This is a genomic window from Paenibacillus sp. JT22N12, assembly GCF_056269365.1.
In genome coordinates, this window is the sequence record NZ_JBWDNU010000003.1 from 57,672 (window position 1) to 115,342 (window position 57,671).

A 57,671-nucleotide genomic window follows, 5' to 3' on the forward strand; every position below is an offset into this window, starting at 1 on the left:
TCGGTTTGGCAGCCTTTATGCTTGACCATGACGCGCATAGTCTGGAGCTGATCTCTCAGGCCTTTGCCGGACACCCCGGAGGTCTTACGCGAGACGATGTCCTCGACAACATCACGCTCTACTGGCTGACGAATACGGCGATTTCTTCGGCTCGTCTCTATTGGGAAAACAAGTTCTCCTTCTTCGCCGTCAAGGGCGTCTGCATCCCGGTTGCCGTGAGCGTCTTTCCTTACGAGCTCTATCAGGCCCCGCTGACTTGGACGGAGCGGGCGTATCCCAAGCTCATGTATTTCAACAGGCTCGACAAGGGCGGACACTTCGCTGCGTGGGAGCAGCCACAGCTTTTCGCTGCAGAACTCCGTGCAGGGTTCAAATCGCTGCGCTAATCGTAGTCAGGTGGTACACGCTCACACGGGTGCTCGTCGTCCCACGCCACACGCGACATCGATTTGAATTTCGATTGGAGAGTTGGCAAAATGCGGTCTCTTTTGCCGCTATGAAGAAACATAGGGGCGGGTTCAGCAAAAAAACAGCGGCAGCTTCGGACATAATCGAGTCCAAAACTGGCGCTGTTCTTTAACTTAAGCATGCAAGCGGATTTCCCGTGCCTCATCTGCCATTAGCGTCATCTCATCGCCGGCAAACTCACCCAGATTCTGGCGCTGCCAGGCTTCCGGTCCGGCCACATTCTGAACCCATGAGGCATACCAGCGGCCCAACATCCTCAGTATCATGGGCTGCAGCAGCACGAATATCAGGCCAACGCCCCCGGCAATCCATGAGCGCTGAGCCGACGACAACTCAATGTTCAAGCGGTCCATCATCCATGCATCGGGGAATAAATTGAAATCGAACAATCGGATGCTCACCTCATAAGCGAGCGGGGACAGCATAACTGCGAATGCCGTTACAGGCAGCACGATTGCGGTCGTGAACGCCGCTATGCCGATAGGGAGCTGAAGGATGCTGTAGACGATGCCCCGATAAGATTGTCCCTCTCTGAATGGAGACAGCAGCGCCAGCCAGCCCTTCTGCCCGGAAACAGGCTCCGTCACAGCGGGAGCGGAATGATGATCGGCCTTGTTGAGCCAGGCTTTCGTGTAGCTGGCTTCCTCTTTCATGAAGCGGCGGCACAGGACCAGCGTCGCCGACAATAGCGGCAGGCCAATCAAAATGACCAATAGCGGCAGGCCCACTGACAGACCGACAATTGCGACTACAAATGCCGCAATTCCTTTCGGGAGTGCCATGACGAGCATTTTCCAAGCCTTGACGGCGCTTTGCTTTTTCATTGTCATAACCACGCTTTCTCGTTTCGTTGCTTCCATTGTAGCCCCGAGAGCCAGCTGTGAGCATCCGCTTGCGGATGGAAAGTAGACCAGACCTAAGTCCAGTTCCGCAGCAGCAAACTGTATCTTCCATTATTTGTAATATTGTTCATTTTCCCCCGGTACTGCATTGGCGCAACCCCCTTGATCGATTTAAAGATTTCCTGGAATATTGAATATCTTCATAGCCCACGGGGATACGGTGCAAAACAAAAAGGAGCCCAAGAATTCCTGGACTCCTCGCCTTAACTCACCGCCTGGGTGAATTCTATTTGGTTGCCTCCGAAATATGCCAGCAAACACCGGATAGATCAATTAAGTTGATTTCACGCTTTCCCCAGGGATAGACTGTCGGCTCTTTTATTTTAACAGGATAATTGTTCTCGCGGACAACTGCTTGTATATGCGTCCACCAGCCATCAAGATCCTCGACAATCAGCTCTACCATGAAATTCTCCTGGAACTCCTGATTATGGAAATTCTGCAGAAAAAATTCCTGTTCCCCCATCCGGAAGATGCTCAATCCGTCATCGGAGTACACTTTCTCAAATCCAAGATCCTCAAAAAATCGCTGCGCAAGCGTATAATCCTGGCCTGATGGAATGAATGGACGAAGTTTAACGGCTTTCATGGTCATCCCTCCTGTATTTGAATGAATCTCAGCAGCGGCTCGATAACCTACATACGTTTGGCTGGCATCGGCAGGAACAGCATGGCGATCGGCGTATTGCTTCCTGCTGCAATCGTAAACACGATTTCAACCGATTCCTCGGAATCGCCCGTCCGGTACAGCGCAACGGCTTGACCGCTGTCCTTCAGCGCGCCGTCGTTAGCCGCCTGGACGACCTGGCCGTTGACGATAAAGGCTCCGGTATATATGCCGCCACGTGGATTAAGCGCAATCAGGGTATGGGGAGCCACATGCTGCAGCCGCATCTTGTACAGAACGCCAAAATTGCCGGTATTCAGCTCAAGCTGGCCCGTAATTTCGTCAATTCCATCCGTATAGGTGTCCATCTTACGGTCGCCGAGCATAATGACCTCCGGCTCTTCGCCCAATGTATCGGACATCTCGATAGCCCGGTTCGCTTTGTTGAACGTACCGCGAACATGAACATCGTTGCGCTCCAGAATACTCAAGTTTGGTATCTCTTGAATCGGGTCCTTGGAGGATGCCACGACCACCACGCGGTAGGTCAGCTCTTTGTCCGCATACAAATCTGCGTAAGCGGTGAAGACATCGCTTTGCTTCAAGGGAATCTTGGATATTTCCGGAAGCAGGGTGACGGATTGCCCCGGCTTGATCGTTGTTGTTATCGGCGCCGGCCGGGCAACCAGTGAATTCATATAGCGCAGGACCGCCATCTTGCCGGATTTATCCACATAGGGATCCGGTCCGCCAATACCGACCGATCCTGTGCTTACGGTAACCGACGAGCTGTTATTATTGGTCGCGACAAGATAAATCTTTGCCGGGTAACCGATTTTGTTAATGTTATGAAACATGAAGCGAACCTGCCCCGTCAACTGCGAAACATAGGCTATTCCTTCTCCCTCAAGAACCTCGGGGCTGTTGCTGCGGACAAACTGGGATCCTTCATCCTGAATTTTGTAGGGCAATGAAGGGTAATCCAGAACGTTTTTGCTCTCCATGGGGAACTTGACGCCTGGCTCCGCAAACAGCTTATAGTATTCATCCTGCGTATAGAGCACTTCATCCGTGACATTGATCGTCTGTGTCACAGAATGGGTCAGTCCCTTGGCATCCTGCACTTCCAATGTGACGGTCTTAAGCCCGGGCTCGAAAAACACGTCATCATCGCCGGTCCAGGTTCTGCGGACGATTTCATTGCTGTCATCTGTGCTTAGATCCGTATAGTTGATTTCCTCGCCAAGCCGATACTCCTGCTTATCCGTCGTGAAGCTTGCGACCGGAGGCATATTCTGCGGCTGAACCTCAACCGTGACCGAGTACGGCTCGCTCCACAAGCCATTCACATCCTGAACCTGCCTTGTAATCGTATAGGAACCGGCAGCAGGGAAAACATCCATTCTTCCGGTGTAAAAGTCCTGCACGTAGGGCTGGCCACTTGGGTTCGTGGACTTGTCGATATAGTTCACTGTCGTCTCCCCAGCGATGATTTCACCCGGCTCGACGGCAAAATCCGCCGTTGGCTGCTTGAGCACATTCCAGGAAAGCGTAATTTGCTTGCCGCTTAAGACCAATGTGCTCTCAGCCAGATTCGACCATGTCCGAACCGGAACCATCAGGGAACCGTTCAGGATATAGGGAGCAATCGCAATCTTGACAGGCAGGCCGTCTCCGTAGACAATCGTGCTGCCGATTTTGAAGATAAGATCGTGATAATCGTTAGCAGCCGTAATTTCTTTGGTGGCCGCGTTATAGGAGACCTTGTAACCGTAAAGCGCAGAGATCGAGCTCAGTGTGATGAATGTTGTGCCATTTTGCACTGTGACCGGCTGGGCCGAGTTCATGGTGACGCCATTATGAACCATAACCTTGCTGTTCATTTGAAGGATAACCGTATCCGACATTTCTCCTGCAGCCGATACGGTTGAATGGGAGACGTTCGCAAACGGCATGATCAGGAAAGATAAAATAAGCAGCCACCTTATTGATTTAAACGTTTTCATTTTTTATCTCCTTCAATTCTCTGAATTACGGATCCACCCGGGCAAAAGACACCAGCAAGCTTCCATGACATGTTTAACGCTTGCTGCCACGTAAAAGTTGCGTAAGAAATGGAACAGCTTCCATTTTTATGATCATCATGAAGCGAATACTTGTATGATAAACGCCATAAGAACTTAATCTCATTGAATAAGCTGCTGCCGCGGCGAATCATGATAGTAACTTGTTTGGTTAGTCCGCCCGTCGAATAAATGACTATTTATGATTACTGGTTGAGCAGCTTCTTCTAACTATTACAACACAAGAGCTAATCAATAAGGTTAGCAGCACTCCAATAGTAAACGTGAAGAAGTTAAAAAACAGGACATTTGTATATTGATTTAACCAGCCCCACCTGTAAATCACAGAATCAGGGCTTTCGGGTCCTCCCCCTAAATTCTGAATGAGTGCTTGGGCCAAATGATATTCCCCATAGATGCATATGCAGATCAACAGGAGGAAAGTAGCGGCCCAAACAACCATGTTTTTTCGATCACGACAACAGGATTGACTGACTTTATAAATGAAAACCAACATGAATAAATAAACGGGGACAGCAGGATAAACAAAGATCAATCCCAAATTACCATTGCCTGAAACGCCGTCTCCTTTATATGTAAAGGTAAAAAGATCGACCAAAAAAAATAACAAAATAGCCAGGAACAGCGAAGCAAACAATATCTTCAACTCGACTTTGAATTGTCTTTGCATATATAAACCACCGCCTTCAGGGATAGTCGATTCTTGAGACGATTTTGATGTAGAAAAGTTGCGGTAATTCCCATAAATTAGGACCACGTCTGTCCCTTTCATGTATATACTTGGATTTTTGAGTATATCCGACTTCACTTGGATCCGTTATTATTCAATCTTGTGAGGAAGAGGTCCACACCAAATAAACGAAATCATGGAGGAAAACAAATCGTGAAAAATGTACGTAAAACAATCAAAAAGTCCGGAATTGCTTTGGCCGCTGTCGCAATGTTGAGCATTCCGGCAGCCGCAAGTGCCGCAGCTGATTCGTCGTCTGCCTTAAGAGGAGGAGGAGTTGGCCCGATCCTGACAATTCCGCATGTGCCCATTAACATTCAGTTTCATCTCGGTGATGTCAGGCTGCTTGTTTCCCCGGAAACAAGAAATCTTCCTGTTAACTTCCAGCAAAATATTACTTCGATAACGGTGATCCCAACAATCGGCTCTGCGGGGGATTTTAAAGCGGAGATCATCAATAACGGGACACAAATTCGTTTTACAAAAAATACCTTTGCAAGATACGCAAGCGCAAAAATCGTTCTGACCACTTCCAATAACCTTACCGGCTATTACAACATCACGGAAGAAACGCTTTATTAAGCCATTCTTACTCATTTATTTCAACCCAGGCCGGCAGCGATTAATTTCGTTGCCCGGCCTTTTTTATTTATACCAATAATTGGATAGAAACAAACGTCCTGCGGCTGCGTTTATACATTGCAAAAGAAAACTCTGGAAGAGGAGTCTGAACATGAAGATTAGAAATTGCTTCCTTACAGGCGCTGCATCAGCGCTTATGAGTATGATGCTGGTCCATGCAGGGCCGGTCCATGCCGAGACGAATCCCCCGCCTTCTGTATTTCTGGATGGGCATCCGCTGTCCTTTCAGACTGCGCCGGTTATTGAAGGGGGCTACAGTTTCGTTCCCATGCGCTCAATTTTCGAGGCTGAGGGCGCAAAAATTTCCTGGGATACGAGTACGCAAACGGTTACTGCGAATAAAGACGGAGCCATCCTTACATACAAAATTGGAGAAAAAACCGCTTATAAAAATCAAGTAAGGCTGGAGCTGCCCGTATCCGGCAAAATTATCGACGGATCTACCATGGTTCCCCTTCGATTTATTAGCGAAACGCTGGGGAATCTCGTTAAATGGCATGAATATTCACGTTCAATTACGATTTCATCCGTACATGATTATGAAACCACGATCGAATACGGCGTCAACCTGCGCGTTTCTCCCGGGAAAGATACGGATTCCCCCCTCATCCGAATGCTTTCAAAAAACGAGAGAATCCACGTCATCCGGGAAATAGACGCCGATTGGCTGGAAGTGCAGGCCCAGGATAATACAGTCGGTTTCATTTCGGCCAAACCGCTGTATACCGATTATACGAGCCCGGCGCTAGCCGATAAGCAAGCGGATGAGCTGCTCGCCTTCGGATCCAAATTTCTGGGGACCCCTTACGAGTTCGGTGCCGTCTCCGGCCAGACCGACACGTTCGATTGCTCCTCTTTCGTCCGGTATGTTTTCAGCGAAGCATTATCCATCGATCTGCCGCGAGTCTCCTACGACCAGGCCCTGGAGGGAAACAAGGTCGGGATTGACGAGCTGCGCAAAGGCGATCTTCTGTTCTTCAGTGCCCGCGGGCTCGATATCGGGCATGTAGGCATCTATGCGGGAGACGGCCGTGTTCTTCATACTTATTCGAAAGACCAAGGCGTTCACTTCGAGGATTTCGATGAAAAGTGGAAGAAACGTTTTGTAACGGCCAGGAGATTATTCTAAACGCTTTCCTGGCAAGAAGAAACGCTTGATTACGCCATCAGAACCTGTAAATTAACTATGGCCGGGAAACGGGTAAAATCGTTTACCGGCCTTTTTTGTTTCCGTTGCATGCAGTATTTCTGCCCCACAGGTAAAGCCAAGGGAAGGGCCTGCCGTGCGGCAAGCCCTTGGAGGTTCAACGATCATGTCCGTTCATATATCATGGAATATCGTACCTCAGGGGTTTTACTGGTGCCGGAAGCCGCTTGTTGTTTTATTCAAATGCTTTTCCCGGTATTTGCCCGGGGTTATGCCCTCCAGTTTGCGGAAATAGCGAATAAAGTTGGCTGGCGTGTTGTATTTCAACTTTTCGGCGATTTCCGCTATCTTCATATCCGTTTCGGTCAGCCACTGCTGCGCCATCCTCATGCGGTATTCCGCCAAATAATCGCTGAAATTAACGCCCGTTTCCTTGCGGAATACCTTGCTCAAATAATTCGGGCTGTAGTTCATCCGCTTGGCGCAAACCTCCAGCGTAAGATCGGTGTCGAAGCCGGTTTCGATAATGTGGACGATTCCGCTGGAAATGCTCTGATACTGCTCTTCGCGCCGCTGCTCGAGGTGCTGAAGCAGCGGACCCATCACCTCATGCCGGAACCACAGCTCCACCTCCTTGACCGTCCTCAATTGAAACAGATGAATGAACAGGGACTGCTCCGTCATGTTCAACCGGCCCGGGTGCACCCCGGCTTCCTTGACAGCCTGCAGCATCTGCAGCAGCAGACGAACAAATGACATGAAATATTCCTCATGCGTCCGGTCATCGACGGCGATTGCCTCGATCAATCGGGGCAGCAGCCCGAAAGCCTGTTCCCGGTCCGCAAGCTTCAGCGCGTCAAGCAGCTCGCGTTCGAGGGCATCGGGATAATGCTGCGGCAAGCCCTGCTCCGGCTGCACGTCGCCGATGAACAGAATGGATTCCGCGCCCAGCTTCATCCGGTATTTGAGCGCAGTAAGTGCTTCCCCGTAAGCATGACGGATTTGCTTGATATCGGCAAAGACCCGGCTGAAACCGATGCTGATCTTCAGCCCCAGGAAGCTGTCGATCGTCTTCATGATTTGCTGCGCCAGCGAGTCGAGCTGATCCTTGAACCGCTGAGGGTCGGACTCCGTGCCGCCCAGCAGCGTGATCTGGGATTCTCCCATCACCACGGGCGGCAGTCTCCGCTCCGCCGCAACCAGCTCTGCTACGATGTTGTTGACGGCAAACAACAGCAGGTCCCGGTCCTGCTCGCGGAAACGCGTATCCGACAGCGTATCGATCTGGACCGCCATCACGCACATGCCGCTCCAGTTCAAGGGATCGCCGAACAGCAGCAGCCTGTCGCGGATTTCCGTCTTGGTCATATCGCTCTGAAACAGCTTGAATACAAAATATTCCTTCACATTGCGGGATTGTCCCTGTACCTCCTGCAGCAGACGGGATTCCTGCTGCAGCAGTCCGCGAAACCGTTCATTGATCAGGACGAATTCATCACTTGTCGCAGTTGTCCTGTCTGTATCCGGCGAATTCCGCACAATTTCGTACAGATTCCGGATCGGCCGGTACATTTTTCTGGAGCCGAGATACGAAATGAGCAGAGCAGCGGCCAATATGCCCAGACACAGGTACAAGGTGAACCAGCCGATATCCCGTGCCTCCTTGTTGAGCTCGTCGATCGAAACGATAGACGTATATACCCAGCCGTTGTAGGACGATTTGCGGTAGCTTACCCCTACCCGCTCCTGTCCGATGCGGGACTTATAGAACCCGTACTCCGCTCCCGGCACATCCGGTTCCCCGCCGAGGGGCGGCTCCTCCAGCTGATTGTCCGGCAGGCCGCCGTCATTGCCGGAAATAACATGACGCTCTTCGTCCATCACCAGCACCTTGCCAAGCTTCGTATCGCTGCTGATCAGCTTGTTGACCTCGTAAGCCGGAACGGAGAATATAAGCAGTCCCGTAGGGTTCGCGGAATAAGCGGGAATCTTTTTGATCAGCTTGACGGTCGCCGGACCGGCTATCCAGAAGGAGGTTCTCGGGTCGCGGACCCAGCTCGCGTAACCCTTCAGCTCCTCCGCGGACAGCCCGGACAGCCCCGTGCCGTCGACCGACCAGCCGCTCTCCAGACTGATCAGCTGCATGCTCATCATGCCGAGCTCATTGCTTTGCTGCTTGCTCATCGACTCAAGCAGTTCCTTCACCGTGCGGACCCCGCTGCTATTACTGTGCAGCTCTCCCCGCAGGGCGGACGTCACGACCGTTTGATTCATAAATTGGATGGCCGAATAATCGACGAGACGGAGCATCTGCTCGATCTGCGATTCTGTCTGCTGCAGCTGCTGCTGATTGCTCTCGTATACTTTCGTCTGCACGGTTTCAGACGCTTTGAAATAGGAAAAAGCCCCCAGTACAATGACCGGGAACGTCCCTAGCAGCAAGCTGAACCATAAAAGCCTGGACAAAAAAGAAGATGCATACAATTTCATAAATGAAGCCTCCGCCGCTCATGTCTGACGGTCTTTCCCGAGCATTCTTGCCTGCAAGGCCGCAATACCGCGGGAATGTCGGCACATGCGGCGCCTCCCGACCGGACGGGTCCGGCGTAGGAGGCGCCTTGGCGGAAAGCCGCGACGTTATTATTTTTGCACGCTATTGTAGGCCTGGGTAAATTCGTCGATGATCTTGTCGCCGCCTTGTTTACGCCATTCTTCCGTCGCTTTGGCGAAGCCGGCTTCATCGATATCGCCCATGATGAATTTGACGCGGGCATCGTTGATCACCTTGACCAGCTCTGCGCCGATCTCCGAATTAGTCGGGGAGATGAACGGCTCGATCACGCTTGGCACTGCATTCGGCACATTGTCCTTATACAGCTGCTTCACTTTCTTCATCACGTCCGATTCGGTCGGAAACGTCAGGTCCGAAGGCGCGATGCGGAGCTGGCTCAGCGTATCGACCTGATCCTTCCACAGCTGTTCGTTCGTGAACACCGGATTTCCGTTCTCCGTTTTATAATGTACGCCTTCCACCCCGAATGCAAACAGCTTCAAGACTTCCGGATCCATGTTTTTGTCGAAATACGTCAAGATCTGCTTCAGATCCTCTTCCGTCTTGACGCTGGATTTCGGGAACATGAATACGCCGGAATAGCCGGAGTTCGCAGGCAGCTTGTCGCCGCTTGGCCCCTCAAGCCCGAGCACGAAATCGATCTTGGCCTCCGGATTCAGCTTGAACAGATCCGAATGCTTGGCGTTCGCGTCGTCGATGCTGGAGATATACAACCCCGCTTTGCCCTGATTGATGTTGTCCTGAAGCTTCGTCCCCTTGACCGCGCCGAAATCCTGGTTGAGCAGCTTCTCCTCGTACATTTTCCTGAGCAGCTTAAGCGCTTCCATATATTCGTCCGTCATAAAGTCCGGCATAACTTTGCCGTCCTTGACACCCCACTGGTTGAAGCCGCCCATCGCAGTCTCGATCACGACGGTCGTATCCGTCATCAGGTTGTCGTCGGACAGCGACAGGCCGAACGTGTCATTCTTGCCGTTCTTGTCCGGATCGTCCAGAGTAAAGGCCTTGGCAATCGTATACAAGTCGTCGACCTTCTCCGGCTGCTGGAGCCCCAGATTGTCGAGCCAGTCCTGACGGAAAATAACTCCTTTGCGCGCCAGCGGACGGTCGCGGTAGATACCGTAAATTTTGCCGTCGACGGAAATATTGTTGGCGATCTGGTCGTTCCAGTACTTCTGCAAATTCGGATAATCCTTGATATACGGGCCGATCTCCCAGAAGGCCCCGGAGCGGACCGCATTGATGATGGCCGCATTCTTATTGTCCAGCACAACCATCACCTGCGGGAGATTGCCGGAAGCGAGCATTACATTCAGCTTGTCGTTATACGTCGTGCCGGGAATGAATGTCACATCCAGCTTAACGCCCAGTTTCTCCTGCAGCGCCTTGAAGGCGGCGTTGGAATCGTCCGTCGTCGGCGGCTGAGCGGAATAGAACGGCGACATCATGCTGATTCCGACCGGCTGCGGAGCGGCTTCTCCGGATGGTGCGGCAGCGTTGTTGCCGCTGTTTCCCGCTTCTCCACCGCAAGCGCTAAGCAGGGACAGAGCCGCAATCGCGGCTACGCCGGCGCTTGCCATTTTCATTTTCAACCTTCTCGTCTTTCTCATTGAACACCCTCCGTTATTGTAATTATATAAGAAGAAAAGGACGCCGCCGACCTTTAACGGTGCAGTTCGTTTCTTCCCTGAAACCTTATAGAAATTTATAGACGTGAAACTTGCAGATTCGATAAGGGAAGAAGAAACGGCTGCCGCCGACCACCGCGGCGCAGTTTGTTTCTTCCCGCTGCATATAAGACAGCCCGCATATGCCCAGAGGCCGGTTATCCTTTTACCGAACCGAGCAGTACGCCCTTGGCAAAATGCTTCTGCAGCAGCGGATAAAGCAGAAGGACCGGCAGCGCCGCCACCACGATAACCGAATATTTGATGCTCTCCGGCGGAACGACGACCTCCGACAACGCCCCGGCGTCGCCGAAGCCGCCCGCCGACAGCATGACAATCTGGCGCAGCCACACCTGAATCGGCCACATATTCGAATCGTTGATATAAATGACCGCGCTGAAGAACGAATTCCAGTGCCCTACGGCATAAAACAGCGCGAAGGTGGCCATCGCCGGCAGCGACAGCGGCAGCACGATAGAGAATAGAATGCGCAGCTCGTTGCAGCCGTCGATTTTGGCCGATTCCTCCAGCCCTTCGGGAAGCTGCTGGAAGAAGTTGCGCAGCAGGATCAGATTGAACGCGCTGATCGCGGACGGAATCCAGAGCGACCAATACGTATCCAGCATGCTGAAGCTTTTGACGACGAGGTATGTCGGAATGATGCCCCCGTTGAAGAGCATCGTAAATACGACAAGCAGCATGATCTTGCTTCGCCCGCGCAGCGTTTTTTTGGAGAGCGGATAGGCCATCAGCGTCGTCATCAGAAGGTTGATGAAGGTTCCGACGACGGTGATGAGCACGGTGTTCAGCAAGCTTTGGTAAATGACTTTTGTGGCAAAAATAAACCGGTACGCATCCCATGAAATATTCGTCGGAATAAACACGATTTTTTTGACGAGCAGCTCCTCAGAGCTGACCAGCGAACCGGATATGACAAACAGAAACGGCAGAACGGTAATAAGGCCGATAACCGCCAGCAGTGTATAATTGGCCGCGTCGAACGCTCTGCCGCCCCATGTGCGATTCCCCAAGCTAATACACCCCTTCCTCGCCGAATTTCTTCACCAGCGTATTGGCTGACAGAACGAGAATGAGGCTGACGACCGATTTGAACAATCCGACTGTGGTGCTGTAGCTGAACTGCGCATTGAGCAGGCCGGACGTATAGGCATACGTATCGAACACTTCCGCCACGTCGCGATTTCCGGAATTCAGCATCAGGAAAATTTGCTCGAAGCCCGAATCGAGAAAGCTGCCCAGCCGCAGAATAAGGAGAATCACGATCGTCGTCTTGAGCGCAGGCAGCGTGATATGCCATAATTGCTGCCAGCGGTTGGCACCGTCGATGCGTGCAGCTTCGTACTGCTGCAGGTCGACGCCAGCCAGCGCTGCCAGGAAAATAACCGTCCCCCAGCCCATTTCCTTCCAGATGACCTGCGAGGTGATCATTGTGCGGAACCAGTCGGGGCTCAGCAGGAAGTTGATTTTGTCCCCGCCGATGGAAGCGAGCGCTTCGTTGACAATCCCTCCTTCCGTAGTCAGCATCGTGTAGGTCAGCCCGGCCACGACGACCCATGAAATAAAATGCGGAACGTAAATGACTGTCTGCACAATCCGCTTGTACGCCTGCTTCCGCACCTCGTTCAGCATAAGCGCCAATATAATAGGCAGCGGGAAGAAGAAGAGCAGATTGTACACCGCCAGCACCAGTGTATTGCGGAACAGCATCCAGAAGGCCGGATCGGCGAAGAAGCGCTGGAAATGCTTCAAGCCGACCCATTGGCTGTGCAGAATGCCCGCGAACGGCTGATAGTCCTGAAATGCAATAACGACGCCAAGCATCGGCAGATACTTGAGCAACACAAAAAATAAGAGGCCGGGAAGCAGCATGGCATACAGCAGTTTCTCCTTGCCAATATCCAGCAACAGCTGCCTGAAATATCCCCGTTCGGACGGTTGCGGCCAGATTGCGCTGCCGTCCGCCCGGTTCCCCGGCTTTGAAGCCGCTGCCCTTCTCATCTTGAACCCACCTTTCCCTGAAAACGTTGACACCCCCATCGTAATGCCGGGCTTCCGTTTCCGTCGATAATCATTATGTTCCCAGTTGCCCGCATGAAAGGCAAAAGCGGTATATAACGGGCAAAAATATTCATTTTCTGCCACTTGCTTATCATCTTCTATTCAGTCCCACAAGGGATGACGATTAAAGCGGGCATGCCTTCATAGACTGTTATCCCGTCGCAGACGATCTCGCAATGAACCGGCTTCATATGGATGTCGATGCGGCGTCCCCTGTGCACATATCCCGTGATGGAAACCCGTCCCTCGGAGGGCGGCTGCGGAAATACCTTAAGCGATCCGTCCGGTGCGGGCTGAAGACCCGCCATCCCGAACAAAATGGCTTCGGCGCCGGACAGGCCGGCGATGACGTTCGCCCGTTTATGAGCCGGCACCGCCGGACGGTCGCAATAATGCTCCTGGGGGAAATACGGCAAATGTTGACCCATCCATAGCAATCTCCTTAAGACATCCCAAGCCTTCGCGGATTCGCCGGCTTCCCATAAGATAAGGGCAAGCATGGATGCTTCTCCCGTGTAGCAGCCTCCGCCCGACCAATCCGGATCGTTCAACTCATAATGCAGCGGATCTTCCGCCGATATGCTGCTTACTCCATAAGGAGCGAGAAACGCGCCTTCCCGCAGATGCGACAGCAGCGCCTCCTTCATCGATTCGGTGCACACGCCCATCCGCAGGGTATCGTATGCCTGGATCGTGTACACCCGTTCCTGATGCCCGTCCGGGTAGACGCAATTGAACCACCCCGCCTCTTCATCCCACAGATGATCCCGGATCGACTGCCGGATCCGCTCCGCCTTGCCCCGCCATAACGCCGCTTGTTCGACCGCGGCTTGTCCGGTCGGCGCGTTCCCTTGAGCCTCTTCCTCCCCGGCTTCCATCTGCCCGGCATTCCGGCCTGGACGGGCATTTTCGCCGCTATCCCGAACATCCGAATGTTCGGCCAGGTCCGCCAGCAGATCATAGCACCAGGCCCGCTCGGCATTGGGACTTGCGACGATATGCTCATGCGCGGCGCTTCTCATTTCCAGCAAATTATGCTGGCTGCCGTAATCGAGCAACTCCCAGCGGGCAGGAAACCTCTCCTCCTCGCTCAGCAGCAGCCTGTGCATCGTCCCGTACAGCTGTCGTCCTTCGCCGTTCTGCTGCATATTGCTCCACACCAGATTAAAGAACGACCACATATTGTAGGAATAGGGCACGTCCTTGCCGGCTCCGCTTGGCGAAAATCTCGAATGGCTCTCGATGCCGCTATTGGCCATAAGCGTCGCCAGCTCAATCATTTTGCCGCTGCCGATCATCATGGCCAGCATTCTTCCCGCGTAGCCGCCCGTATCCCACGGATAGCAGCAAACTCCCGCACCCTCCATGCCGGATACAACCGGGAAAGGCGACATGGCGAAATCCGGATGCTCCCACAGGCAGACCAGTCCGCTGGCAAGGGAACGGTTATAATAGTCGTCCAGCCCGGAAATATCGCTTTCCAGACGGGGCACGGAGCCGCACATCCGTTCAATACGCTCCCGCCAGACATCTTCCGTCCGTTTCTCCCAATCCGCCAAGCTTCCGGGCGGACATTCCTCGCCGCAACGCGTCAGTACAACGGAAAAGCGGTATACCGCTTCCTCACCCGGAGCCAGCAGGGATGACCGCTCGTCATCCTGAAGCAGCGTCAGCCGCGCTTCCTCATTCTCCCAAATACCGGGGGCAATCATCTGCGCCGGTTCTCCCGGCTCAGGGTGCCCATAATCCCAATCGTCCAGCGGCTGGAAGCGGAGGCGCCCCGGCGTCAGACGAGGCTTAACGCCAACTTGCATGCTCCGGTCCGTGCGGTTGAGGATTGCCGCGCTCAGCACAAACCCGGCGCTGTCCGCCAGCGGTACGAGACTGCTCCGGACGGATAAGGAGATGAGCCGGCCTTCGTGCATATAGTGATACGTGCCTCGGCGCGTAATCCGGTCCGGCCGCCACTCGCCCCCTGCATACAGCAGCCCGCAGTCCCCCTTCCCCAAATTCCCGGTATCGCTAACCGCATGCCCGTCGGCCTCGATATCCAGCAGCAGCTGAACGTCGCGCGCCGCGAACGGCGGGGAGAACAAGCCTTTCACGCCTGCCGCAGTATTGGCAAGGGGAGCGGCCGTGCCTCGGCCGCTTCCCACCCAGATATGATGGGCTGGTGCGAGGCTCGCCCGCAAATCGAAAGCAAAGTCATCCAATTGAAAATTCATCGTTTCACCGGTCCTTACACTGCAGTTTGTATTATCCGCGAGAACATGTTCATGGCGCGGACATTGCCCTTCTTAATCGTAAGGACGGTTCCGGTTCAGGTCGATATTCATTTCCGGGGCAGTTTGGGCGTTCCTTGGAGGGATGAGGCTTTTGAAGGCGCATCGTATTCAATTTCTTTTGCGGAGCATTCATTTCCGGCCTGTGAAGCGGGGGTTGAAATCAGGCGTGAAGCGTTATGCGGGTCTGCAGCGAGCTGATCGTGCCATGCCGCAGCCCTTTCGGCATCAAACCTCCTTCTCAAAAAAATTGTTCTAGACAAATTATGATCCAGATTCCCCCATACGCTCACCAAAACCCCCATTTCCCTTGAAAACAGGCACTTCGCCCGGAGAAAAGGAAAAATTTATATAGACAAATTAACCGAAGCTTTACATGCAGTTAGCATTCGTCGCACTTTTCTTTATTCCCTACTAACATTCTGCACTTATGCTGAATACAGGTGATCATCCTAAGTTGTGGCCATGGCAAGGAGTGAATGGAGTCCATTATGACAAATCGTTATTCAGATATCTGCGCTACTCTCATCCGGGAAATTGATCAGGGACTCTTCAATGAAGGCGAGAGACTGCCGACGGAGAAGGAGCTGTGCAGCCGGTTCGAGGTAAGCCGGGAAACGATCCGCAGATCACTCAAGCAGTTGATCGAGCTTGGGCGGATTCACGGCATCCAGGGTTCGGGTTATTATGTGCGGCGTCAAGGCCAGCATATGAAAAGCACCATCAACCGCTTTTCCAGCATCACCGAGCTGATTCGGAACGCGAATTTGACCGAAGGCGATCTGGAGGTTCAAATTTTCAAACGCAAGCCCGATGCGCAGGAGATTCAACTGCTGGATCTGAACAGCCAGGACGTTGTATTTGTCATCGACCGGATTCGAACGGCCAACCGCGAGCCGGTGGTCTACTCCAAAAACATCCTTCCCCAAAGTATTGTGGGAGCCGATTTTCCGGAGAAGTTCGAGCCCGGCTCATTGACCAAATGCCTCAGTCAGAAGTATGGCATTACGATCGCAGAGGCGTTGATGGAAATATGCGCCGTGACGGACGAGGACATGCTCCCGTATCGTCTGAAGATGAGCAATTCCCCCCTGCTGAAATTCATTCAGGTGCATTACGATGCCAAGGGGGCGCCGGTCTTTCTCTCGTACGATTTTATGCGCAACGATATGATCCGTTTTTTTGTCAGGCGCACCTGAGATTCGGCTTCGCGATTTCATCGCCTGAGCATCCGATTGTCCAAAATTCATTTGTCGAGGAGAATGCTACGTGAAAATCCAGCCCATGCTTCACTGGAAGTACACTGCCGCAATTATTGCCGTACTGACCCTGCTGCTTTCCGGATGCGGACAGGCCGTTCAGGAAACAGCCAACAATACGAAGCAGGTGGAAAGCGGCCAGAACCCCAATACGGCCTCGGATATCGATACAGGCGGCACGAAGGAGAACATCGTTCAGACGACCGGAGATGTGGAAATCGTGCCGATCGAAGTCATGACACCCGACTCCTCCGCTCCGGCCCGGGCGAACAATTTCATTAAAGCTGCCGATATGCTCAATGCCCAGCTGGAAAAGGAAAACGCCAAGCAGCGGGTCAAGGTCAACGCCGTCGTTAAGCCGCTGGCCGACGAGGATTTCAAGCAAAATTTCATCTTTGCCTCCAAATCGGGCAATGCCTCCGATATCTATGCAACCACCTTTTCCAATATCGGCTGGATGGCGGACGGGGATTATCTGCTGAATCTCGACGGAATTGAGAAAGAAGACGTCTTCAAAAACCAGATTGCCGGCTACTGGGATGCGGTGACCTGGGATAAGAGCGTCTGGGGCGTCATTCAGGATACGGAAGCCCGCCCGGTCTATTTCTGGAAGCCTGCGCTGAAGAAGCTTGGCTGGACGGACGAGCAGATCGCGGAGCTGCCGGGCAAGGTCGAGAAGGGCGAATTCACGATGGACGACATGGACAAGATCGCCAAGGACGCCGTCGACCAGAAGATTGTCCAGAACGGGTTTGTGCCGACTACCGGCCAGAGCGACCTGGCTCTCCTCTTCTACAGTCACAATGTGGAGATGTATGACCAGGAGAAGGCTGAATATGTGCTGGATAAAGCCCATATGACCGATACGCTGCAGTGGATCAAACAGCTGCTCGATTCCAAGGTGCTGCCTGCAGCTGCGCTCGCAGCTCCCAAGGACGACAACCTAAAGGCAATGATCAACGGAGAAACGATGTTCATGGTCGCCGGCGTCTGGGATGAAGCGAAATGGAGAACGCGCGGCATGGAGAAAACGCAGGGGAACGTTTCGACGGACTTCATTATGGAAAATATCGGCGTCATGCTGATGCCTCCTACGGAGAAAGGCGGCAAGCCCGTCACCGTATCCGGACCGTGGACATACGTCGTCAGCAAGCAAACGAAGTACCCGGAGCTGGCCAAACGCCTGCTGACCTATGTCAGTGCGCCGGAGCTGCAGAAGGAGCATGACGAGCAAAGCTCGCATCTTCCGTTCACAAAGGAGGGTCAGGAGCAGATCAAAGACAATGTATGGCTGAATGCCAACAGCTATTTGATCAACTATTCGAAATTTATTCCGAATGATCCCGACCAGCCCAAATTCGCAAAAATTTATACGGATGCCATCAAAAACATCGCTTCAGGCAAAAGCCCCGAAGAAACGGTGAAGTGGATGGAAGAGCAAATGAAGCTGAATCTTGACAAATTTACGGTAAAGTGATGTGGTCGGCATGAACGCTATGCATAACGATACCAAACCGCAATTCCCCCAGCAGGAAGCTGGGGGATTGCGCGGCAAGCTGCGGGAATACGGCATCTCGGGAATGATGCTGAGTCCGTTTTTGTTTAATCAATTCGTCCTGTTTGCCGCGACAGCTGTCATCGTCATCCTGATCGCCTTCACCTCGATGGACTCGGCGCTGCGCTTTGATTTCAGCGGGCTGACGAATTTCCGCAAAGCGCTGATCGACCCCAAGGTCGGGCTCATTATCGCCAATACGGTCCTGTTCGTCATATCGACGCTGGTCATACAGATCGCCTGGGGATTTGTCATTGCGGTAACGACCACCCATTATGTGCGCAATCAGACGGTCGGTTCCCTGTTCAGAACGATCTGGCTGCTTCCCCGCGTTTCGCCGGGCGTGGTCGAGGCGCTGCTCTGGACATGGATTCTAAGCCCCAGCAAGTACGGTGTGCTGAATACGATTATGCATGCCTGGTACGGCTGGGAGCCTGTAGCCTGGCTGGATAAATACCCGATGCTGATCAATATTCTGCTGTCGGGAGTCATGGGTTCTACGCTGTCCATGATCGTATTCTCTTCTGCGCTGCAGGCCGTGGACAAATCCTACTTCTATGTTGCCCGCGTGGATGGAGCCACCGAATGGAGCATTCTATGGAAGCTGATCGTTCCTTTCCTCCGGTGGCCGCTTACCTTTCTTGCGGTATGGCAGGGGCTCGGCCTGCTCACCAGCTACGAATCCATCCTGCTGCTGACCGACGGCGGGCCGGCCAACCGCTCGGAGACCTGGGCGCTCTACGCGTTCCATACGGCGTTCTTCACATTGGATTTTGGCTATGGCTCGGCAATCTCGCTGTTCATACTGCCCATCATTGTCATTGCCATGGTGGTGTCGTACCGGTTGTTCGGCTTCCGCAAATTAATGGGAGGCGCCCGCTGACGGGCGACGAAAGGAGGCTTTATACATCATGCCAGGCAAAACGGTTGAAGCCGGTACACTGCCGGTTCGTCCGGTTCGATCGGAGAGCTTTACGCCGCCGGTCCGGATCGGACGCATCAGGGGACTGCCCAATCTATTATCGATCGTCCTGTTGACCATTGTGACGGTACCGCTGCTGTTTATTTATGTATGGCTTATTCTGATTTCATTCGGCGGCGAGATGGTCAACGGCATCATGCCGCATGGCTTTACCTTTCAGAACTGGAGCTTCCTCTGGTCGGAGCTTAAGGTTGACGGCATGGTTTATCCGAGCATCTGGGGCATTTTTGCCAATACGCTGATCATTGCCGTCGGCTCCTCCGTGCTGGAGGTGTCTGCCGGCCTGATGGCGGGCTATGTCATTTCCCGGGCGAATTTCCCGGGGAAAAACGGCCTGCTGCACTCCACGATGCTTACTCACGCCTTCCCTGCCGTGACGTCGCTGATCGCTTCCTTCTATATTCTCAACGAGCTGGGGCTGATCAATACGCTCGGCGGCATCATTCTGCTGAAGGGCTTTGCCGGACTCGGCATGTCGACCTGGATTATCAAGGGCTTCTTCGACGATGTGCCCAAGGAGCTCGAATGGGCCTCCAGCGTAGACGGCAGCAGCCGGATCAAGACATTCATGGCGGTCTATCTGCCACTCGTCTGGCCGGGAATCGTGGCGGTCTCCCTGTTCGCTTTTCTGAGCGGCTGGGGCGAATATATCATGGTTTCGGTTTTCTTGTTTGACGACAATATCAACACGCTTTCGCTGATCGTCCGGAGTCTGTTCTCGGAGACGTCCACGGCAAGCTATGGCGTCGTGATGGCAGTGGGCAGCTTCTATATGCTGCCATGCCTGATTCTGTATTTCTTCTCCCAGCGCGCGCTGATGAGAATGAAAATGTAAAGGAGGCTTCGTCATGCGCATTGAACTGCAGCATGTTTCCAAACGCTACGAAGCGGAAGCGCCGTCCGTCAAGGACCTGAGCCTGTCGGTGCAGGACGGCGAGCTGATGACGATTCTGGGCCCGAGCGGCTGCGGCAAGTCCACCACGCTGCTGATGATTGCGGGCATCTTCCCGCCTACGCAGGGCGATATCCTGTTCGACGGGCACCGGGTGAACAACGTGCTGCCGAAGGATCGGCGAATCGGCATGGTGTTTCAGAATTCCGCGCTGTATCCGAATATGAATGTTCTGAAAAATATCGAATTTCCGCTGAAAAATATGGGCGTTGCCCGCAAAGAAAGAGTGCAGCGCTCCGAAGAGGCGGCGCGGATGGTGCAGATGAGCGATTATCTGCGGCGCAAGCCGGGCCAGCTCTCCGGCGGACAACGCCAGCGGGTCGCCATTGCCCGGGCGGTTGTGAAACGGCCGGGGCTGCTGCTGCTCGATGAGCCCTTGTCCAGCCTGGACGCCAATCTGCGGGGAAATATGCGCGAAGAAATCAGGCGCCTGCAGAAGGAGCTGGGCATTACGACCATTATGGTCACGCATGATCAGGAAGAGGCGCTCTCCATGTCCGACAAAATTGCCGTGATGAACGCCGGGGAACTGCAGCAGATCGGCACTCCGCTTCAGCTGTACAACGCTCCTGCAAACTGGTTCGTCGCCAATTTTCTCGGCATGCCCGCAATGAATGAGCTAATGTGCAGCTGGCGCGCCGACGGCTGCCTGCAGATAGCAGATACAGGCCAGACTATTCCCGTGAATGGCGGGTCCGGGCTCAGCGCTCTGCATCAGGGTCAAGAGATGCGGCTTGCCTTCCGCCCCCACCAGGTCTCGCTGATCACGGCCACCGGGCAATTCCGGGATACCGATTTAAGAGGCAGAGTCGCTTCCGTTGAATTTACCGGAAGAGAGCGCCTCGTTCATATCCGGATTGGCGATACAGCCATAAAGGTGTATGCCGATATGGCCGAATCTCTTGATGAGCATCAGGAAATCGCCATTCGGCTGGACGCCGATTATTACTTGTTCGACCGGGAATCGGGCGAGAACCTCAGGCTGCCCGCCGCGGGCGGACAGCCGAAAATAAGTGAAACGGGAGACATGCCTTTTGTTAAACAAGCAGCCTATTCCCTCTAATCAACAAACCGAGCAAAGCATCCCGATCCGCTGGATCGTCTCCGATCTGGACGGTACGCTGCTTGATTCCAGACAGCAGATTCCTCCCGAGCTTGTCCGGCGAATCGCCCGCTTCACCCAATCGGGCGGACGCTTCACGTTCGCTACAGGAAGAACCCTGAGCGCGGCCATGCCGTTTATCTCATTGCTTCAGGTGACATCACCTGTTATTTTGTTCAACGGCGCCCGCATCTATGATCCGGTCTCGGGCACCTATCTGACGGAGCACTATCTGGAACCGCCCGCAGTCCGCCATGTTATGCGCATGTACGAGGAGGCCGGTACCGCCGGACAACTCGATCTGCTGCTGTTTCACCAGGAGGGCATCTTCAGTACAGCAATGTCGGAGCAGGTAAAGCAGCAGATGCGCAAGGACGGCGTCGTCATCGAGAAGGCATCGCCGCTGTGGATGGAGTCCATATCCGGCAAAGTGACCAAGCTCATGCTGCTTGGGCCCGAAGCCGAAATTATCAGCTTTCAAAAATCCGCATCCGCAATCCCGCTTAATACCGTCCAGTCCGAACGGCAGCTGCTTGAGGTGCTGCCTTCCGGGATCAACAAGAGCATCGCCTTGTCGGCGATGATTCGGCTGGTCGGAGCGGAAGCGGACGGCTTCGCCGCTGTCGGAGATAATCTGAACGACCTGGAGATGATCGGCTCGGTCCGCAACGGGTTTGCCGTCGCGAACGCCAATCCCGTCGTCAAGGCCGCAGCCGCGCATGTGCTTGCCCGCAGCAACGAGAAATCGGCGCTGCTCGACGTCATTGACTTTGCGGAGTCCACCTGGCCGTCCGGGCATGGATGGCCAGGTACCTGACAAAACAATTAATGAGGAGATGCGACAACGATGATGACCCCTACCAATCATGCGATTTTATCCGAATACGAGCTGCCGCCGGGAACGATATTCCCCAGCTCCGCTCCGCGCTACCCCAACATCTGGGTTCTGGTGCATGAGTCGCTGGCAGCCAATTACAGGGCTGCGATTACTTTAGTTATGCAGCAGCTTGAAGAATGCACCGACATGTACAATGATTTCGGCTATGCGCATACAGGCGAGGGCTGCGACGCGTTTGCCCGCAGACGGGGCCTTCAGCCCGTTCATCTGGGTCCGGACGGCGCAAGAAGCCACGATCACTGCGTGCATCTGAGGTTTTATTACTCCCCGCTTTACGCCGGAAATCCGGTCGAGACTGCTGAGGGCCGCTATTATCAAGTGGCTGCCAGCGTGCATTACGAGGTTGACCGTCCCAAGAAGTTCCATCCGTATGTCGACGAATGCCCGTATTGCGGATGCACAGGCGAATATGAGGCCTATATGGGCGGCACCATCAAGGATAAGAACGAGAAGGTTCATGATCCGCTTGGCGTGGAGCTGGTTCTATACGGCACCATCCGGGGCGAAGCCATTGTCGCCTACGACGGGTTGAACCGCCTGGAGGACAAGTATGACGTCCGCATAAGCGAAATCGTTCCGGGTCCGGACCGGTCGGATATCACGACGGCCAAGGTTGGTGTTGTTTTTCTGGCCCCCCGCAAATAACGGTTCCAAGGACATGATGGAGGGAGGAAATCAGATGAGCAAGCTTCGTTATGGAATTATCGGGATCGGCAACATGGGATCCGGTCATATCAAACTGCTGCAGGCCGGTAAAATTAAAGGCGCCATACTGACAGCCGTATGCGACTTGTTTGAGTCCAAACGCGAATTGGCCCGAAAGCATCTGCCGGATGTGGAGGTTTTTGAAGATTCAACGGCAATGATTGATTCCGGTCTTGTGGATGCGGTTATCGTGGCCACTCCGCATTACGATCATCCTTCGGAAGCGATCAAGGCTTTTGGCAAAGGCATGCATGTTCTGATCGAGAAGCCTGCAGGCGTCTATGTCAAGCAGGTGCGTGAAATGAATGAAACTGCCGCGAAGAGCGGCACCAAGTTCGGTATCGTCTACAACCAGCGGATGAATCCGCTCTATCAGAAGCTCCGCGAATTGATCTCCTCCGGAGAGCTCGGGGAAATCCGCCGGACCAACTGGATCATTACGAACTGGTACCGCTCGCAGGCTTATTACGATTCCGGAACCTGGCGTGCGACCTGGGGCGGCGAGGGCGGCGGCGTTCTGATCAATCAATGCCCCCATCAGCTCGATCTGTGGCAGTGGACCATCGGCATGATGCCGACAAGGATTCGCGCATTCTGCCAGATGGGCAAGCACCGCGATATCGAGGTGGAGAATGATGTGACCGCCTACGCGGAATATGAGAACGGCGCTACAGGCGTCTTTATTACGGCAACGTCGGAGGCTCCGGGCACCAATCGTCTGGAGGTGTCGGGCGACCGCGGCAAAATCGTCATCGAGGACGGCAAAATGACCTTCTGGCGGCTTCGTGAATCGGAGACCGAATTCAATAAACGCAATACCAGCTCCTTCGGTTCGCCGGAGGTTTGGAAGTTCGAAATCCCCGCTCAAGGTCCGAGCCCGGAGCATGCCGGCATCCTCCAGAATTTCACGGATGCGGTGCTGCATGGAGCGCAGCTGGTTGCCCCCGGCGAGGAAGGAATTGACGGGCTGACGATTTCCAATGCCATGCATCTGTCCACCTGGCTGGACGGCTGGGTCGATCTTCCATTTGACGAGAATCTGCACGAGGCCGAGCTGAATAAGCGTATCGCGGGGTCCAGCTTCCAGAAGCAGACAAGCCCGGAGACAGCAGTCAAGCCTGCCGGTCTTTAGCGGAACGTTTTAATCCATCTAACGTCGTTTAATTGTGCTGCTTTTCCGCCCGATGGACAAATTGAAACCGAGGAGTGTTTTCCATTATGAAAAAAAGCCAAATAGCCGCCCAATTATATACAGTGCGTAATTTCACGAAAACTGCCGAGGATCTGGATGCTTCCCTCAAAAAGATCAAGGAGATCGGTTATGAGGCGGTACAGGTATCCGGTATTGGCCCCATTGAGCCGGAGGCTGTCCGGGAAATGTGCCAGCGGCATGGTTTGACGATTTGCGCAACGCATGTTCCATTTGAATGGCTGCTTCATCATCTGGAGTCCGTTATGAAGGTTCACCAATCCTGGGGCTGCCGCTACGTCGGAATTGGATCGATGCCTGCCGAATACAGAACCGGCTTGGCAGGCTATCAGGAAATGGCCCGGACTCTGTCCGGTATCGGCGCGAAGCTGTCCGAGGCGGGTCTTGAGCTGATTTATCATAACCATAAGTTCGAATTTGAGAAATTTGAAGGCAAGCCAGGTCTGGAGTGGCTGCTGGATGCAGCGGATGCCGCGCATGTCGGTTTTGAACTGGATACGTATTGGATTCAAGCAGGAGGCGCCGATCCGGTGAAATGGGTCCGCAAGGTTGAGGGGCGGATGAAGGTCATTCATTTGAAGGATATGGCGATCGTGGACGACACGCAGGTGTTTGCAGAGATTGGCGAAGGAAATATGGACTGGCCAGCCGTTATCGAGGCATGCCGGGAGACTGGCGTAGAGTGGTATGTTGTAGAACAGGATAAATGCTCAGGAGACCCTTTCGAAAGCCTGGCGGTCAGCTATCGCACCCTCAGCAATTGGGCTGACTAACACCGAATATACTCCGCTTTCAAGCCCGAAAATGCTGATTCATAACAAAATTCGATCAGCTTGATAACAGAACTTTATCAGCCGCGGGGTATTAACATGATAAGATAACAGTAATGCTACAGATCGGAAGTGTTTACTCATGACGTTCTCCTGGAAGCGCAATCTGTTGGTCTTATGGGTCGGCTCCTTCTTCGTCAGCACCGCTTACTCCGTTTCGATCCCCTTCCTTCCCATTTTCCTGCACGATCAGTTGGGCGTGCAGGATCACCTTGAAACCTGGACCGGCATTACCTTTGCCATCACCTTTCTCGCCGCCGCGCTAATTGCCCCTTTCTGGGGATCGCTTGCCGACCGCTATGGACGGAAGCCGATGATGATCCGTGCGGGCATCTGCCTGACCGCCACCTATCTGCTCTATTTTCTTGTGCAGAATCCCTACGAGCTGATCGCCGTGCGTATTCTGGAAGGTCTGTTGGCGGGATATATTCCGGCTACCGTCGCCCTGGTCGCAACCAACACGCCGGAAAATCATGCGGGCTACGCGCTCGGTATTTTGTCAACCTCTACCGCTGCGGGAGGCATTATCGGTCCTCTTGCCGGTGGTCTGGTCAGCCAGTGGATCGGCAATCGCGAAGCGTTCATTGTCTCGTCCGGGCTTGTCTTCATTGCCTTTTTCATCGCGATCATCTGGGTGAAGGAGGTAAAAATAACGCCGTCCGCCACGCGGCGCAAAATATCCGCAGACTTGAAGGAAGGCGCGTCGAACCGCGGACTGATGGTCCTTTTGGGCATCACGCTGGCTGTCTCCACGTCCGTGATGATCATCGAGCCGCTGTTGACGGCGTATGTGCTGAAGCTGGGGGCCTCCGAAGGGTCGGCTACGCTCAGCTCAGGCATTATTTTCTCATCGGTCGGTATCGCGACGTTAATCGCCGCTCCGATATGGGGCAAAATCGGGGGAAGGATCGGCTACGGGAAGGTTCTCCTCATCGGATTGGCGGGCGGAGGCATCGGCAATTTGCTGCAAATCGCGTTTCATGACCTGGTCAGCTTCGGGGTTTTACGCTTCGTCTACGGCTTCTTTTTCGCCGCCGTCTACCCGGCGATCAGCGCATCCATCGTCCGTGCGACGGATTCCGGCTTTCGCGGCCGCGCCTTCAGCCTGAATCAATCTGCTACCCAGATGGGGTTGATGCTCGGTCCGGTGACCGGCGGATTATTAGCCAATTTGATCTCCATTCCTGCCGTTTTTCTGATCAATGGCACCTGCATGCTGGTCATTGCCGTACTGGTCAGGAACCGAACTTACTCCTTCAAGCCGGCAATCGCGGGCAGCGCCGATGCCGATGCTGCCGCCAACAAAAGCAAGGCCGCGACATAACGCCGCGGCCTTGCTTTATTTTAATCCGCCTGCCCTTGGAGAATCGGCAGACGGATAACGAAGGAAGTGCCTTTGCCGGGATTGCTCAGCACCTCGACGCTGCCTTCGTGCTCATCGAGAATCCATTTGGCTATGGATAATCCAAGACCCGTACCGGGGGTGACGGCTTCTACAATTGGCCTGATGTCAAAGCTGTTTTTTTGTATTTGCTGCCCCGCATCCGCTCTTGCGAGGACCAGAAGATCATTAACCAATCTCCTCATTCGGTTGGCTTCATCTACGATGTCATTAAGCGCCTCCACAGACAGCTCCATCTCATTTTTGTCCGTCAGGCGGTTTGGCGTTCCATTGTAAGCCGTCCATATTTTCTGAAGAAACTCGGCATTTCCGCTAATCGTCGTGAGCGGAGTTCTCAATTCATGGGAGGCATCTGCCACAAAGCGGCGCTGATTCACATATAATCTGTCCAATTCGGCGTAATTCGTCTGAATGCGTTCAAGCATTCCGTTAATCGTTTTGCTTAATAGACTGACTTCATCTGCGGCGTTCTGAAATTGCACTCTTTTGCCCAAATCCTCGCTGCTTTGGATTTGCTGCGTCTCTTCTATTAAAGTGTAGATGGGTTTCAGGGACCGCCTGGCTGACAGCCACCCGATGTACGAAGCCAGGATTACAACCAGGAGCGAGAGGGAAACGAGCAGAAACCGCAAAATCGATAAAAACTTGCTTATAACGCCTATATTATAGGCCGACTGTATGACCCCAACTACATGATCGTCAAGCATCAAGGGATCATTATATATGAGGAAGAGCGAATGCTGGACTTTTGTAGTGACATAATAGCCCTGCTTCTTCTCGTCAAGCGTCTTATGGGAAAAGGGCAGCTCGACCGTTCCCAGGTTTATTGACCTTTCTAGAGCGCCATTGATCAGATTGACCGCCTGGATATACATACCTGTCTGTACCGTATCGAATTTATCCAATCGGATGGATAGATCCCAGCCTGAAGGGTCAACCTCCACCATATATTTCACATTTTCCTGAAAAGCATTGGTTTGAGCCTTAAGCGACGACTTCAGATCGTTAAAGATATAGAGCTGCAGGAAGCTGTATAAGGCAACGCCAAACAGGAGCAAGGTGGAAGCCAGGATGCATGAGTATAATAAAGTCAACCTCAAGCGGATTGTCATAAAGTCCTCCGATTGCTTTTCCTTTATTATCCAACCTTTAACTTAAAGCAGCCTTAACAGAACATAAAAAAAGAGGAGCTGCTCCGAAGCAGCCCCTCCATTCCATACATTCACCATATACTGCTCAACCGGCTCCCATGTCCATTTCGGCTTTGACCGGCAGGCCCGCCTGCGCGTGCTCCGGTGCTTTCTGGTTCATGATCGGCATCATGACCAATGCGCCGAGAAGGAACAGCAGGCCTGAGCCGGTATAGATCGATACCAGTGAGAACGCATCCTTCAACACGCCGGCAAAAGACATGGAGACAACCATCATGCCGACGAACATAGGATTCAGCACCCCGTTCACCCGGCCGACAATGGAGGCGTGCGACCATTTCAGGATCATCGTGCTGATCCCGATATGAATGCAGGGGAATACGAGCCCGTTCAGAAACTGCACGGCAAGCGTGATTGGCACGCTCGTCGAATACCCGACAATGACCGTGCAGACGGCGCCAACCAGCATGCCGATGGCAAGCAGGAGCTGCGGTGCGACACGCTTCGCGAAAACAGCTACGAGCCCGCCGCCGATCAGCATGGCGACACCATTGACCATCAGCAGGTATTGCAGAAATTCCTTATCCCTGCCGAGCCGCTCCGTGACGATGAACAGATTGAGCGCCTGGGCAACGCCAACAGCGAGACCGGCCAGAACGAACGCCAGTCCGAGCATCCGAAGCACCTGACTCTGCCAGACATAACGGAAGCCCTCGACGAATTCTTTGCGGAACTGACCTTTTACGGCCACTGCCCGCGGCTCCGACTTATCCTGGGGCAGGCGGAACAGGACGAGAGCGGAAAGCAAAAAGACCACGCCCATAACGGCTATTGACGTTTCCAGCCCAAACGTGCTGTAAGTAAAGGTACCAATCATCGGCCCAAGCACCATGAAGATCGCCATCAGCGACTGGAACAATGCCATCCCTTGCTGCAGCTGCTCTTCCGGCACATGCTGCTTGAACAGCCGCATGCCTGATGGCTGCGAGAACTGCGAGAGAATGGCCGAGATAAATGCGACCAGGTAAACGGATTGCCAGGATCCGAAATGAATGGTCAGCAGCACGACGAACACCGATACCGCAGACAACGTGTCGCACCAGATCATGGTCAGCCTCGGCTTCCAGCGGTCGGCGAACGTGCCTCCGATGAACGAAAATACGAAAATAGGCGCGAACTCCGCTATGCTGATCAGCGATATCGCGTATGGATCGTTGTTCGTTCTATCCGCAACGTACAGGAGAATCGCGAAATTACGTACCCAAATGCCGAGCTGCAGCAGCACATTGGATAATAGAATCGTCTGCAGGAAACGATTGCCGAGAAGACTCGGCGCGGCAGTGCCTTTCTGTTGTGTATCCAAACTTATTAACCTCCTCATTCATTCATATCCTAAAATATATTGGAAACTCATCCAGGGATCTTGTGAATATTTCCACATATGGTTATTTACAGCTCACTTTTTCCCCATCCCTAATTATACGTCCCTTCTGCCTGTTTTCCTCCTTCCAGGGACTGATTTAATTAAATACTTTGTCATTATTCACACCGTATCCAATTGCTCCGAAAGCGATGTCCAATGATCCTCGATCCAATGTATTTCTCCGATAAACCGGCCAAGCAGCCCGCGCAGCCCGCTTTCCGTGCGAACCTCCGTACGGAGCCACCAGAGGGATTCGATCAGGTAAAGCATGCGCATCCCCCGGGTGAGCGTGCCTTGCGGAACTTCCAATTGTTCACGGTACCCGTCCATAAACGCCCGGGCTGCCTCCAACCGCATCCGGTCATCTAGCAAAGCCCCCGACAGAACCGCACGGGCCACATCGATTTCCTGGTACGCCATCGACATGCGGTCAAAATCGACAATACCGGCCAATCCCTGCTCATTCAGCACCATGTTATCCACCCACAAATCCCAGTGCAGCCATCCTGTCGTGCTTGATTCAAACATGCGAAAATCCATTGATAATACAATGGCCTCTGACCGCCTGAGCCACTCCATCACAGTCTTATCTTCCGCCGCCTGCGCCTTTTCCCAGTTGTCCTGCCATTCTCTCAGATAGGCGTCCTTGTCCGGCTTCCAGGCAGGCTTGTCCAACGGCGGTACGGACCGCAGCCACTTGTGCATTCGCCCGGCCGCCGCGCCTAATTCAAACATTTGAGCGGCATTCAGGCACCCGGCTTGAGCCGTGTACCCATCCACCCAATCCAGCACCGTATAAAACAAGCCCGAAGGCGTTTCCTGTATGAACTGCCCGTTGAAAAGGTAAACCCCTGGACATGGTATTCCGGCAGCGCTCAGCCCGTTCTGCAGCTGGAGCGTCTTCTCGATCGCGCTTCTTCTCTCGGGACGCGCATGCAGCTTGTAGCGCTCCGGGTGATAATACTTGACAAATACCGGTCCTTGGTCCGTTATCATCTTCCACTTGACGTTGAGCCAGCCCTTATCGATCGGCGCCGCTTCCCTTACCGATAGTCCAAACCGGTTCTTAAGATGAACCGCGATTTCCGCTGCCCAGTTCTCTTCCACATCTTGAGTCATAAACTGCAAACCTGTCCCTTCAACGAGTAGATTGTGATGCATGACGCCCCATTGCGGCAGCCTTCCATCGATCTTCCATTGTACATGATTAAGTAGAACGATGCCGCACCCGACATTGCCCAAGTCCAAGAGGTCTCCTATCGGCGAAAGCGTGAGGAGGCTGCCGCCTCAATTTCAACCTCGGCGGAATGCCGAATTTCCCTATCCGGTCGAGGAATTCATCCCATGCCAAGCGAATCGCTTGTGGACCTGCGCTCGTATTCCGGTTTTCTCATTTCCCGTCCCCCTGCCCGTCAATATGGCTTATCGCCCTAATCGTCATAGCCAGTAAATATACGAATATACATTCGCCTTTATTTTGTTAATTCCTGTTATCATCCGAAGATAAAGGAAATTTTATCCGCGCATCTCCCAATACCGGACTGTGGACTGGCTCAAATTGACTGGCGGCATTGCATAAAGCTATAATACTCAACAAAACAAATAGAAGGACGGTGTCCCCCCCTTTGATTACGGGAACGAAAGTTGAATTGCGGCCTGTGTCGCTGGAAGACTTTAAACGAACATACGAATGGCGCAACGATGAGGAAACCGTGAAATTACAGTCAGGAACCAGCCTGTTTCGCTTTAGCCATATTCCCTCCGAGCAATTGGAAGGCTCTTATGAGAAAGCAATACTAAATCTGGACAAGCGTGAAGAGGGGAAATTCAGCATCTATACACGCGGGGAGCAACAGAAGCATATCGGCTTGATTGTTTACAGGGAATTGAACATTATCTCCCGGCGCTGTACGATAGGCATCGGAATAGGCGATAAAGAATATTGGAACAACGGCTACGGATCGGATGCCTTGAAGGCGCTCATCCACTACTTGTTCCAGACCATGAATCTCAATCGTGTGCAGCTCGATACCTGGAGTGGAAATATGCGTGCAATCCGCTCCTATGAAAAATGCGGTTTTGTTGTCGAAGGGCGTTTGCGTAATGATGCCTATATTGATGGGAAATACTACGATACTGTTATCATGGGGCTGTTAAAAGAAGATTTTAAATACTGATGTTGCTTGGCGCCTGCAAGCGCTGTTGACAAATCGGGGAGGGCTGCCAAACGGCAGCCCTTTATCTTTTATGTTGGAGGATAGCTGCTAAGTCTATATGCTCCCGGCAGCAAAATGGTTGCGTTCTCCTGTCCCGCTAATATTTTCTGCGGAGAATCAGCCAATAAACAAAACCAACAACGACCGTTAAAGACATTAACGTTGTCATACAAACCCGCAGCATCTCATAATCCAACGCTCTCCAGCCTGTATACAAAATGATGAGGGACAGACCGCCAAGCAGGAAAACAAATAAGAAGCTGAAAAGCTTATATCCTAAAAGTGCTGCACGCTCATCCTTTCCCTCTCTGGCAACTAAAATAAAAAGCCCTACAAATACAAAAAAAGCAATTCCAGCCAAACCGTTGGTCAGCGTTATTATCGTATTCATCATGAATCTCCTCCATTATCGTTTACATATTGAAACACTTCCGTTATTTCCGCCCCAAGCGCATTTGCAATTTCAAAAGCCAATGTCAAGGACGGGGTGTATTTTTTATTCTCAATCGATATGATGGTCTGCCTGCTTACCCCTGCCTTTTCAGCTAAATATTTTTGGGTCATTTTGCGTTCGGATCTTAAAACGGCAATCCGGTTGGTTAATTGCCGGCTTTGTTCCCCCATTTCTAGTCTCATCTCCTTTCTGCAAGTTAAGTTTGCTTTACTTATTGTAAAACAAACTTAACTTAATGTAAAGCTAACTTTACACCAAATTGTATTTCAAAAAACCACCTGTTTTCAGGTGGTTCGGGTTTTTCATCTTTTTCATTAACTGCCTGCATGCGGAGAAGGCTGTCATTCGCCACGACTCCGCTATTTCTCCTCGAATGGAAATTCATCCGTGAGCCCGATACGGGTTATATCTATCGTCTCCCAGCCCAGAGCATAGGCCGGAGAATCCGCAGACAATCGGAATTCCATTCCGTCTTCGCTTTCAAGCAGCAGAGGATCTGCCTCCAACGTATGGGCATCGAATTTGCCTCCCATCACCTTCCGCCATGCCTCCCAGGGCACCGGTGAACGGCCCATCTTGTCGTCGCCGTAGATTCCCGTAACTGTCGGCTCCTGCCCGCCCCTGAAAAAGATATTATAATCCGCCTCCAGCAGGCGGCTGTCGTCCCAATTTACAAAATGATACAGCTGCTCCCCGGAATCACAGGCGATGTTGCGCACTATGGCAATATCCCGGTTCGCTTCCCCCGCCATCTCCTGCGTGCCGAACGCCGCCCTGGCATCGTTGCGGACAAGCAGGTTATTCTCGATGCGGCTGCCGATGCCTTTGGCGAATATCACAAACCACAATACGCCGCTCCCCGCGCTGAAGAGATCATGTATGACATTATGAGCGATCAAATAATCATCCGAGGCGTCGTCCAGATAGATGCAAAATCCGAAGGAAAAATAAATCCCGCTGTGATGGAACCGATTCCCGATTATCCGGTTGCCTCTTCCGGCCCCCCATGACTCGAACATGCCGCCATCCTGGCTGTCCTTCATCACATCGGAAATATCGTTCCAGGCTATGAGATTATTGCGGGCATGGAGGAAATCCCAATGATTGTCCCACGTTACTTCCTCGTTGTAGTAACTGCCCTCCATCAATTGATAACGAAGCCCTTTGACCGATATGCCGTAGCGGGGCATGTCATGGATGCGGTTATGGACAATACAATTGTCTCCGCTCTGGTACAATTGGATGCCCGAGCCATGTCCGACCAGTTCTCCGCAGCTGCGTATCCAGTTGTTCCGGATGCTGTTAAGCTTGTTCGTGTACGACTCTCCGGCATTCTTGAACGGACCGCCGCCCGGCTCGGCTCCAATCAGATAAATGCCATTATGTCCGATATGCCCGATCAGATTCCCCTCGATGCGGTTGTTCCGGCAGCTTCCGTTCAGCATGACCCCGCTGAAGCCGGAATGCCGCAGACGGCAGCCGAGAACGGCGATATGCTCGGCATTTTCCATATAAACAAGCCCTTCCCTCGCTTCCGGATACTCGCAATTGTTATGGGGCATACGATACTCATCCGTAAAATCCGACCCTTCAATCGTCAAGCCTTCGAATATCAGGTTCCTTGCAGGGGCTTGACAGGAGCTTCCCTTAATCTCCAGGACCCGCTTCACCGATGGAACAACAACCCGCTGATCTTCGATCGGCAGCTTCCTGGGATAATAATATAGCTCCCCCGCCTGTTCATCGAAGTGGAATTCGCCCGGCTCGGTCAGCAGCTCAAGCGCACCCTGAAGCCGGTAGCGGGAGCCGCGGTCGATCCCCCAGGGCGCCGGCTCCTTCAGCGAAATAACGGCTTCATCCCAGTCAACTGCCGCCACGGACTTCGTCTCCGTGAACCAGTTCCATTCCCCTTCTCCCGGCCAAATATGCACCTGCGCGCTGCTGCAATCGATCCGTTCAGGCAGATCCTCCGGGTGAAACGAGAAATCGCCGCCGCCCTTGCCCCTGCCATTGCCCGCTGCAGCATAATAGCCAGCTTTGGGACTTCGGGCCTTATGCGATCGGACTCCGTTCTCGAACAAGGTATGAAAGGAATGTCCGGTTCCCAGATGGATGCGGTAGATTCCTTCCCTGTAGCGTGACCACCCTTCCGCTAAAATCCGGCCTCCGACCAGAACGGGATGCTCTTCGTTCACATTGCGGTAAGTAATGGTACATCCGTCGCTGCCGGAATCCCGCTCATCAAAATGAAGAGGGCTTGTAAGCTCGTAATCGCCTCCGCCGACCCACACGACGGCATTTCCCGTTATGCTGCCAGCCTCTGCTCTTGAACGAAGCTCGTCGCGGGCCCGTTCAATGCTGTGGAATGGCTTATCCTTCGTGCCGGCATTGCCGTCGTCTCCATGAAGTACGGATACATATAACTCGTTAGCTCCGTCAGTCATCGCTGCTCCACTCTCCCTTACGCGGACTGCATAACGGGATTCACCGCAGGCCGCCTGGCTGCCGGTCAGACCCCCTCATGCTCCACGTTATCATCAATCGTCCGAATATATGCATGCTGCTGCCATCATGACATGATTAAGCGGTTCCATCATAGAATACGATCTTCGAAAAGATGTACAATTCCCATGTACAATATTCGAATCCCTGCATATTTTCCGTCTTACCGCGATATTGTTGATCCTTCCGATGACAGCCGGCTGGAAAGCGGTTACAATATATTTCGAACGGTAAGGGGGGCTGATAGTTAATGAAGATATTTGAATTTTACCGATCCAAAAAATACCTGCAGCGGGTCATGTTCTCCATTATGATCTCGATGGTTATCGTACTGACGGCCCTGTCTGTAACCAATACTTATATCCTGGAGCGATCGGTGAAGAACATCCAGGAGGAGTCCAATCTGAAGGTGCTCTCGCAAATCCAATATAATTTATCGTATATGAATGAGATCATTACCCATCTGTCGAATTTTGTTTACCGCGACAATCTGCTGATCTCCCTTATGTTCAATGATGGCCTGCCCAAGATGGACATGATCCGCAGCTACCGGCAGATGACCAATATTCTGGAGAGCTCCTCCTTCCTGCATTCCATGGTCGTCTATAATCACTCGCAATCGGAGCTGTACGGCACAACAAGCACCTTCCTGCTGGATGGCGGAATCATGAAAGCCAAGATCCGCAATTGGCTGCTCGATACCAGCCATACGCTCCCGACCTCCCGGTTGATTCCCATGAGCCTGGAGACGGAGAACGGCCGGATCGATACCTTCGCCTTCATTGTGACCGATTCCCTGAAGCCCTTCGCAAGCTCCCAATCCGCGATTATCCTGTTCATCAAATCCGATTGGGTATTCGATAGTCTGAAGAAAATGAACATCGTGAGCAGCCGCGAGCAGGGCCAGATTTATATCAAGGCTCAGGATGGCCGCTTATATTCGTCGAATCATAATGAAACCTCCTCCCCCGAGGAGAACCAGACGCAAATCGGACAGCTGCTCAGCCGGGACATGGAAATCTCCAGGCAATCGTCCGGTTTCGTTATCGGAGATATCGGCGGGAGCAAGAGCATGGTTACCTATCTGGATGACAGCATCCGCGGCTGGACCATTCTCTATGTGCAGTCCTACGGCAAATTGATGGAGGAAGTCACGAGCACCCGGGTCAAATCGCTGGTCATAGCCGGAATTTTTCTCCTCCTGTCCATTGGCTTGTCAATCTGGCTGTCCTATAAGCTGTATCATCCTATCGAGAATATGCTCCAGCGGATTCATCTCCACACCACGGGCGGGCGGCAGTCCAAGCACCGCTCCCGGGATGAATTCCACTTGATGAGCGACCATTATTTGCGTCTTTCGGAGAAGCTTCAGGAGATCAGCTCCGAGCAGATTGTGAGCAAATATTATATCCGCAAATTTCTGACCGACTCCCAGATGTTCTCCCATAACGATATGCAGCATCTGATCGAAAAGCATGAGCTGAATATCTCGTTGAAGGATGAGCTCCTCGTCTGCGTGCTGAGAATCGACCGGTACGCCGCTTATGACCGGAATACGAAAGGGGAATCCAAGAAGCTTTACAGCTTCGCCATGGTCAACATTGCGCAGGAAATCATGTCCGGGGTTTATCCATGCGAAGCCGTAGAGGTACGGGGAGATCACGTAGTCCTGATCGTGTCCAGAAGCGAAAGTGATATTGAAGCCATCTTCGAGCGCGTCACACCGCTGCTCCGCGATATTCAGCAGACGGTCAAGCAGTACTATAATCTCTCCTTATCCTGCGGGATCAGTGAAGTTATCTCGCAGTTCCCATTTATCTCGGCGGCTTACAACCAGGCGCTGCAGCTGAGCTCATACAGCATTGTAAAGGGGAGCGGCTCCATCATCACATCCGGGGATATCCGCGAAAATCTTGCCGGAACGCAGAGGTCGCTGCCGGATACGATCGAGAAGAAGCTGTCCGAAGCCTTGAAGAAAGGACAGATGACCGCGGTCGGCAACGAGCTGGAGAAGGCCTTCTCTCTGATTGCCGCCTTCCCGTATGACGATATGCTCCGGGCGGTGTCGAATCTGGGCTGGATTATCAAGAACGCGACTACGGATATTATGAATAATCGCGTTGCCGCGATTAATGTGGATATGGACTATATTCAACTAATTCCCCAGGAGAGTGAAACACTGGAGGAAATGTACATCTCCCTCCTGTCCATATGCGCCAAAATATGCGAGGGCCAAAAGCCCTCCAATATGGAACGAAATGAGATGGTGCTTGAGACCATCAAGGAATTAATCGAGCAGAAATACGCCGATATCAATTTGAGCCAGCAGTCCATCGCCTCCACGGTCAAGCTGACCTCGGCCTATATCGGCAAGCTGTTCAAGGACAGCTTCAAAATATCCATCACTGAATACATGAATGAGGTGCGGCTGCGGCATGCACAGATACTGCTGCAGAACGACAGCTTTACGATCGCGGAAGTGATGGAGAAATGCGGCTACGCCAACCAGAGCTACTTCTTCCGTTTGTTCAAAGGGAAGTTCGGCAGTACCCCCAAAGAATACCGGATGAAAAAATCGATTTCCTGATTCACTATCCTAAATCCAACGCCCTCTCGTCCTGCCTACCAGCAGGCAGAGGGCTTTATTTATTCAGGGGGACTGCCGGTCGCGGAGCACCCGCAGTTTGGCCAAAGCTTGATTTTCAAGGAAAATCCATGAATTCGAATATTGTACACTCCCGCCGTATAGCTTTTCGAAGATCTTATTATATATCCGCCATACCCGGCCATGCCATGATGGGAGCATGAACAGCATGAGCGACAGCTTAAACGACAGATGGAGGAGATTTACGATGGAGAAGACGCCGCCCGCCAGATGGCGATGGTTCACGAACGAGTGGAAGCATCTGAAGAAGAACCGGGAGCTGCTGCTGCTGGCGCTGCCTGGCATTTTGTTCAAATTCGTCATTGCTTACATTCCCATGATCGGACTGATTCTGGCCTTCAAATTTTACAGGTATGACCAGGGGATATTCGGCAGCAAATGGGTGGGGCTCAAAAATTTCGAATTTCTCTTCAAAGCCCAGGATGCCTGGAGGATTATCCGCAATACTCTGCTCTACAACATTTCATATATCATTCTGGGAACGGTGGTCGCCCTGCTTTTCGCCCTGCTGCTTAATGAATTGTCGGGGCGGATGATCAAGATTTACCAGACGACGATGTTCCTTCCCTTCTTCATCTCCATGGTGCTGGTGGGCTATATCGCCAACGCCTTCCTGGATTCGAAGAATGGCTACCTCAATACGGTACTCGAATCCCTGGGACTGTCCACGCATAACTGGTACATGGAAACCACGCCGTGGATCTTCATCCTGCCGCTGGTCGCCGTCTGGAAGGGCGTCGGCTTCTCGACACTGGTGTATTATGCGGGCATTACCGGCATCAACACCGACTATTACGAGGCTGCCCGGCTGGATGGCGCATCCCGCGTTCAGATGATGCTGCGCATTACGCTGCCGCTGCTGAAGCCGCTCATTATTATTTTGTTTATTTTGGGGCTGGGCAATATTTTCCGGGGCGACTTCGGATTGCATTATTTCGTGCCCAATAACGCCGGACCCAATTTTCCGACCACGGATGTCATTGACACCTATGTCTACCGGGCGCTCACCAAGCTGGGGGATATCAACTCCGGGGCGGCCGTCGGCTTCCTGCAATCGGTGGTGGGACTTATTACGGTCGTAACCGCCAATTATTTTGTCCGCCGCATCGATAAAGACAATGCGTTGTTTTAGAAGGAGCATCGACCGATATGACAAATTCAAAAACCATTAACCTGCCCAACGTCGTCATCAACAGCTTTTTCATCGTGGTCTGCTTCCTCATTGCGGTGCCGTTCGCTCTGGTCGTGGCCGTATCGATCACCTCCGAGCAAAGCCTTATCCAGCATGGCTATCAATTTATTCCCAGGCAGCTCAGCCTGGAAGCCTTCCGGATTTCCTTCGAGCAGCCGGAGGTTCTGATCAAGGGCTACGGCGTGACCATTCTCGTAACCGTTGTGGGTACGGTATTATCGCTCCTGATGACCGCCATGACCGCCTATCCCATGTCACGCCGCGATTTCCGCTACAACCGTCCGATGACCTTCTACATCTTCTTCACCATGCTATTCAGCGGCGGACTCATTCCGTACTACATCCTGATTACCCAGTATCTCCATCTCAAGAATACACTGGGTTCCCTGATTATTCCCCTGCTGCTGAATCCCTTCAACATTCTCATTATGAAGGGCTTCCTGGATAAGATCTCCAAGGAGATCATCGAATCGGCCAAGGTGGACGGCGCCGGCGAATACCGGATTTTCTTCCGGATCATCCTTCCGCTGTCGACGCCGGCGCTTGCCACCCTGGGCCTATTCATTGCTTTTGCTTATTGGAATGACTGGTATTACGCCCTGCTGTTCATCGACAACGATACGTATATCCCGCTGCAGCTGCTGCTCGTCCGCATCCTGTCGCAGATCGAGTTTCTGGCAAATTCCCCGCTCGCGGAGGCGGCCAGCAAGCTGCAGTATGCCAACTTCCCGACCTTGTCCGTGAGGATGGCGATGGCGATTCTCGCAGGCGGGCCGATGCTGGTAATCTTCCCGTTCTTCCAGAAGTATTTTGTGAAAGGAATTGCGGTCGGTTCGCTTAAGGGTTAGGACACAGAATGCCGAATGTGGCTCGTACAGCCGTCAGCAGCGCCACACCGCACGCCGGGAGCTGCAAGCTGCGCGAGATAAGGACAATACCGCTGTGGGCCCGGTGAATCCGGTACTTGAAGGGGGTGATCGGGGCAAGCAATGGCAGGTTATATTTCTGTAGCAGCAAGCGGTTGCTTTCTGCTATGCTCCAAGGAGAAACGCTCCCCCCGGAGCTATAGAGAAAGCGGGAAAAAGCAATCTTTCCTATAGGCGAACGATAACAAATGGAGGGTTAATACATGAAAAATAAAAAAAGATCAATGACTGCGCAGCTCGTCGCATTGCTTCTATGCTTCACCGTTCTGGCCGCATGCGGAAATAACAACAATTCCGGCGGGACAAATGGTGCCAATACGCCGGATACGCCAAAGAACAGCGCCAATACTCCCAATAACGCAGGCACGACAGCGGAGAAGGATGAAGAACCCGCGGCCCCTGCGCTTGATGAAGCCAAGCTGACCTTCTACTATCCGGTATCCAGCGCCCCGGGCAAGGACCAGAAGCTGGTCAACGATGAAATCAACAAATATCTCAAAGAGAAAATCAACGCGACCGTCGAGTTGAAACCGCTCACTTTTGACGAATACGAGCCCAAACTCAACGCCATCATGGCAGCGGGCGAAGAATTCGATATTGCCTGGAGCGCAAGAGGCTGGCTCTTGAATTACCAGCCGAATATTGATAAAGGCGCCTTCCTGGAGCTGACCGATGACATGATCTCCAGCTATGCACCGGAAGCCCGCGCCAATATCCCGGATAAATTCTGGCCGGATCTGAAGGCGAATGACGGCAAGGTATATGGATTCCCCGTCTACCAAATTGCCGCCAAGCAAAAAAGTCTCGTAATCCAGAAGCGTTACGCCGATAAATACCTGGACCTTGATGTAAACACCATTCATTCCTACAAGGATTTTGAGCCCTTCTTCAAAGCCGTGAAGGAAAATGAGCCGGATGTCATCCCGATGGGCATGGCTCAAAACTCATGGGGCTTTTACGTGGATCCCAATGTTATATTCAGCGATGGCTTGGGAGTCATGTATGCGAAAGACGACGCGACCTATAAAGCGATTCCGACGCTGCAATCCATTGAGGACAAGAAAGATTTCTATGCGACCATGCATGATTGGTACCAGGCCGGCTACATCAACGAGGATGCTCCGATTCTCGGGAATATCAATGATCTGAAGAAAAAAGGCAATGTTGCGGCTGTTCTCGATTTCGTGACGAAGCCCGGCGGGGAAGTCGATGAGATGAACAATAACGGCGGCAATGAGGTCGTCCGCGTCCCGCTCTCCGAATCCTACTTTACCGGAGTGGCCAGCGCCATGCATATTGTCAGCAAAACCTCCAAAAATCCGGAACGCGCCTTGATGCTGATCAATTTGCTTAATACCGATAAATATCTCTATAATCTGATCTGCAACGGTATCGAAGGCACGCACTATACCAAGAAGGACGATGCTTACATCGAGCCGATTAAGGATTCCGGCTATGCGCCCAATGTCGATTGGGTGTTCGGCAATCAATTCAACGCTTACCTGAAAGCGCCTCAGGCTGCGGATGTGTGGGAGAAAACAATCGCTCTGAACGAAAGCGCGCTGGTGCCTGCCTCCTACGGATTCTCCCGCAATGATGATGCCATCAAATCCGAGGTTGCCAATACGCTCGCGGTCAATAACGAATACCAGGTCGCCATCGAAACCGGAGCGGTCGACCCGGCCCAGGAAGTGCCGGAGTATATCAATAAGCTGAAAGCATCGGGCCAGGAAAAAATCGATCTGGAAACCGATAAACAGTGGGAAGCGTTTCTTACGGATAAAGGTCTTAAATAAGATTAATCATTCACATGCTAAATTGTCCGGTGGAAAAATGGGCTGCGCATGCGGAAACGTCTTTTGATAGCCGCAAGTGACAAACGCGTCTTTTGATCAGGCGCATTGGCAGCCTGAAATGACTTCTGCTTACACTTTTCATGAATAGACAATTGAATTCTGGATAAACATAACAAAGCCACCCGGGTGTTAACCGGTTGGCTTTGTTGTGATTAATAAGACTGGAAATTTCATGCAGATTACGCTCCGTAACCGCCATCGATGTTCAATACCGTACCCGTAACGTAAGAAGCTTCCGGGCTAGCCAGGAAGACAATGCCGGCCGCGATTTCTTCCGGCCGAGCGAAACGGCCAAGAGCTGTAGTCGCATTGAAGTGGGAAGCAAACGGGCCGTCGGCAGGATTCATCTCCGTATCGACAAAACCGGCCTGCAGAACATTTATTGTAATGCCTTTCGCTGCCAAGTCGCGGGCAGCGCCTCGGCTGTAACCAGCGATTGCGGATTTTGTGGCCGTGTAGTCGGCAAGACCGGAGAAACCTGTACGTGTACCGACGCCTGAACCCATGCTTATGATACGGCCGCCTTCACCCATCACTTTAATCGCGGCGCGGATTGCGGCAACTGGACTGTTGAAGTTAATGTTCAATTGACGATCGAAGTCCGCCACATTATTCTCCGGATTATCGATCGGAGCGAATACGGTAACCCCAGCGTTGTTGACAAGGATATCGAGTCTGCCAAACCTTTCGACAACTGCCTTCACAAGCTCTTCAGCAGAAGATGGATCAGCTTGATCCGCTTTAAACGCGGCCGCCCGAACCCCTTTCGCTTGCAGTTCACGTACAACAGCTTCAGCTTGTTCAGCTGATTTACCGTAGCTGATTGCCACATCTGCGCCTTGATCAGCCAGCGCTCGAGCTGCTGCTGCTCCAATCCCGCGAGTACCCCCTGTAACGATAGCAACTTTACCCGTAAGTTTGTTTGACATCCTTAACCACTCCCTCAATCTAATTTTGTAGTGCTCGCTAAATATATAGCATGAGGTTTGGTTTTGTCAAACTGGAAATATATCCACTCACAAGTGGGAGGATTTAAAAGCTAGGTTGAGCATAACGGGTACGAATTATACATTCTTGACTCCTGTGGCCTAACCATTCAATATAGAGAATGAACTCTTGGAATGACTTTTGGTACTATATCGATAAGAAAAAGAAACGGAGGGGAACATCTATGGCAAGAGGACGTCCCCGTTCCTTCGATACCGAAACTGCTCTGGATTGTGCACTTCATTTGTTTTGGCAAAAAGGGTATGAAGGAACGTCTGTAGCAGATTTGACAGAAGCTATGGGGATTAACACCCCAAGCTTATATGCTGCTTTTGGCAACAAAGAGGAATTGTTTCTTAAAATTCTTGACCGGTATGCCGAAGGCCCGGCAGCTTATATGCGTGAAGCTTTCGAACAGCCGACAGCACGCCAGGTTGTGGAAAGTCTACTGTATGGAGCCGCGAAAGCAACTACGAACCCCGCTACGCCTCTGGGCTGCTTAACCGTACAGGGTGCGCTTTCCTCTGGAGAGACTGGCGACGCGATCCGGCAGGAGTTAAACGCTCGCCGTGCGGGCGGCGAAAATGCGCTTCGCGAGCGCTTTGAACAAGCGAAAAAGAATGGTGAAATTCCTGCCGATGTCGACGCTGAGGAACTGGCCAGCTTCTACGCAACAGTATTCCAGGGAATGGCCGTTCAGGCCGGTGCTGGGGCAAGCCATGAAAAATTGCAGAGAATTACAGCAAATGCTCTGCGTCTTTGGCCATCCTAAACGGGACGAATGCAAAGCATTTTGAGACGATTACATTGAACCTCAATTTCAATAAATAAGGTCAGCCAATAACCATGGCTGGCCTTATTTGCTTTCTTGGCGGATGTATCTTGACTTATTGCGGCTAATGTCCCTCATTTGCGATTTATGATGAACGCAGTGGCGGGCTGAAACGAGCTTGGAAATATCTTGCTTGGATGAATGTTTGACATTTCATTCTGCGTCCTATATATTTAGTGAACGTTACAGAATTAATCACTTGCATAAAGGGAGGCATCAATTTTAAATGTCAACAACATCTGCTTCGCAAAGTATTCCTTTGTCTACGGTAATGCGCGAACGACGTGCCGTCCGAACTTTTGACCCGACAATCAGAATTTCAAGGGATGAGATCAAGGAAATATTGGGAGAAGCCATTCAAGCTCCATCCGGTACTAACTTGCAATCCTGGAGATTTCTGGTCATCGACTCACAACCGTTGAAAGAGAAGCTGCTTCCGATTGCCTTAAATCAGAAGCAGGTTGTCGAAGCTGCCGCTGTCATTGCCGTACTGGGTGATCTGGAGAACTTTAAATACACGGATACGATTTATGATCGTACGGTTCAAGCCGGATATATGACGGAGAGCGCAAAAGAAAGGAAGGTCAGAAATACATTAAACATGTATGAGGGGTTTTCTTACGAACTCAAAAGCAAATATGCCTATATTGACGGAGGCCTCGTATCCATGCAATTGATGCTTGCTGCCAAAGCAAGGGGCTACGATACTGTGCCAATGGCCGGTTATGATCTGGATAAATTCAAAGAAGCTTTCGGAATTGGCGAGCGTTACGTTTCTGTCTTGCTGATTGCGATCGGGAAAGCTGCGAAAGAAGGAATTCCATCGATTCGATTGACAGTAGATGAAGTCACAAGCTGGAATGAAATGTCTTTCCCCTCCTAAAAAGGGGTCTAAAGAATGAGGCAATCGATAGGATCCCGATATGGAGATAGAGATAGAGCACCTTCAGAACCGCTATTGATGTGGGGAACCGAAGGTGCTTAACGCTAGCTGCCTATTACCCTGAGCTTGCCATTACTCTCTTCAACCTCGATGAAAACCGGCCTCTCAAGAGGCGTTTTGTTCGGGGTATGGATCGTCAGCATCAGCTTGCCTTCGAAGGTGCGGAAAAGCATGCCGTGTCCGCCGTCATTGCTGTAGAGAGGCTCCGGTTCGTTCATCCATGGTCCAGTCACCTTGCCGGAAGCCGAAACGGCGATCCCGAGCGCGTAGCTGCGATGGATAAAGCTGGCCCACAGCATAAAGAGCCTGCCGTCTTCGCCTTTGAACAGGTACGGGCCATCCGTCACATAATTGTCGCCCACCAGCACCTTGTCGGACGCAAGCGGTGTCGTCCAGGGAGCTTCTGAAGCGCTGAACAGCAGGACAGGATCACCCTGCGCCTGCTTCAAATCATCGCTAAGCCGGACCGCGCATACCTGTCCGTCGGTGATCTGCTGCCATTCATGGCAGAAGACCATCCATGGCTGCCCCTCTTTATCGATGTGCAGGGAACCATCGAGCGAGCTCCAATCGCTTGGCGTTACCGGTCCGTCGCTATGCGGATGGAAGGGTCCCATCATGCTGTCGGCGGCAAGAACCGCCGTTCCGAGCAGTTGATTATCCCTGCGCCGGAAGGTGGCGAACATATAATAACGGCCCTGATAGCTGTATACCTCAGGCGCCCAGAAATTATTGTCCGCGAAGAAATCGCCCGGCGGGCGGAAGACCGGAAACGGCCCCTCCCACATCTCCAGATCCCGGCTCACATAAACGTCAAAGCCTGTACCCTTGCCCCAAATATTCTTGTCGGTGCTGCCATACATATAATAAGTCCCTGCCGATTCAACCGGCACAATGAACGGGTCCCGGATTTGAATATCCTCCGTCTTTAGCACGCTCTCCACTCCCTTGTTCTGTTTTCTTATCTGTAGGTTGGCATAACGACGCCGATATCCGACACGCTTGCAAATCCGCCGTCCGTGAAATCAAGCCGCTCGTTGCCTTTTACCGCAATCGAATAATCCCGCTCCTTATAGGTGAGCGTCCCTTCAACCGTTCTGACACTCATTCCGATGATGGCCTTCAGCCTGCCCTCACGGTCCGTCACGAGCCTGATCCCGAATGGAAAACGGATATACGCTTCACCGCTGCGGTAAGCCGTGCAGCCGCTGCGGGCATTGAGCAGTTCAAATTCCGTCCCGTCGATTGTCCGCGAATAGGCCGTTTCGTTCGCAACTTCAGCGCCGTGGTCAAGCGGATAAGGCACCAGTCCGGTGAACCAAATGTCTCCGTCCGGATTTGGCAGGATGCCGCAAAGCCGCTCCACATAATCCAGCATGCACAGAATGGCCGGGGAATAGGTCTGGGTGAAGCCTTCTTCTCCGGTCCACGGGCTGAGCGCCTGGGAGAAGCGCTTCATATTGGACATGGCCGCCAGAATCGGGTAAAGCACCCAGGTCAGCTCCACATAACGCTGATGATGCTCGAAGGCATGCGCCGTGCGGATCAGGCTGAGAAAATTGGACGGGCCGCCCCAGCTGTTATAGCTGGAGAACGGATCAAATCTCGGATCGTCCATCGCAATCGAAGTGAACGGGTATTTGGCGAAGAATTTGCTTGAATTGAGCAGGTATCGCCGCAATGCGGTATCGAACAGATCCCTGTCTCCTACCTCGCAGGCCAGAACCCGCAGCAGAACATCCGACTGCACACGGACAAATTGATCATTATTGTCCAGATCATAGAAGAATGCATCCGTCTCGTCATAGCAATACTTGAACAAGCTCGCTTTGCTTTGCTCTGCTTGGCTGATCCAATCCGCAGCGGATGATTCTCCCAGCTCCTGTGCAATCCGCGCCAGATACATGCGCTGGCAGTAGACATTGGCCGTCAGATCCGGCGCCAACAGAGGCAGCGTCGGCGAATATGGATTATACTGCCTCGGATCGTCCAGATGCGGCGTATCGGGAATATGCCAGAAGCGCGGGGACAGATCATGCCCGGTGTCAAAGGTCGAGAAAGCTTCCACGCAGCCGGTTCCCCGGGTATTCCGGTAAACGGCGAGCCACTTGTCATAGCGCTGCATGGCGCCGAACATTTTGCCCAGAAACTGCTTATTGCGTCCATGAAGCAGGTAATGATTCCAGACGCTTCTGGCCAGCGGCGTCACCAGCTGAATCTGTCTGTAGGCCGGGCCTTGGCCCGTAATCTTATAAGGCATCAAGCCGTCCTCCAGCTGATAATCGGCGAACAGCTGATAGGTCGATTCCGATACGGATGGGATAAACCGCGACAACAGCTCCGCATTGATGGTTCCCGTGCTCTCCAGCCAGCAGCCCAAATATATGCCGCCCTCTTGCAAAACGGGATCAGCCCCGCCGGTTGGCACAATACAGTCCATAAGCTTGCGCAGAGCGGAGTAATAGACATCCTCGAAGCCTTGCGACGATGCGGCGAATTTCACGCCGCTGCGGGTCCATTCCTCCATTACCGGTTGATCCGATGCCTTGCCAAGCTCCCCTGCCCGCTCCTCAGGACTGGTTGTGCGAAGCCGTTCCAGCAGCAACTCATTGTCCACGATCCAACGCCTCATTTCTTTCATTGATTTGTCCGGCTTTTTCACCGGTCTCCATAAAAAGAAAAGGCTGCAGCGCAGCAGCCCTTATCTTCTTATTATTCCGTGTTGCTGTTGAAAATTTTAACGACGCCGGTATAGAAGTCATTCACGGCTTCCTCGACCTTTTTCCGGCCGAAGCCGATCTCCAGCATAGTGGAATCCGCAAGCTTGGAATATTCCGTGAAGCCAGGAGGGTTATAGCTGACCTTAACCTGCTCCTCTGCAGCCGTTACGGAAACCTTGCTCGTATAGTCATACACGATTTGATCGATCGGCGTAGCGTCCTTCGAGAGCAGATCGCGCATTTTCGACGTAACCGGCACGCCGCGGTCATTGCCCAGAATGGCGGCCGCATCAGGATCATTGATCCAGAAATCCATCAGCTTCGCCACTTCCTCAGGGTGCTTGGTTTTGGCATAGCCGGACATCCCCTGGCTGGATTCGAATACGATCGCTCTGCCCTTGTCGCCTTTTGGAACCTGCAGCAGCGTCAGCGGATCCTGGATCAAATTCTGATGAGCCGCAAATTGGTTCGAGGGAATCAGCCCCATGGCAACCTTGCCGGTGACGATCAAGGATTTACTGGTGTCGCCCGGAGGATTGGATACATGAAGCTCCGCCGGCACAACGCCGCCTGTCTGATGAGCCTTGTTCCAGAAAGAGAACCAGCCTTCGGCATCCTTCTCCTCAAAACCGAGCGTGCCGGCTTCCATATCGTACAGCTGCTTGCCTTTTTGCTTCAAAGCGATGTCCATGCCGTCAACGGTGAAATCATACGTGCCGTAATATCCCTTGCCCAGCTTATCCGACAGCTCTTTGCTGATTGCGATATATTGATCCCAGGTCCAATCATCCGTTGGAACCGGCATCCCGGCTTTCTTGAACATTTCGGTATTGACGACCACACCGCGGGCATTCGCCCCTGCCGAGATATGGATAAGCTTGCCGTTAATCGTGCCGTACTCCACCATCGCTTTATCCATGTCGTCCAGGTTCAGCTGCTTGCCGACATAGGGCTGAAGATCGAGCAGCACATTCTTGTTGGCATAATCCACGACATTGCCGCCGAGGAAGAATACGTCCGGTGCCGTTCCCGATGCGAGCTGGGTATTGAGCTTGTCGAAGTAACCGGAGGATGGGGAGAATTCGCCGACAACCTTAATGCCGGGATTCTTCTCTTCAAACTTGCGGAGCGCCTCATTGGTACGGTCGGCACGCTTCTGGTCGCCCCACCACATGATGCGCAGCTCGACCTGCTTGCCTGCAGCAGCTCCGTTGTCTGCCGCATTGTCCTCACCTGTATTCGCGGCATTTCCGGTATTTCCGGTGTTACCCGCATTCCCCGTGTTGGGACCGCCACCCGTACCGCCGGAGCAGGCCGTCAGCACGACCACCAGCAGCGCAAGCATCAGTACCGATAATTGCTTCTTCATTTTGTTTATCCCCCTTCATTTTATTTAACGCTTACATTTTCATCGTAATGCAAGTTCCGGAATGAATACATGCTATTTCGTTGGCTCTTGGCATCTATTATATTTGGGTTTATTTCAGACCGGTCGTCGCGATCCCATCGACAAAATGGCGCTGGAACGACAGGAATATGGTCATGATCGGAATTAAGGAGAGCACCGACATCGCCAGCAGCGCGCCCCAATCCGATGATCCGGACGGGTCAAACATGGAGCGGATGCCGAGCTGAACGGTAAACAGCTTGACCTGGTTCAAATAGATCATCTGGCTGAAGAAGTCATCCCATGTCCAGATGAAGGTGAAGATCGCGGTTGTGATGAGCGCCGGCACCAGCAGCGGCAGAATGATTTTGAAATAAATCTGTGCCGGACCGCAGCCGTCAATGGTCGCGCTCTCATCCAGCTCAGCAGGAATGCCCCGGATGAATTGAATCATGAGCAGGATGAAGAAGGAATCTGTTGCCAGCCATTTTGGAACAATCAGCGGGAAGAACGTATTAATCCATTCAAATTGATTATACAAAACATATTGAGGTACAAGTGTAACATGATAGGGAAGCATGATGGTTACGAGCATCAGACTGAACCAGAGACGCTTGCCCTTGAAGTGAAGCCGGCCGAAGGCAAAGGCAGCCAGCGAGCAGGTAATGACGTTGCCCAAGACCGACAGGACGGATATAATCGCCGAATTGGCGAAAAACCGACCGAACGAAATCCCCTGCAATCCCTTCCAGCCGTTGATATAATTATCCAGGGTGAACTGCTTGGGCCAGATGCCGGGGTCAGAAAAGATCAGCTGGTTCGGCTTGAAGGAGCTGCTCAGCAGCCACAGCACGGGATACATCATAATCAGTCCCAGCGCAATAATCAGAACATGCCGGCTCATGCTTCCATATATTTTTTTCATTGCCATATGTGATCACCTCCTATTTTCCCTTATCGTCTCCATAAAATACCCAATACTTCGAGGTCACGAATACGATTGCCGTGAATGCCCCGATAATGACCAGCATGATCCAGGCCAGCGCCGAAGCATAACCCATTTCGAAGAACGAGAAGCCTTTCAGATAAAGATAAAGCGTGTAATACAATGTCGAATCGATCGGACCTCCCCGTCCGTCCCCGATCACATAACCGGGCGTGAACACCTGGAAGGAATTGATGAGCCCCATCACCAGATTAAAGAAAATAACCGGCGAGAGCATGGGCAGCGTGATCTGGAAGAACTGCCGGGTCTTGCCTGCGCCATCCACCTCGGACGCTTCGTACAAATCACCGGGAATCTGCTTCAGGCCGGCCATAAAGATGACCATTGCCGATCCGAACTGCCATACCGAGAGCGTAATAATCGTGTACATGATCGTATCCGGATTGGATATCCAGGAAGGTCCCTGAATCCCGAACCAGCCGAGAAAATGATTGAACAACCCGTCTCCTTCGAAGATTCGTCTCCATACAATCGCAATAGCCACACTGCCGCCAAGCAGCGAAGGAATGTAGTAGACGGTCCGGTAAATGCCCAATGCCCGGATTCCCTTGTTGAGTGCCATTGCGACCAGAAGAGCAAAGATCAGCTTGAGCGGCACCGAGAAGAGCACATACTTGAAGGTCAGCGATAAGGAGTTGTAGAAAGAATCGTCTTTCGTGAAAATTTCCTGATAGTTCCCGAATCCCAGCCACCTGGGAGGCGTGAGCAGATTGAACTTGGTCAAGGACAAAAACAAGGAGCCCAGCATGGGACCAAGCGTGAGACAGAAGAAGCCGATCAGCCATGGGAGCAAAAATAGATATGCGGTCCTGTTCTGACTCCAAAGGGTTGATTTACGAGTTTTTTGCATGAAAAAAGCCTCCTCCTTGCGCAACATGGATCGAACGGGCGATCCGATGATTCAAGCATACGGATTATGGCTTCGGGATTGAATTCTAATTCTTCGGCATATCGCTATCGTTTTTTTCAGGTTGCTGCCGCTGCAGAAAAAAAACCCCTGAACATTTGATTGTCCGGGGCTGCTTGCTCTGTTCCATATTTTCGCTTCGCGGTCAACGATGGTGAACTTGCTCTTCAGTCACATCTGCGCCTAATCCTGAACGCTTCATCATATCTTGAAAGTGATCCATTTTGTATTTCATGATTTCTAAAGTAGCGTTCATTTCCGCCAATTCCGACTCTATTCTGAGTTTGTGCTCACAGAGCACGCTGTAGCAGTTTGAGTATTTTTGATCGGATGCCATCGTCATATACCGTTCAATTTCCTTCAGCGGCATATGAGTCCGTTTAAGATGGGTAATGAAGATGAAACGGTCAAGATCGCGCTTGTCGTATTCCCGCTGCCCGTTTTCCTTGCGCTTTGCAGGCGGCTGCAGTCCGATTTTCTCATAATAACGGATCGTATCGTAACTGAGACCCGTACTTGTGGAAATATCCGCAATTGTAAATGTAGGCTCCTCCATCACTCGGCCTCCTCCTCTGCCTATTGACGCTTCCGGCTAACTTGTTCGTTTTCCCATCTGCATCTTACCCCATGGAGCTTACTCCATGTCAAGTTAATATATATTCTCCAATGGCGGTTAATTTGAGTCCGGGCACAGTGTATTTTAGACCGGTTGGAACGATTGCGAATCATTTCAAATAGAAAAATCCCCGCTCAGCCAATAGGCCGGCGAGGTTTTCGCTGTTCAATCCTTACCCCTATTGGCAATCCGGAACTCCGAAGGAGAAATCCCATACATCCGCTTGAATTTGGAGCTGAAGTAGCTTGCATTGGAGAACCCGGTCAACTCGGCAATATCCCATAAGCCGAGCGTTGTCTCCTTCAGCAGCCTGACAGCCTGCTCCATGCGCACCTCCGTCACATACTGGATGAAGCTTATGCCTACCTTGGATTTGAACAGCTCGGAGAAATAAGAACGGTTGTAATTAAAGCGTTCCGCCAGCATGTTCAGATTAAGCTCGACCATATAATTCTGATGGATGAACTGCTGGGCCGCCTGCACGACGGAGAGCTCCGCATCCTCCGAATCCGCCTGGGTCTTGTGGATTTTGCTGCCTAATGCGATGAGAAAGCTCTCCGCCTTCTCCACCGTATCGAATTCCAGCACACGGTCGGGCCGGATCCACAGCTGCTCCCTGCCCGCAAGCTCAACGCCCGCAGAGTGGGCCAGAGCATCCAGCAGAAAATAAAATTGAACAATCAATTTGACGAAACGCGCCTGGGATTGCCTGAAGGCCTCCGCCAGCTCCTTGTGGATGGTTTCCTCAAAAGCGCCCAGCTCTCCATTGATGATGTACCGGTGAATCACCTTCGACATATCCTCTGTCAGCACCGCCTTCGCATCACCCTGATCTTCGGATTTGCGGTCCATCCGGCTCTGCGAGAGATTCCACTCCAGCAGGGAAGACATGCAGCCCTCCTTCCAGGCCTGGAAACCCGTAACCGGCTGCCCGATGCCAATCGTCGGCTCAAACGCCAGCTGCTCCGCAATGCATTCGCGTAAAGCAGCCGCGAACACGGCAATTCCATGCTCGTCATCGGGCAGGATGAAATGCATCAGGCCCGGATAATTGGCATCGCGAAATACCTGCGGCTGTTCCGGAGCCGGATACGTCTGGGCGAATTCCCGGCAGACCATTTCGAAGGGCATATGGAATTTATCCGGGGTGCGCAGCTGTGCATCATTATGCACCGACCGCTCCCGAAGGCCTGCCGTCAGGAAACGCACGCGCCTCTCATCCCAGTCATCCAGCCCAAAGCGTCTGGAACGCTCGATCACATCGTCCTTCCGCTTCAGCTCCTCCTTGACAATATAGAGGATAAAATGCTCCTTCATTTCTTTAAAATACTGGGAAAGCCGCCACTGGACCAGCTTCTGCTCATCTTCATCCTTGCGCTCGTCATCCAGCTCGCCGATTACACGCGTAAGCGCCGTCAGCAGTTCTTCCCTGGATACCGGCTTCAACAGATAATCCCGTGCCTGATTCTTCAGGGCCGCCTTGGCGTAATGAAAATCCTCGTAGCCTGTCACGACAATGACCTTAAGGGCGGGATACTGCTTGCTGCAGGCCTCCAGCAGGGAAACCCCGTTCATGACCGGCATATTCATATCGGCAATCATAATATCGATCTCTTCCTGTTTAAGCTTCTCCAGCGCTTCAGCTCCATTGGCGGCCTCCGCCGCGACTGTGGCATTCAGACTGTTCCAATCCACCTTAAGCTGCAGGCCAAGTCTGATGTCCGGTTCATCATCCACGATCAATGCTCGATACATCCGGGTTTCCCTCCTGTGCAGGCAAAATTAAGGTAATGGTCGTTCCTTGCCCATAATAGGATTCAATGTTGAAGCTGAAGAGAGCTCCATAATAAAGGCGGCAGCGGATCAGCACATTCCTCAGGCCGATCTGACTGGTTTCGTTGTTGAGCACATGATCGAGCTGCACCGAAGCGGATTCCGCCTGCAGCCGCTGGATGATTTCCGGCGGGATACCCGGCCCGTTGTCTGCAACGGAGAGCGCAAGCTGCATCCCCTCCCTGCGGATTCCGATGTGGACAACAGCGCCGTTCCGGTGCTGGAAGCCGTATTTGACGGCATTTTCCACAAGGGGCTGCAGGATAAACTTGATGACCTGCAAATCATCCAGCTTCCCTTCCTTAATCATGTTAATTTCCAACCGTTCGCGGAAACGAATCTGCAGGATCGACGTGTAGTAGTTCAAGTACGTTAGCTCTTCCGTGAGCGATATCGTATCATGGTTCACTTTGAGCGAATAACGCATCATTTTGCCCAGCGACTCAATGACATGAACCGTATCATCCGTGCGCTTCTGCATCGACAGACTGGTCAGAAGCTCCAGCGTGTTGAAGATAAAATGCGGGTTGATCTGCATCAGCAGCGCCTTGTACTCCGCCTGCTGGCGGAGCAGCTTGAGCTCGAATTCCGTCTTGATATGATCCCTGAGCCGTCTGACCATATTGCGGAAGGCCTCGGTTACGAAGCCTACCTCATTGCGGATGCTTTTCTCCGGCGGAATCCGGTTCTCCGCCATGTCAAAATCGCCTGATTGAATGGAACGCATGGCGGAGGCCAGCCGGGAGAGCGGCTTCGTTATGCCAACAGACAGCCAGCTTGCCACCAATATGGCAGCAATACATAATAAAGTCGTAAAAACGATAATATAAGTCCGAAGCTTGATCAGCTTGGCATACAGCTCACCCTCGGGAACGAAGCCAACCAGCATCCAGTCGTAGCGCTCCAGCTTTTTATAAACGAGCACATCAGTTGACCCGGACTTGTTGCGCAAATAAACCACGCCCTGAATCGACGGCATCTTGCGGATGTTCTCCACCTGGGCAATCGTTTCTTGATGCGTGTAATACTCATCCTGGGATAAAATAGGCTTTCCTTCCGCATCCAGCAGAAAAATTGTACCGCTTTCACCAAGATGAATGCCGTTTAAGGGCTCCAGCAAGAAGTCCGACTTTACATTGACTTTCATGAGGCTCTTCGAGAGCGAGGGCTCGAAGGTGCCGATCGGCAGCAGCAGACTGACGACCTGATAAGGCTTGATGCTGGTCTGCTCATCCGGGTCGTTATGAGCCGACACCCACTGTACGCTGTGATTCTTGAAATTCTGATACCAGTCCGTGGACATGAACGTGCTGTCCTTCACCACCTGATTATCCGCGCTGATCCGAAGACCCCCCTGCCGGTAAACCATTACGGAGGATACGCTTGTATAGCTGTTGATGGTCTTGGTCAGAAACTTGCTCAAATCGATGTTGTACAGCATCTTCTCGCCTTCGCTCAGCGTCTTGTCCGCCATCGCATCATTCCAGCCCTTCGTCGTGTCGCTGTTAAAGACGATAGAAGACAAATCATAGGTTTGCACCAGCGCCATGTGGATAAAAGAACCATACTCATCCATCTTCTCCCGGGCGGAGGATTCAATATATGACCGGATAATAGAACGCGATTGATTGAACAGCAGCACCGACATCGTTCCTGCGGAGAACACAAGCAGCAGGACAAAGATGGCGATCAGCCGGTTCTTTAAGGAGTAAAACAATCCCTTCAGCCCCTCTGTAAACCCGAATAAGCCTTATAATACCCATTCGGGCACAATCAAGCAATCCTCTTTCGGAACGGACAGGAGGATTGTTCACATTAAACAGCTTCAATATCGGCTTTGGATACCGTGATTGACACGAAACTAAATGGTGTCATATAATAATAAAGCGAAACCAAATAGTTTCCTATTTTTTAAATAACACTTTGGAGGATTTCTCATGAATAACAATGCACAAGGATCACTGCCGGATATCCGGCAAACGCATGTATTTAACGCGCCTATTCAGAAGGTATGGGATGCCGTTGCCACATCGGAGGGAATCGCGGCCTGGTTTATGCCTAATGATTTCAAGCCGGAGGAAGGTTATGAATTTCATCTGGAGGCAGGGCCATTCGGGAGCTCTCCCTGCAAAGTAACGGAGATCGATCCTCCGAACCGCCTGTCCTTCCTGTGGGGCAAGGACTGGACGCTGACCTTCGAGCTGGCCGATCTCGCAGGCAAGACGGAAATCACCCTGATCCACAGCGGCTGGGATGTGGACAAGGTTACCGAATTCGGCCAGTCCCACACGCAGATCCGCGAGAACATGGCTCAGGGCTGGGCGGGTATTACCGCCGCATTGGGCAAATATGTCGAAGCGTGATGCGGCCGCATCCGCCCCGAAGCACGATGTATTCCAAGCGATCGCCGATCCTACCCGCCGCAGTCTGCTGATGCTGCTTGACGGGAAGGAAATGCCTGTCACCAGCATTTCCGGACATTATCCCATGTCCCGGACTGCGGTATCCAAGCATCTTCGCATCCTGACGGATGCCGGCCTGCTCCGCGAGCGGAAGGTTGGCCGCGAGACCCGCTACCGGCTCGATCCCGAGCCCCTGCTGGAGCTGAAGCGATGGCTTGCCTATTATGAGCGGTACTGGGACAACAAGATGTCCGCGCTCCGTCGTTATGTGGAGGAAGATACTGCGCAGGGCGACCTTCCGCTTCCGGGAGAATCTCAGAGCGGGGAATAACGGAAGGGCCGGTTCTCCTTCGAAGGGCTGCATCTTCTCAAAAAATGCCTGAATTCCTGCAAAATCGCAGGAGTTCAGGCATTCCTTTTGGATATGGGCAAATAACGATCCGCTGCAGCGGCGGCCAGTCCCGTAAATCCCCCGGCAGCACCGGTTATATGGGCTTCGTCAAGTACCGAATATTAAATCGCTCTGTTGGTGAATTCTACAAGAGTTCCTGCTAAACCTGATACTGCCTAATGAAATCAATCGCTTTGCGGATATCGGCTTCCGGGTTTTCCACTTCACGCTCGACGGTCAGATAACCCTTGTAGCCTATCTGGTCCAGAGCGGCAAAATAGGCCTTGAAGTCTACCTGCCCTTCACCGAGCGCGACCTCGCGGAAGTACTCCCCGGAGGAAACCAGTTTCGAAACTTCCTTCAAATCCCATGGCTCATACCCCAGCGGCACATACACATACCGTGAATCAAATTCCTTGTACCGGATGCCGTCCTTTACATGCGTATGCACAATATAATCCTTGAGAATCCTCACCCCTTCGACCGCATCATACCCATTCACCATCACCAGATTGGCAGGGTCATAGTTGACGGCTACGCCGCGGGAACCGAGCGAATCCAGGAATCGTTTGAGATTCGCCGGCGATTCCGGTCCCGTCTCAATGGCAAAATACGCATTCAGGCTGTTGGCATACCCGTTCAACTCCGCGCATGCCTTCTGCATTTCCTCGTAAACCTCGCTGTCCGTATCTTCGGGAACAGGACCGATATGCGTAGTGACGATATTCGTTCCAAGCTCGACAGCCAGGTCAAGAATACGCTTGGATTTCTCAATTTTCATGGGATTGACGGTCTTGTCCTGGAAGCCGTGGCCCCCCATCTCCCCGCACAGCGCACTGATCTCCATCCCATGAGAAGCAAAATAATCACACAGCTCCCTGCGGTCGGCCGGCTTCAGATTCGCCGGGTCCATTTCCCCTTCCACCGCATAAATCTGCACGCCGTCCGCTCCAATCTCCTTTGCCCGAAGCAAACCCTTTCGAACGCCTAATCCAAAGCTGTCAACAATGACACCAAGCTTATTGTTTGCTAACATACTGCTCATTCCTCCCGGTTTTGTTTCAGAATGGCCTGCCGATGTTCCTGCTCCTTGCCTATCCAATCTTCACGCTGCTCACTCGTAATAGCCCCTGTCCTGAAGCTGATTCAAAGGAAGCCGCAAAAAAATCGTCGTACCCTGATCGATTTTACTGACAATATCGATTTGGGCCTCATTCCCGTAATAGACCTTAATCATGCTGAATACATACTGCAGCCCGATTCCGTAACCCAGGCTGCCGCCGCCCTTCGCGGGGCTTAACAGCAGGTTTACCTGCTCCTCGGTCATCCCGGCGCCGCTGTCGGATACATTGATATAGAGGTAACTGCTATCCGCATGAATGCGGACTTCTATGGCGCCTTCTCCCGTTTCTTCGCCCATTCCATGATATAAGGCATTTTCCAATAAGGGCTGTAAAATAAAACGGGGCACATAGGCATGATGAATGCCTTCCTCGATAGCGATCCGGACATCAAAGGTGCAGTCGTACCGTATACCCTGCAGCGCAATGTAATCCTGCATCGCCTTGATCTCGTCCTGCAGCAGAACAAAGCTGCCTTCCTTGCCCAGGTTATGATGAAGAATCCGCGTAAATATGGAAATCAAACGATAGATTTCCTCCTGATTATTCATGCGTGCAATCCATTGGATCGTATTCAAGGTATTGTGAATAAAGTGGGGATTGATCTGATACAGCAGCTTCTCCACTTCCAGACGGGCCTTGTCCCTTTCCTTGCCCTCAATCTCCTTGAACAATACAAGCACATGATCCCGCGAGCTCTGAAACTCTCTCAGCAGGGAATCAAATTCGACGATGCCCGTCATCTTGATTATGGCCGGCGAATGATCCTCATTCGTAATCGTCAGCTGCATTTGTATTTTTTTTAACGGCCGGTATACGATCCGCCATACAAGAGAGGCAAGCAGCACACTCAAAGCCAGGCACAGCAGACCGGTTCCCATATAGGTGTAGAGCCATTTGCGAAATTCAATATTAAAGGCATGACGCTCAATGGCGACCCCCAGCGTCCAGCCTTGCTCACTGGTCTTATTGAACAGGATGGTGGAATGAAGCGCGTTATCCGTTACGGCCGTTCCAAGCGGATACTTCATTTCGTCGTCACTATAGACGATGATGCCATCTTCATTGGTCAGATAATTGACAACGGGCATCCCGTATTTGGCTTTGGCCAGTATCTTTTCAAACAAGGACAGATTGGTCTCCACGTAGATATAAATGGGCTTCTGATCCGAATTGGTCACATCAACCGGACGCAAAAAAGAAAACACCTGATTATCCCCGAATGTATAGGCTGTCTGATGAGGACCGTAAAATTCTCCCCCTTTAGTCCGCGCAAGCAGCGTCTGGTTGAAGAGATATTCCTGATTGACAGCCATAGTCTCAAAATTTACCGTTCTGTTCTCGGAAAAATAATAAAGCATCAAGCCTAAGTCCTTATTGGTAAAATTAATCAGGTTCATGCTCGCGCGGATTTCCTGCTGGCTGTGAAACTTCGCTACGATACTGGGATTGGACAGCATCGCATACAGGTCCTGGCCTACGCTGCCCTCCGCTGACAGCTGCAAGGAGGCGTATTCCATATTGCTCAGGGTATTCTCCAGAGAGATCGATATATTTTCAAGCGTGTTGTTAATCCCGCTCTCGATTTTGTTGCGATAAATATTCTGGATCGACAGATAGGATACGATTCCCAACAGCAGCAGCGGAATGAGCGTATAGAGAAACAGTATCGTAATCAGCCTATTCTTCAGCGAATGCCGCTTGACCTGACTCCCTCCGCCCTTCACCATGCATCCTCGCTCTTCAGGAGATTCTTGCGGTAGTCGGTCGGATATTGTCCCGTGTGATCGCGAAACAATTTGCTGAAATATTTCTCATCCTTATAACCCACTTCCGAAGCGACGGCATACATGGGAATGCTGGTGAGCGCGAGAAGCTTTCCTGCTTTAGCCATTCGGAGTTCCTTCAAATATTTGCCGAACGGCTTCCCCGTCAGCATCTGGAAGCATTCGCTGAAATACCCGCTGCTCATGAAGACTAAAGCGGCCAGTTCGTCACGGCTGACAGAAACATGCTGCTGCATGTAACCGATCGCCTTCACGATACTGACGATCACTTCGAAGGAG

The 57,671-nt window shown here is 52.3% G+C and carries 49 protein-coding genes (2 of these 49 cut by a window edge); 22 read left to right on the forward strand and 27 right to left on the reverse strand.

Going from position 1 to position 57,671, the window contains the following annotated elements:
• Window positions 1–386: the final stretch of an epoxide hydrolase family protein gene (locus AC0YOA_RS11700; RefSeq protein WP_475786703.1), read on the forward strand. It extends 1,012 nt beyond the left edge of the window; 386 of the gene's 1,398 nt are visible here — the last part of the coding sequence; its start codon lies beyond the left edge, outside the window; it ends in the stop codon at window positions 384–386.
• Window positions 387–581: 195 nt separating this feature from the next.
• On the opposite strand, the gene AC0YOA_RS11705 is transcribed toward AC0YOA_RS11700, so the two are convergent.
• The 3 genes from AC0YOA_RS11705 to AC0YOA_RS11715 form a co-directional block, all read right to left on the reverse strand.
• Entirely contained in the window at window positions 582–1,298 is a 717-nt protein-coding gene (locus AC0YOA_RS11705) for a sensor domain-containing protein (protein ID WP_475786704.1), read from the reverse strand.
• A 298-nt stretch (window positions 1,299–1,596) separates the two neighbouring features.
• Window positions 1,597–1,959 carry a VOC family protein gene (locus AC0YOA_RS11710; RefSeq protein WP_475786705.1) on the reverse strand — a complete coding sequence of 121 codons (363 nt, stop codon included), beginning with the start codon at window positions 1,957–1,959 and terminating at the stop codon, window positions 1,597–1,599.
• A 47-nt stretch (window positions 1,960–2,006) separates the two neighbouring features.
• Window positions 2,007–3,983, reverse strand: a complete 1,977-nt coding sequence (locus AC0YOA_RS11715; protein WP_475786706.1) for a stalk domain-containing protein — start codon at window positions 3,981–3,983, stop codon at window positions 2,007–2,009.
• A gap of 886 nt (window positions 3,984–4,869) precedes the next feature.
• On the opposite strand from AC0YOA_RS11715, the gene AC0YOA_RS11720 reads away from it, so the two are divergent.
• Entirely contained in the window at window positions 4,870–5,373 is a 504-nt protein-coding gene (locus tag AC0YOA_RS11720) for a hypothetical protein (protein WP_475786707.1), read from the forward strand.
• Window positions 5,374–5,524: 151 nt separating this feature from the next.
• Complete coding sequence (locus AC0YOA_RS11725; RefSeq protein ID WP_475786708.1) at window positions 5,525–6,562, forward strand: stalk domain-containing protein; 1,038 nt, start codon at window positions 5,525–5,527, stop codon at window positions 6,560–6,562.
• A 225-nt stretch (window positions 6,563–6,787) separates the two neighbouring features.
• On the opposite strand, the gene AC0YOA_RS11730 is transcribed toward AC0YOA_RS11725, so the two are convergent.
• From AC0YOA_RS11730 to AC0YOA_RS11750, 5 genes are all read right to left on the reverse strand, one after another.
• Window positions 6,788–9,070, reverse strand: a complete 2,283-nt coding sequence (locus AC0YOA_RS11730; protein ID WP_475786709.1) for a helix-turn-helix domain-containing protein — start codon at window positions 9,068–9,070, stop codon at window positions 6,788–6,790.
• A 150-nt stretch (window positions 9,071–9,220) separates the two neighbouring features.
• Window positions 9,221–10,762 carry an extracellular solute-binding protein gene (locus AC0YOA_RS11735; RefSeq protein WP_475786710.1) on the reverse strand — a complete coding sequence of 514 codons (1,542 nt, stop codon included), beginning with the start codon at window positions 10,760–10,762 and terminating at the stop codon, window positions 9,221–9,223.
• 215 nt (window positions 10,763–10,977) lie between these two features.
• On the reverse strand, window positions 10,978–11,856 hold the full coding sequence (locus AC0YOA_RS11740; RefSeq protein WP_475772380.1) for a carbohydrate ABC transporter permease: 879 nt from the start codon (window positions 11,854–11,856) through the stop codon (window positions 10,978–10,980).
• The gene (locus AC0YOA_RS11745; protein WP_475786711.1) at window positions 11,852–12,838 is read right to left on the reverse strand and encodes an ABC transporter permease; all 987 of its coding nucleotides are present in this window, start codon (window positions 12,836–12,838) and stop codon (window positions 11,852–11,854) included. Before AC0YOA_RS11745 ends, AC0YOA_RS11740 begins: the two co-directional genes overlap by 5 nt.
• A 158-nt stretch (window positions 12,839–12,996) precedes the next feature.
• Window positions 12,997–15,123: an MGH1-like glycoside hydrolase domain-containing protein gene (locus tag AC0YOA_RS11750; protein WP_475786712.1), complete on the reverse strand. Its 2,127-nt coding sequence runs from the start codon at window positions 15,121–15,123 to the stop codon at window positions 12,997–12,999.
• Window positions 15,124–15,671: 548 nt separating this feature from the next.
• Here AC0YOA_RS11750 and AC0YOA_RS11755 point away from each other — a divergent pair.
• From AC0YOA_RS11755 to AC0YOA_RS11800, 10 genes are all read left to right on the forward strand, one after another.
• Entirely contained in the window at window positions 15,672–16,379 is a 708-nt protein-coding gene (locus AC0YOA_RS11755) for a GntR family transcriptional regulator (protein WP_475786713.1), read from the forward strand.
• Between the two features lie 70 nt (window positions 16,380–16,449).
• A complete protein-coding gene (locus AC0YOA_RS11760; RefSeq protein ID WP_475786714.1) occupies window positions 16,450–17,916 on the forward strand; it encodes an ABC transporter substrate-binding protein in 1,467 nt (488 codons plus the stop codon).
• A 10-nt stretch (window positions 17,917–17,926) separates the two neighbouring features.
• Complete coding sequence (locus AC0YOA_RS11765; RefSeq protein WP_475786715.1) at window positions 17,927–18,877, forward strand: carbohydrate ABC transporter permease; 951 nt, start codon at window positions 17,927–17,929, stop codon at window positions 18,875–18,877.
• A gap of 28 nt (window positions 18,878–18,905) precedes the next feature.
• Window positions 18,906–19,811, forward strand: coding sequence for a carbohydrate ABC transporter permease (locus AC0YOA_RS11770; RefSeq protein ID WP_475772319.1), 906 nt, complete (start codon window positions 18,906–18,908; stop codon window positions 19,809–19,811).
• Between the two features lie 13 nt (window positions 19,812–19,824).
• Complete coding sequence (locus AC0YOA_RS11775; protein WP_475786716.1) at window positions 19,825–20,991, forward strand: ABC transporter ATP-binding protein; 1,167 nt, start codon at window positions 19,825–19,827, stop codon at window positions 20,989–20,991.
• Window positions 20,963–21,847, forward strand: a complete 885-nt coding sequence (locus AC0YOA_RS11780) for an HAD family hydrolase (protein WP_475786717.1) — start codon at window positions 20,963–20,965, stop codon at window positions 21,845–21,847. Before AC0YOA_RS11775 ends, AC0YOA_RS11780 begins: the two co-directional genes overlap by 29 nt.
• Window positions 21,848–21,877: 30 nt before the next feature.
• Window positions 21,878–22,573 (forward strand): hypothetical protein, encoded by a 696-nt coding sequence (locus AC0YOA_RS11785; protein WP_475786718.1) that lies wholly within the window; start codon window positions 21,878–21,880, stop codon window positions 22,571–22,573.
• A gap of 34 nt (window positions 22,574–22,607) precedes the next feature.
• Window positions 22,608–23,765, forward strand: coding sequence for a Gfo/Idh/MocA family protein (locus AC0YOA_RS11790; RefSeq protein ID WP_475786719.1), 1,158 nt, complete (start codon window positions 22,608–22,610; stop codon window positions 23,763–23,765).
• A gap of 86 nt (window positions 23,766–23,851) precedes the next feature.
• Window positions 23,852–24,616 carry a sugar phosphate isomerase/epimerase family protein gene (locus AC0YOA_RS11795; RefSeq protein WP_475786720.1) on the forward strand — a complete coding sequence of 255 codons (765 nt, stop codon included), beginning with the start codon at window positions 23,852–23,854 and terminating at the stop codon, window positions 24,614–24,616.
• Between the two features lie 139 nt (window positions 24,617–24,755).
• Window positions 24,756–25,997 carry an MFS transporter gene (locus AC0YOA_RS11800; RefSeq protein ID WP_475786721.1) on the forward strand — a complete coding sequence of 414 codons (1,242 nt, stop codon included), beginning with the start codon at window positions 24,756–24,758 and terminating at the stop codon, window positions 25,995–25,997.
• A 20-nt stretch (window positions 25,998–26,017) separates the two neighbouring features.
• Here AC0YOA_RS11800 and AC0YOA_RS11805 read toward each other — a convergent pair whose 3' ends face one another.
• From AC0YOA_RS11805 to AC0YOA_RS11815, 3 genes are all read right to left on the reverse strand, one after another.
• Entirely contained in the window at window positions 26,018–27,187 is a 1,170-nt protein-coding gene (locus AC0YOA_RS11805; RefSeq protein WP_475786722.1) for a sensor histidine kinase, read from the reverse strand.
• Between the two features lie 124 nt (window positions 27,188–27,311).
• Window positions 27,312–28,589 carry an MFS transporter gene (locus tag AC0YOA_RS11810; protein WP_475786723.1) on the reverse strand — a complete coding sequence of 426 codons (1,278 nt, stop codon included), beginning with the start codon at window positions 28,587–28,589 and terminating at the stop codon, window positions 27,312–27,314.
• 180 nt (window positions 28,590–28,769) lie between these two features.
• Window positions 28,770–29,891, reverse strand: coding sequence for a phosphotransferase enzyme family protein (locus AC0YOA_RS11815; protein ID WP_475786724.1), 1,122 nt, complete (start codon window positions 29,889–29,891; stop codon window positions 28,770–28,772).
• A gap of 383 nt (window positions 29,892–30,274) precedes the next feature.
• On the opposite strand from AC0YOA_RS11815, the gene AC0YOA_RS11820 reads away from it, so the two are divergent.
• Window positions 30,275–30,826 (forward strand): GNAT family N-acetyltransferase, encoded by a 552-nt coding sequence (locus tag AC0YOA_RS11820; protein WP_475786725.1) that lies wholly within the window; start codon window positions 30,275–30,277, stop codon window positions 30,824–30,826.
• A gap of 136 nt (window positions 30,827–30,962) precedes the next feature.
• Here the strand turns inward: AC0YOA_RS11820 and AC0YOA_RS11825 are convergent, their stop codons facing one another.
• From AC0YOA_RS11825 to AC0YOA_RS11835, 3 genes are all read right to left on the reverse strand, one after another.
• Window positions 30,963–31,259 (reverse strand): hypothetical protein, encoded by a 297-nt coding sequence (locus AC0YOA_RS11825; protein ID WP_475786726.1) that lies wholly within the window; start codon window positions 31,257–31,259, stop codon window positions 30,963–30,965.
• The gene (locus AC0YOA_RS11830) at window positions 31,256–31,489 is read right to left on the reverse strand and encodes a helix-turn-helix transcriptional regulator (RefSeq protein ID WP_475786727.1); all 234 of its coding nucleotides are present in this window, start codon (window positions 31,487–31,489) and stop codon (window positions 31,256–31,258) included. The genes AC0YOA_RS11825 and AC0YOA_RS11830 overlap by 4 nt, the downstream gene beginning before the upstream one ends.
• 189 nt (window positions 31,490–31,678) lie before the next feature.
• Window positions 31,679–33,763 carry a right-handed parallel beta-helix repeat-containing protein gene (locus AC0YOA_RS11835; RefSeq protein WP_475786728.1) on the reverse strand — a complete coding sequence of 695 codons (2,085 nt, stop codon included), beginning with the start codon at window positions 33,761–33,763 and terminating at the stop codon, window positions 31,679–31,681.
• A 308-nt stretch (window positions 33,764–34,071) separates the two neighbouring features.
• Between AC0YOA_RS11835 and AC0YOA_RS11840 the strand changes: the two genes are divergently transcribed.
• The 3 genes from AC0YOA_RS11840 to AC0YOA_RS11850 all read left to right on the forward strand — a co-directional run bounded on the left by AC0YOA_RS11840 (window position 34,072) and on the right by AC0YOA_RS11850 (window position 38,526).
• Entirely contained in the window at window positions 34,072–36,408 is a 2,337-nt protein-coding gene (locus AC0YOA_RS11840; RefSeq protein ID WP_475786729.1) for a helix-turn-helix domain-containing protein, read from the forward strand.
• Between the two features lie 226 nt (window positions 36,409–36,634).
• Entirely contained in the window at window positions 36,635–37,618 is a 984-nt protein-coding gene (locus AC0YOA_RS11845; protein ID WP_475786730.1) for an ABC transporter permease subunit, read from the forward strand.
• A gap of 17 nt (window positions 37,619–37,635) precedes the next feature.
• A complete protein-coding gene (locus tag AC0YOA_RS11850; protein WP_210045788.1) occupies window positions 37,636–38,526 on the forward strand; it encodes a carbohydrate ABC transporter permease in 891 nt (296 codons plus the stop codon).
• On the opposite strand, the gene AC0YOA_RS11855 is transcribed toward AC0YOA_RS11850, so the two are convergent.
• Window positions 38,516–38,695, reverse strand: a complete 180-nt coding sequence (locus tag AC0YOA_RS11855; RefSeq protein ID WP_475786731.1) for a hypothetical protein — start codon at window positions 38,693–38,695, stop codon at window positions 38,516–38,518. The two genes, AC0YOA_RS11850 and AC0YOA_RS11855, sit on opposite strands and share 11 nt — an antisense overlap.
• Before the next feature lie 112 nt (window positions 38,696–38,807).
• On the opposite strand from AC0YOA_RS11855, the gene AC0YOA_RS11860 reads away from it, so the two are divergent.
• On the forward strand, window positions 38,808–40,400 hold the full coding sequence (locus AC0YOA_RS11860; RefSeq protein WP_475786732.1) for an ABC transporter substrate-binding protein: 1,593 nt from the start codon (window positions 38,808–38,810) through the stop codon (window positions 40,398–40,400).
• A 239-nt stretch (window positions 40,401–40,639) separates the two neighbouring features.
• On the opposite strand, the gene AC0YOA_RS11865 is transcribed toward AC0YOA_RS11860, so the two are convergent.
• Window positions 40,640–41,389 carry an SDR family NAD(P)-dependent oxidoreductase gene (locus tag AC0YOA_RS11865; protein WP_475786733.1) on the reverse strand — a complete coding sequence of 250 codons (750 nt, stop codon included), beginning with the start codon at window positions 41,387–41,389 and terminating at the stop codon, window positions 40,640–40,642.
• 242 nt (window positions 41,390–41,631) lie between these two features.
• Here AC0YOA_RS11865 and AC0YOA_RS11870 point away from each other — a divergent pair, with 242 nt between their 5' ends.
• Both AC0YOA_RS11870 and AC0YOA_RS11875 read left to right on the forward strand, forming a co-directional pair.
• The gene (locus AC0YOA_RS11870; protein WP_475786734.1) at window positions 41,632–42,219 is read left to right on the forward strand and encodes a TetR/AcrR family transcriptional regulator; all 588 of its coding nucleotides are present in this window, start codon (window positions 41,632–41,634) and stop codon (window positions 42,217–42,219) included.
• Between the two features lie 286 nt (window positions 42,220–42,505).
• Entirely contained in the window at window positions 42,506–43,162 is a 657-nt protein-coding gene (locus AC0YOA_RS11875; RefSeq protein ID WP_475786735.1) for a nitroreductase family protein, read from the forward strand.
• A 104-nt stretch (window positions 43,163–43,266) separates the two neighbouring features.
• On the opposite strand, the gene AC0YOA_RS11880 is transcribed toward AC0YOA_RS11875, so the two are convergent.
• The 8 genes from AC0YOA_RS11880 to AC0YOA_RS11915 all read right to left on the reverse strand — a co-directional run bounded on the left by AC0YOA_RS11880 (window position 43,267) and on the right by AC0YOA_RS11915 (window position 53,408).
• Entirely contained in the window at window positions 43,267–44,157 is an 891-nt protein-coding gene (locus AC0YOA_RS11880; RefSeq protein WP_475786736.1) for a glycoside hydrolase family 43 protein, read from the reverse strand.
• Between the two features lie 26 nt (window positions 44,158–44,183).
• A complete protein-coding gene (locus AC0YOA_RS11885) occupies window positions 44,184–45,839 on the reverse strand; it encodes an MGH1-like glycoside hydrolase domain-containing protein (protein WP_475786737.1) in 1,656 nt (551 codons plus the stop codon).
• 95 nt (window positions 45,840–45,934) lie between these two features.
• Window positions 45,935–47,311 (reverse strand): extracellular solute-binding protein, encoded by a 1,377-nt coding sequence (locus tag AC0YOA_RS11890; protein ID WP_475772343.1) that lies wholly within the window; start codon window positions 47,309–47,311, stop codon window positions 45,935–45,937.
• Between the two features lie 109 nt (window positions 47,312–47,420).
• Entirely contained in the window at window positions 47,421–48,260 is an 840-nt protein-coding gene (locus AC0YOA_RS11895; protein ID WP_475786738.1) for a carbohydrate ABC transporter permease, read from the reverse strand.
• A 13-nt stretch (window positions 48,261–48,273) separates the two neighbouring features.
• Window positions 48,274–49,185, reverse strand: coding sequence for a carbohydrate ABC transporter permease (locus tag AC0YOA_RS11900; RefSeq protein WP_475786739.1), 912 nt, complete (start codon window positions 49,183–49,185; stop codon window positions 48,274–48,276).
• A gap of 202 nt (window positions 49,186–49,387) precedes the next feature.
• Window positions 49,388–49,798 (reverse strand): MerR family transcriptional regulator, encoded by a 411-nt coding sequence (locus AC0YOA_RS11905; protein ID WP_475786740.1) that lies wholly within the window; start codon window positions 49,796–49,798, stop codon window positions 49,388–49,390.
• Between the two features lie 225 nt (window positions 49,799–50,023).
• The gene (locus AC0YOA_RS11910) at window positions 50,024–51,613 is read right to left on the reverse strand and encodes a response regulator (protein ID WP_475786741.1); all 1,590 of its coding nucleotides are present in this window, start codon (window positions 51,611–51,613) and stop codon (window positions 50,024–50,026) included.
• Window positions 51,588–53,408 (reverse strand): sensor histidine kinase, encoded by a 1,821-nt coding sequence (locus AC0YOA_RS11915; protein WP_475786742.1) that lies wholly within the window; start codon window positions 53,406–53,408, stop codon window positions 51,588–51,590. The genes AC0YOA_RS11910 and AC0YOA_RS11915 overlap by 26 nt, the downstream gene beginning before the upstream one ends.
• 220 nt (window positions 53,409–53,628) lie before the next feature.
• Between AC0YOA_RS11915 and AC0YOA_RS11920 the strand changes: the two genes are divergently transcribed.
• Complete coding sequence (locus AC0YOA_RS11920) at window positions 53,629–54,054, forward strand: SRPBCC family protein (RefSeq protein WP_475772350.1); 426 nt, start codon at window positions 53,629–53,631, stop codon at window positions 54,052–54,054.
• A complete protein-coding gene (locus AC0YOA_RS11925) occupies window positions 54,041–54,424 on the forward strand; it encodes an ArsR/SmtB family transcription factor (protein WP_475786743.1) in 384 nt (127 codons plus the stop codon). Before AC0YOA_RS11920 ends, AC0YOA_RS11925 begins: the two co-directional genes overlap by 14 nt.
• A 220-nt stretch (window positions 54,425–54,644) precedes the next feature.
• Here the strand turns inward: AC0YOA_RS11925 and AC0YOA_RS11930 are convergent, their stop codons facing one another.
• The 3 genes from AC0YOA_RS11930 to AC0YOA_RS11940 all read right to left on the reverse strand — a co-directional run.
• Window positions 54,645–55,520 (reverse strand): sugar phosphate isomerase/epimerase family protein, encoded by an 876-nt coding sequence (locus AC0YOA_RS11930; RefSeq protein ID WP_475786744.1) that lies wholly within the window; start codon window positions 55,518–55,520, stop codon window positions 54,645–54,647.
• A gap of 78 nt (window positions 55,521–55,598) precedes the next feature.
• Window positions 55,599–57,335 (reverse strand): cache domain-containing sensor histidine kinase, encoded by a 1,737-nt coding sequence (locus tag AC0YOA_RS11935; protein WP_475786745.1) that lies wholly within the window; start codon window positions 57,333–57,335, stop codon window positions 55,599–55,601.
• On the reverse strand, window positions 57,329–57,671 hold the end of the coding sequence (locus AC0YOA_RS11940) for a response regulator transcription factor (RefSeq protein ID WP_475786746.1). The gene runs 1,040 nt beyond the window's last position; 343 of the gene's 1,383 nt are visible here — the last part of the coding sequence; the start codon falls outside the window, past its right edge — the gene reads right to left on this strand; the stop codon is at window positions 57,329–57,331. Before AC0YOA_RS11940 ends, AC0YOA_RS11935 begins: the two co-directional genes overlap by 7 nt.

Excerpts from the sequence above, each read along its gene's own strand:
- AC0YOA_RS11705 (WP_475786704.1), bottom strand. The coding sequence starts at position 1,298 with ATGACAATGAAAAAGCAAAGCGCCGTCAAGGCTTGGAAAATGCTCGTC.
- AC0YOA_RS11710 (WP_475786705.1), bottom strand. The coding sequence starts at position 1,959 with ATGAAAGCCGTTAAACTTCGTCCATTCATTCCATCAGGCCAGGATTAT.
- AC0YOA_RS11715 (WP_475786706.1), bottom strand. The coding sequence starts at position 3,983 with ATGAAAACGTTTAAATCAATAAGGTGGCTGCTTATTTTATCTTTCCTG.
- AC0YOA_RS11725 (WP_475786708.1), top strand. The coding sequence starts at position 5,525 with ATGAAGATTAGAAATTGCTTCCTTACAGGCGCTGCATCAGCGCTTATG.
- AC0YOA_RS11730 (WP_475786709.1), bottom strand. The coding sequence starts at position 9,070 with ATGAAATTGTATGCATCTTCTTTTTTGTCCAGGCTTTTATGGTTCAGC.
- AC0YOA_RS11735 (WP_475786710.1), bottom strand. The coding sequence starts at position 10,762 with ATGAGAAAGACGAGAAGGTTGAAAATGAAAATGGCAAGCGCCGGCGTA.
- AC0YOA_RS11745 (WP_475786711.1), bottom strand. The coding sequence starts at position 12,838 with ATGAGAAGGGCAGCGGCTTCAAAGCCGGGGAACCGGGCGGACGGCAGC.
- AC0YOA_RS11750 (WP_475786712.1), bottom strand. The coding sequence starts at position 15,123 with ATGAATTTTCAATTGGATGACTTTGCTTTCGATTTGCGGGCGAGCCTC.
- AC0YOA_RS11755 (WP_475786713.1), top strand. The coding sequence starts at position 15,672 with ATGACAAATCGTTATTCAGATATCTGCGCTACTCTCATCCGGGAAATT.
- AC0YOA_RS11765 (WP_475786715.1), top strand. The coding sequence starts at position 17,927 with ATGAACGCTATGCATAACGATACCAAACCGCAATTCCCCCAGCAGGAA.
- AC0YOA_RS11770 (WP_475772319.1), top strand. The coding sequence starts at position 18,906 with ATGCCAGGCAAAACGGTTGAAGCCGGTACACTGCCGGTTCGTCCGGTT.
- AC0YOA_RS11775 (WP_475786716.1), top strand. The coding sequence starts at position 19,825 with ATGCGCATTGAACTGCAGCATGTTTCCAAACGCTACGAAGCGGAAGCG.
- AC0YOA_RS11785 (WP_475786718.1), top strand. The coding sequence starts at position 21,878 with ATGATGACCCCTACCAATCATGCGATTTTATCCGAATACGAGCTGCCG.
- AC0YOA_RS11790 (WP_475786719.1), top strand. The coding sequence starts at position 22,608 with ATGAGCAAGCTTCGTTATGGAATTATCGGGATCGGCAACATGGGATCC.
- AC0YOA_RS11795 (WP_475786720.1), top strand. The coding sequence starts at position 23,852 with ATGAAAAAAAGCCAAATAGCCGCCCAATTATATACAGTGCGTAATTTC.
- AC0YOA_RS11800 (WP_475786721.1), top strand. The coding sequence starts at position 24,756 with ATGACGTTCTCCTGGAAGCGCAATCTGTTGGTCTTATGGGTCGGCTCC.
- AC0YOA_RS11805 (WP_475786722.1), bottom strand. The coding sequence starts at position 27,187 with ATGACAATCCGCTTGAGGTTGACTTTATTATACTCATGCATCCTGGCT.
- AC0YOA_RS11825 (WP_475786726.1), bottom strand. The coding sequence starts at position 31,259 with ATGATGAATACGATAATAACGCTGACCAACGGTTTGGCTGGAATTGCT.
- AC0YOA_RS11830 (WP_475786727.1), bottom strand. The coding sequence starts at position 31,489 with ATGGGGGAACAAAGCCGGCAATTAACCAACCGGATTGCCGTTTTAAGA.
- AC0YOA_RS11835 (WP_475786728.1), bottom strand. The coding sequence starts at position 33,763 with ATGACTGACGGAGCTAACGAGTTATATGTATCCGTACTTCATGGAGAC.
- AC0YOA_RS11840 (WP_475786729.1), top strand. The coding sequence starts at position 34,072 with ATGAAGATATTTGAATTTTACCGATCCAAAAAATACCTGCAGCGGGTC.
- AC0YOA_RS11845 (WP_475786730.1), top strand. The coding sequence starts at position 36,635 with ATGAGCGACAGCTTAAACGACAGATGGAGGAGATTTACGATGGAGAAG.
- AC0YOA_RS11850 (WP_210045788.1), top strand. The coding sequence starts at position 37,636 with ATGACAAATTCAAAAACCATTAACCTGCCCAACGTCGTCATCAACAGC.
- AC0YOA_RS11860 (WP_475786732.1), top strand. The coding sequence starts at position 38,808 with ATGAAAAATAAAAAAAGATCAATGACTGCGCAGCTCGTCGCATTGCTT.
- AC0YOA_RS11865 (WP_475786733.1), bottom strand. The coding sequence starts at position 41,389 with ATGTCAAACAAACTTACGGGTAAAGTTGCTATCGTTACAGGGGGTACT.
- AC0YOA_RS11870 (WP_475786734.1), top strand. The coding sequence starts at position 41,632 with ATGGCAAGAGGACGTCCCCGTTCCTTCGATACCGAAACTGCTCTGGAT.
- AC0YOA_RS11875 (WP_475786735.1), top strand. The coding sequence starts at position 42,506 with ATGTCAACAACATCTGCTTCGCAAAGTATTCCTTTGTCTACGGTAATG.
- AC0YOA_RS11890 (WP_475772343.1), bottom strand. The coding sequence starts at position 47,311 with ATGAAGAAGCAATTATCGGTACTGATGCTTGCGCTGCTGGTGGTCGTG.
- AC0YOA_RS11895 (WP_475786738.1), bottom strand. The coding sequence starts at position 48,260 with ATGGCAATGAAAAAAATATATGGAAGCATGAGCCGGCATGTTCTGATT.
- AC0YOA_RS11900 (WP_475786739.1), bottom strand. The coding sequence starts at position 49,185 with ATGCAAAAAACTCGTAAATCAACCCTTTGGAGTCAGAACAGGACCGCA.
- AC0YOA_RS11905 (WP_475786740.1), bottom strand. The coding sequence starts at position 49,798 with ATGGAGGAGCCTACATTTACAATTGCGGATATTTCCACAAGTACGGGT.
- AC0YOA_RS11910 (WP_475786741.1), bottom strand. The coding sequence starts at position 51,613 with ATGTATCGAGCATTGATCGTGGATGATGAACCGGACATCAGACTTGGC.
- AC0YOA_RS11920 (WP_475772350.1), top strand. The coding sequence starts at position 53,629 with ATGAATAACAATGCACAAGGATCACTGCCGGATATCCGGCAAACGCAT.
- AC0YOA_RS11925 (WP_475786743.1), top strand. The coding sequence starts at position 54,041 with ATGTCGAAGCGTGATGCGGCCGCATCCGCCCCGAAGCACGATGTATTC.
- AC0YOA_RS11930 (WP_475786744.1), bottom strand. The coding sequence starts at position 55,520 with ATGTTAGCAAACAATAAGCTTGGTGTCATTGTTGACAGCTTTGGATTA.
- AC0YOA_RS11935 (WP_475786745.1), bottom strand. The coding sequence starts at position 57,335 with ATGGTGAAGGGCGGAGGGAGTCAGGTCAAGCGGCATTCGCTGAAGAAT.